General features: G+C 51.5%; 52 protein-coding genes (1 of these 52 running past the window's edge). 27 read left to right on the forward strand and 25 right to left on the reverse strand.

The window, feature by feature from the left end; translation table 11 throughout:
• The first annotated feature begins 564 nt into the window (after positions 1 to 564).
• Positions 565 to 1128 carry a hypothetical protein gene (locus tag ACYVBJ_RS05385; protein ID WP_460981272.1) on the forward strand — a complete coding sequence of 188 codons (564 nt, stop codon included), beginning with the start codon at positions 565 to 567 and terminating at the stop codon, positions 1126 to 1128.
• A gap of 217 nt (positions 1129 to 1345) precedes the next feature.
• Here ACYVBJ_RS05385 and ACYVBJ_RS05390 read toward each other — a convergent pair whose 3' ends face one another.
• Both ACYVBJ_RS05390 and ACYVBJ_RS05395 read right to left on the reverse strand, forming a co-directional pair.
• Positions 1346 to 1696 carry an SPW repeat domain-containing protein gene (locus ACYVBJ_RS05390; protein WP_460981273.1) on the reverse strand — a complete coding sequence of 117 codons (351 nt, stop codon included), beginning with the start codon at positions 1694 to 1696 and terminating at the stop codon, positions 1346 to 1348.
• A 171-nt stretch (positions 1697 to 1867) separates the two neighbouring features.
• Positions 1868 to 2284: a hotdog fold thioesterase gene (locus ACYVBJ_RS05395; RefSeq protein WP_460981274.1), complete on the reverse strand. Its 417-nt coding sequence runs from the start codon at positions 2282 to 2284 to the stop codon at positions 1868 to 1870.
• Between the two features lie 70 nt (positions 2285 to 2354).
• On the opposite strand from ACYVBJ_RS05395, the gene ACYVBJ_RS05400 reads away from it, so the two are divergent.
• The 4 genes from ACYVBJ_RS05400 (at position 2355) to ACYVBJ_RS05415 (ending at position 5921) form a co-directional block, all read left to right on the forward strand.
• Positions 2355 to 2990 carry a histidine phosphatase family protein gene (locus ACYVBJ_RS05400; protein ID WP_460981275.1) on the forward strand — a complete coding sequence of 212 codons (636 nt, stop codon included), beginning with the start codon at positions 2355 to 2357 and terminating at the stop codon, positions 2988 to 2990.
• Positions 2991 to 3136: 146 nt separating this feature from the next.
• Positions 3137 to 4249, forward strand: coding sequence for a sensor histidine kinase (locus tag ACYVBJ_RS05405; RefSeq protein WP_460981276.1), 1113 nt, complete (start codon positions 3137 to 3139; stop codon positions 4247 to 4249).
• A 53-nt stretch (positions 4250 to 4302) separates the two neighbouring features.
• Entirely contained in the window at positions 4303 to 5037 is a 735-nt protein-coding gene (locus ACYVBJ_RS05410; RefSeq protein WP_460981277.1) for a LytR/AlgR family response regulator transcription factor, read from the forward strand.
• 86 nt (positions 5038 to 5123) lie between these two features.
• A complete protein-coding gene (locus ACYVBJ_RS05415; RefSeq protein WP_460981278.1) occupies positions 5124 to 5921 on the forward strand; it encodes a DUF3298 and DUF4163 domain-containing protein in 798 nt (265 codons plus the stop codon).
• 44 nt (positions 5922 to 5965) lie between these two features.
• Here the strand turns inward: ACYVBJ_RS05415 and ACYVBJ_RS05420 are convergent, their stop codons facing one another.
• A complete protein-coding gene (locus tag ACYVBJ_RS05420) occupies positions 5966 to 7348 on the reverse strand; it encodes a glycosyltransferase (RefSeq protein WP_460981279.1) in 1383 nt (460 codons plus the stop codon).
• A 150-nt stretch (positions 7349 to 7498) separates the two neighbouring features.
• On the opposite strand from ACYVBJ_RS05420, the gene ACYVBJ_RS05425 reads away from it, so the two are divergent.
• The 3 genes from ACYVBJ_RS05425 (at position 7499) to ACYVBJ_RS05435 (ending at position 10866) form a co-directional block, all read left to right on the forward strand.
• Positions 7499 to 9016: a hypothetical protein gene (locus tag ACYVBJ_RS05425; protein WP_460981280.1), complete on the forward strand. Its 1518-nt coding sequence runs from the start codon at positions 7499 to 7501 to the stop codon at positions 9014 to 9016.
• Positions 9017 to 9088: 72 nt separating this feature from the next.
• Positions 9089 to 10579, forward strand: coding sequence for a hypothetical protein (locus tag ACYVBJ_RS05430; RefSeq protein ID WP_460981281.1), 1491 nt, complete (start codon positions 9089 to 9091; stop codon positions 10577 to 10579).
• The gene (locus tag ACYVBJ_RS05435) at positions 10576 to 10866 is read left to right on the forward strand and encodes a hypothetical protein (protein ID WP_460981282.1); all 291 of its coding nucleotides are present in this window, start codon (positions 10576 to 10578) and stop codon (positions 10864 to 10866) included. The genes ACYVBJ_RS05430 and ACYVBJ_RS05435 overlap by 4 nt, the downstream gene beginning before the upstream one ends.
• Positions 10867 to 10924: 58 nt before the next feature.
• On the opposite strand, the gene ald is transcribed toward ACYVBJ_RS05435, so the two are convergent.
• Complete coding sequence (ald, locus tag ACYVBJ_RS05440; protein WP_460981283.1) at positions 10925 to 12058, reverse strand: alanine dehydrogenase; 1134 nt, start codon at positions 12056 to 12058, stop codon at positions 10925 to 10927.
• 176 nt (positions 12059 to 12234) lie between these two features.
• Between ald and ACYVBJ_RS05445 the strand changes: the two genes are divergently transcribed.
• Both ACYVBJ_RS05445 and ACYVBJ_RS05450 read left to right on the forward strand, forming a co-directional pair.
• The gene (locus ACYVBJ_RS05445; protein WP_460981284.1) at positions 12235 to 12699 is read left to right on the forward strand and encodes an Lrp/AsnC family transcriptional regulator; all 465 of its coding nucleotides are present in this window, start codon (positions 12235 to 12237) and stop codon (positions 12697 to 12699) included.
• A gap of 80 nt (positions 12700 to 12779) precedes the next feature.
• Positions 12780 to 13361, forward strand: a complete 582-nt coding sequence (locus tag ACYVBJ_RS05450; protein WP_460981285.1) for a Uma2 family endonuclease — start codon at positions 12780 to 12782, stop codon at positions 13359 to 13361.
• Positions 13362 to 13450: 89 nt separating this feature from the next.
• On the opposite strand, the gene ACYVBJ_RS05455 is transcribed toward ACYVBJ_RS05450, so the two are convergent.
• Positions 13451 to 15058, reverse strand: a complete 1608-nt coding sequence (locus ACYVBJ_RS05455) for a catalase (RefSeq protein ID WP_460981286.1) — start codon at positions 15056 to 15058, stop codon at positions 13451 to 13453.
• 301 nt (positions 15059 to 15359) lie between these two features.
• Here ACYVBJ_RS05455 and ACYVBJ_RS05460 point away from each other — a divergent pair, with 301 nt between their 5' ends.
• The 3 genes from ACYVBJ_RS05460 (at position 15360) to ACYVBJ_RS05470 (ending at position 18487) form a co-directional block, all read left to right on the forward strand.
• Positions 15360 to 16325: a Kelch repeat-containing protein gene (locus ACYVBJ_RS05460; protein WP_460981287.1), complete on the forward strand. Its 966-nt coding sequence runs from the start codon at positions 15360 to 15362 to the stop codon at positions 16323 to 16325.
• Between the two features lie 70 nt (positions 16326 to 16395).
• A complete protein-coding gene (locus tag ACYVBJ_RS05465; protein WP_460981288.1) occupies positions 16396 to 17301 on the forward strand; it encodes a 3-keto-disaccharide hydrolase in 906 nt (301 codons plus the stop codon).
• A 28-nt stretch (positions 17302 to 17329) separates the two neighbouring features.
• On the forward strand, positions 17330 to 18487 hold the full coding sequence (locus tag ACYVBJ_RS05470; RefSeq protein WP_460981289.1) for a DUF1624 domain-containing protein: 1158 nt from the start codon (positions 17330 to 17332) through the stop codon (positions 18485 to 18487).
• 16 nt (positions 18488 to 18503) lie between these two features.
• Here ACYVBJ_RS05470 and ACYVBJ_RS05475 read toward each other — a convergent pair whose 3' ends face one another.
• Together ACYVBJ_RS05475 and ACYVBJ_RS05480 are read right to left on the reverse strand one after the other, a co-directional pair.
• Complete coding sequence (locus ACYVBJ_RS05475) at positions 18504 to 19823, reverse strand: DEAD/DEAH box helicase (protein ID WP_460981290.1); 1320 nt, start codon at positions 19821 to 19823, stop codon at positions 18504 to 18506.
• Positions 19824 to 19919: 96 nt separating this feature from the next.
• Positions 19920 to 20342: an EamA family transporter gene (locus tag ACYVBJ_RS05480; RefSeq protein WP_460981291.1), complete on the reverse strand. Its 423-nt coding sequence runs from the start codon at positions 20340 to 20342 to the stop codon at positions 19920 to 19922.
• A 217-nt stretch (positions 20343 to 20559) separates the two neighbouring features.
• Between ACYVBJ_RS05480 and ACYVBJ_RS05485 the strand changes: the two genes are divergently transcribed.
• The 3 genes from ACYVBJ_RS05485 (at position 20560) to ACYVBJ_RS05495 (ending at position 25105) form a co-directional block, all read left to right on the forward strand.
• Entirely contained in the window at positions 20560 to 21888 is a 1329-nt protein-coding gene (locus tag ACYVBJ_RS05485; protein WP_460981292.1) for a DEAD/DEAH box helicase, read from the forward strand.
• A 44-nt stretch (positions 21889 to 21932) separates the two neighbouring features.
• Positions 21933 to 23075, forward strand: a complete 1143-nt coding sequence (locus tag ACYVBJ_RS05490) for a DEAD/DEAH box helicase (protein ID WP_460981293.1) — start codon at positions 21933 to 21935, stop codon at positions 23073 to 23075.
• A 233-nt stretch (positions 23076 to 23308) separates the two neighbouring features.
• Positions 23309 to 25105, forward strand: coding sequence for a M61 family metallopeptidase (locus ACYVBJ_RS05495; RefSeq protein WP_460981294.1), 1797 nt, complete (start codon positions 23309 to 23311; stop codon positions 25103 to 25105).
• A 127-nt stretch (positions 25106 to 25232) separates the two neighbouring features.
• On the opposite strand, the gene ACYVBJ_RS05500 is transcribed toward ACYVBJ_RS05495, so the two are convergent.
• The 6 genes from ACYVBJ_RS05500 to ACYVBJ_RS05525 form a co-directional block, all read right to left on the reverse strand.
• Positions 25233 to 25724 carry a DinB family protein gene (locus tag ACYVBJ_RS05500; protein WP_460981295.1) on the reverse strand — a complete coding sequence of 164 codons (492 nt, stop codon included), beginning with the start codon at positions 25722 to 25724 and terminating at the stop codon, positions 25233 to 25235.
• Positions 25725 to 25908: 184 nt separating this feature from the next.
• Positions 25909 to 28086, reverse strand: a complete 2178-nt coding sequence (locus ACYVBJ_RS05505; RefSeq protein WP_460981296.1) for a glycoside hydrolase family 20 zincin-like fold domain-containing protein — start codon at positions 28084 to 28086, stop codon at positions 25909 to 25911.
• Positions 28087 to 28099: 13 nt separating this feature from the next.
• Positions 28100 to 29062: a sugar phosphate isomerase/epimerase family protein gene (locus tag ACYVBJ_RS05510; RefSeq protein WP_460981297.1), complete on the reverse strand. Its 963-nt coding sequence runs from the start codon at positions 29060 to 29062 to the stop codon at positions 28100 to 28102.
• A gap of 34 nt (positions 29063 to 29096) precedes the next feature.
• Positions 29097 to 30326, reverse strand: a complete 1230-nt coding sequence (locus tag ACYVBJ_RS05515) for an MFS transporter (RefSeq protein ID WP_460981298.1) — start codon at positions 30324 to 30326, stop codon at positions 29097 to 29099.
• 104 nt (positions 30327 to 30430) lie between these two features.
• Entirely contained in the window at positions 30431 to 31384 is a 954-nt protein-coding gene (locus ACYVBJ_RS05520; protein WP_460981299.1) for a sugar phosphate isomerase/epimerase family protein, read from the reverse strand.
• A gap of 5 nt (positions 31385 to 31389) precedes the next feature.
• Entirely contained in the window at positions 31390 to 34149 is a 2760-nt protein-coding gene (locus ACYVBJ_RS05525; RefSeq protein ID WP_460981300.1) for a PQQ-dependent sugar dehydrogenase, read from the reverse strand.
• A 352-nt stretch (positions 34150 to 34501) separates the two neighbouring features.
• Here ACYVBJ_RS05525 and ACYVBJ_RS05530 point away from each other — a divergent pair, with 352 nt between their 5' ends.
• Positions 34502 to 35059 carry a hypothetical protein gene (locus ACYVBJ_RS05530; RefSeq protein ID WP_460981301.1) on the forward strand — a complete coding sequence of 186 codons (558 nt, stop codon included), beginning with the start codon at positions 34502 to 34504 and terminating at the stop codon, positions 35057 to 35059.
• Positions 35060 to 35101: 42 nt separating this feature from the next.
• On the opposite strand, the gene ACYVBJ_RS05535 is transcribed toward ACYVBJ_RS05530, so the two are convergent.
• From ACYVBJ_RS05535 to ACYVBJ_RS05555, 5 genes are all read right to left on the reverse strand, one after another.
• Positions 35102 to 35665, reverse strand: coding sequence for a DinB family protein (locus ACYVBJ_RS05535; protein WP_460981302.1), 564 nt, complete (start codon positions 35663 to 35665; stop codon positions 35102 to 35104).
• A 37-nt stretch (positions 35666 to 35702) separates the two neighbouring features.
• Positions 35703 to 36428, reverse strand: a complete 726-nt coding sequence (locus ACYVBJ_RS05540) for a pseudouridine synthase (RefSeq protein WP_460981303.1) — start codon at positions 36426 to 36428, stop codon at positions 35703 to 35705.
• A 118-nt stretch (positions 36429 to 36546) separates the two neighbouring features.
• Positions 36547 to 36885: a LytR/AlgR family response regulator transcription factor gene (locus ACYVBJ_RS05545; protein WP_460981304.1), complete on the reverse strand. Its 339-nt coding sequence runs from the start codon at positions 36883 to 36885 to the stop codon at positions 36547 to 36549.
• A 96-nt stretch (positions 36886 to 36981) separates the two neighbouring features.
• Positions 36982 to 37407 (reverse strand): hypothetical protein, encoded by a 426-nt coding sequence (locus ACYVBJ_RS05550; protein ID WP_460981305.1) that lies wholly within the window; start codon positions 37405 to 37407, stop codon positions 36982 to 36984.
• Positions 37408 to 37513: 106 nt separating this feature from the next.
• Entirely contained in the window at positions 37514 to 38599 is a 1086-nt protein-coding gene (locus ACYVBJ_RS05555; RefSeq protein WP_460981306.1) for a DUF5694 domain-containing protein, read from the reverse strand.
• A 212-nt stretch (positions 38600 to 38811) separates the two neighbouring features.
• Here ACYVBJ_RS05555 and ACYVBJ_RS05560 point away from each other — a divergent pair, with 212 nt between their 5' ends.
• Positions 38812 to 39849 carry a sensor histidine kinase gene (locus ACYVBJ_RS05560; RefSeq protein ID WP_460981307.1) on the forward strand — a complete coding sequence of 346 codons (1038 nt, stop codon included), beginning with the start codon at positions 38812 to 38814 and terminating at the stop codon, positions 39847 to 39849.
• A 7-nt stretch (positions 39850 to 39856) separates the two neighbouring features.
• On the forward strand, positions 39857 to 40612 hold the full coding sequence (locus ACYVBJ_RS05565; protein ID WP_460981308.1) for a LytR/AlgR family response regulator transcription factor: 756 nt from the start codon (positions 39857 to 39859) through the stop codon (positions 40610 to 40612).
• Between the two features lie 112 nt (positions 40613 to 40724).
• Here ACYVBJ_RS05565 and ACYVBJ_RS05570 read toward each other — a convergent pair whose 3' ends face one another.
• Complete coding sequence (locus ACYVBJ_RS05570; RefSeq protein ID WP_460981309.1) at positions 40725 to 42743, reverse strand: M13 family metallopeptidase; 2019 nt, start codon at positions 42741 to 42743, stop codon at positions 40725 to 40727.
• Between the two features lie 155 nt (positions 42744 to 42898).
• Positions 42899 to 43825 carry an EamA family transporter gene (locus tag ACYVBJ_RS05575; protein ID WP_460981310.1) on the reverse strand — a complete coding sequence of 309 codons (927 nt, stop codon included), beginning with the start codon at positions 43823 to 43825 and terminating at the stop codon, positions 42899 to 42901.
• 103 nt (positions 43826 to 43928) lie between these two features.
• Here ACYVBJ_RS05575 and ACYVBJ_RS05580 point away from each other — a divergent pair, with 103 nt between their 5' ends.
• Together ACYVBJ_RS05580 and ACYVBJ_RS05585 are read left to right on the forward strand one after the other, a co-directional pair.
• Positions 43929 to 44543 (forward strand): CGNR zinc finger domain-containing protein, encoded by a 615-nt coding sequence (locus ACYVBJ_RS05580; RefSeq protein WP_460981311.1) that lies wholly within the window; start codon positions 43929 to 43931, stop codon positions 44541 to 44543.
• Positions 44544 to 44800: 257 nt separating this feature from the next.
• Entirely contained in the window at positions 44801 to 45118 is a 318-nt protein-coding gene (locus ACYVBJ_RS05585; protein WP_460981312.1) for a DUF983 domain-containing protein, read from the forward strand.
• Between the two features lie 38 nt (positions 45119 to 45156).
• On the opposite strand, the gene ACYVBJ_RS05590 is transcribed toward ACYVBJ_RS05585, so the two are convergent.
• The gene (locus tag ACYVBJ_RS05590) at positions 45157 to 46032 is read right to left on the reverse strand and encodes a helix-turn-helix domain-containing protein (protein ID WP_460981313.1); all 876 of its coding nucleotides are present in this window, start codon (positions 46030 to 46032) and stop codon (positions 45157 to 45159) included.
• Between the two features lie 186 nt (positions 46033 to 46218).
• Between ACYVBJ_RS05590 and ACYVBJ_RS05595 the strand changes: the two genes are divergently transcribed.
• The 3 genes from ACYVBJ_RS05595 (at position 46219) to ACYVBJ_RS05605 (ending at position 48026) form a co-directional block, all read left to right on the forward strand.
• A complete protein-coding gene (locus ACYVBJ_RS05595) occupies positions 46219 to 46758 on the forward strand; it encodes a carboxymuconolactone decarboxylase family protein (RefSeq protein WP_460981314.1) in 540 nt (179 codons plus the stop codon).
• Positions 46759 to 46840: 82 nt separating this feature from the next.
• Complete coding sequence (locus tag ACYVBJ_RS05600) at positions 46841 to 47026, forward strand: hypothetical protein (RefSeq protein WP_460981315.1); 186 nt, start codon at positions 46841 to 46843, stop codon at positions 47024 to 47026.
• A 112-nt stretch (positions 47027 to 47138) separates the two neighbouring features.
• On the forward strand, positions 47139 to 48026 hold the full coding sequence (locus tag ACYVBJ_RS05605) for an alpha/beta hydrolase (RefSeq protein WP_460981316.1): 888 nt from the start codon (positions 47139 to 47141) through the stop codon (positions 48024 to 48026).
• Positions 48027 to 48184: 158 nt separating this feature from the next.
• Here ACYVBJ_RS05605 and ACYVBJ_RS05610 read toward each other — a convergent pair whose 3' ends face one another.
• Both ACYVBJ_RS05610 and ACYVBJ_RS05615 read right to left on the reverse strand, forming a co-directional pair.
• On the reverse strand, positions 48185 to 48931 hold the full coding sequence (locus ACYVBJ_RS05610) for a hypothetical protein (protein WP_460981317.1): 747 nt from the start codon (positions 48929 to 48931) through the stop codon (positions 48185 to 48187).
• A gap of 163 nt (positions 48932 to 49094) precedes the next feature.
• Complete coding sequence (locus ACYVBJ_RS05615) at positions 49095 to 51557, reverse strand: TonB-dependent receptor (protein WP_460981318.1); 2463 nt, start codon at positions 51555 to 51557, stop codon at positions 49095 to 49097.
• Between the two features lie 193 nt (positions 51558 to 51750).
• Between ACYVBJ_RS05615 and ACYVBJ_RS05620 the strand changes: the two genes are divergently transcribed.
• The gene (locus ACYVBJ_RS05620; RefSeq protein WP_460981319.1) at positions 51751 to 53046 is read left to right on the forward strand and encodes an alpha/beta hydrolase family protein; all 1296 of its coding nucleotides are present in this window, start codon (positions 51751 to 51753) and stop codon (positions 53044 to 53046) included.
• Positions 53047 to 53170: 124 nt separating this feature from the next.
• Entirely contained in the window at positions 53171 to 53824 is a 654-nt protein-coding gene (locus tag ACYVBJ_RS05625; protein ID WP_460981320.1) for a hypothetical protein, read from the forward strand.
• 48 nt (positions 53825 to 53872) lie between these two features.
• Here the strand turns inward: ACYVBJ_RS05625 and ACYVBJ_RS05630 are convergent, their stop codons facing one another.
• Positions 53873 to 54628, reverse strand: a complete 756-nt coding sequence (locus tag ACYVBJ_RS05630; protein ID WP_460981321.1) for a cupin domain-containing protein — start codon at positions 54626 to 54628, stop codon at positions 53873 to 53875.
• A gap of 62 nt (positions 54629 to 54690) precedes the next feature.
• Positions 54691 to 55626, reverse strand: a complete 936-nt coding sequence (locus tag ACYVBJ_RS05635) for a sterol desaturase family protein (protein WP_460981322.1) — start codon at positions 55624 to 55626, stop codon at positions 54691 to 54693.
• 399 nt (positions 55627 to 56025) lie between these two features.
• Here ACYVBJ_RS05635 and ACYVBJ_RS05640 point away from each other — a divergent pair, with 399 nt between their 5' ends.
• Positions 56026 to 57671: the 5' portion of a SusC/RagA family TonB-linked outer membrane protein gene (locus ACYVBJ_RS05640; RefSeq protein WP_460981323.1), read on the forward strand. It continues 1471 nt past the right edge of the window; the window shows 1646 of its 3117 coding nt (coding positions 1-1646); its start codon is at positions 56026 to 56028; its stop codon lies beyond the right edge, outside the window.

The following is a 57671-nucleotide window of genomic DNA, read 5'->3' on the forward strand; positions in this document are numbered from 1 at the left end:
GGGAGTCAAAAACATGTTAAACAGGTTTGGCTAATAACACTACGGACTTTCCCGCGCTGGTGGCTCAAATCACAGTAGAATAACTGTTTTTAGAGTATTTTTCAAACCAGCTCAAACGTACTATAAGACTGATTATATAACAGATTGAGCACAAAAGATTTGACTTTAGTACCCCTGTTTGAGGGGTTGCTCTCTTTCCAGATTGAGGGAGTGGAAATAGATTTACATAACGAGTATGACTGTCGAACTGTCTCACTGGAGACGAATACACTAAAGCTTTCTTTCATACACAGGTCCACAAGCCAGCGTATCATAATCTTGTTTGAAGATGTCGTGCTTCGTGTTCTTTCGTTCGATCCAGGTGTCACCGATAGCACGCTAGACCTTTTTTATCGAGGTCGTTTTACAGAAGGCGAGAACGTGCTTTTAAGCCACGATCAGCAAGGGCGAAGCTACTTTTATCTCAGCTTCGATAAGGGGAGCGAAATTCAATTACTAGCTCGTAGTGCAAACGCTAGCCTAACATAACATCACTTATACAACAACCTTCTCAACAGAATTACCATGAAAAATCTTCTTTGGATAAGCTCGCTTACTCTCACTGTCTTTGTTCAATGTTCGTCGGACAAATCTGTCAGTCCTAAGATGGACAATGAGCAAGCTAGTATTCAACTCATGAAAGAGTTAGTGCCTCAGCTGACAGGCACATGGAGCATGAAACAGCTTCAGATTAAGTATCAAAACAGCACTTTCCAAAATGAACTTAAGATTAAGCGCGATACGACCTTAACCAGCTTTGCTACTCTTACGCTGGCGCGTGCTTTAGTACAAAATAACCCGACTCGTGATCGCTATAAGGGAACTATCCAATATGGGGTTAAAACCTATCCAATCCGGTTTGATTTGTTAGCGGGACCTTGGATTTTTAATCAGAAGGGTCCTAAAGCATATTTTTTGCTTGAGTATAACTTTCCAGTTGGCTACTCGGGTCCGACTGAGGAAGAGGCTTATTTTCTACAACAAATCGGTCTACTCTTAGAAACGTTTGCTCTCGATACTAGACCAGATGGAATGACTTGGCAGGGTTTGAACCGAGGCATCAACCAAGTCGATCTAGTCAAAAAATAGTATTCTTTCTATAGTGAAGAATTCATTGAAGTACAGTACTTATTGATTATTTCCCTTTATGTACTGGTAGTTATACAACAGGTCTAGGAATAGTACAAGGTTTGAATGAGTCTGAAATTTGGATTTATATATTATTCGTTTCGCACATACGCAACAAAGAAAACCGGGCGTCATCAATTTAAACCGCCTGGTGCATGAAAATTTATACTCTTCTCATTTATTTCTCTGGCGATTTCTGTGTCAGCAAGCCGGCACCGATGGCAAAAGCACCGAAAATTAGGTGCGGCACGTATACTTTTTTCGCGAAACCGAACAGCCAGGGCGCAGCCGCTAGCAAAACACCTTCGGCCACGTCTAATCCTAGATGCGCGGGCATCGGAATTTTACGCACTGCGCCTAATTCGTAATCGGTGAACAGCGAGGAGCCGAGGGCAGCACCACCCGCAGCTAATGGAACCCACTTGGCGGCTGGCTTATCGGCAAAGCCGAACAACCAGGGCGAAGCCAGGAATAGGGCACCACTCGCGTAATCTAAAATACCGTGAACGTTTGTCGGGATGAATCGCATAACGGTTGAGTTAGTTTGCTGTTATATACCTTATTGAATACTCAAATCGCTGACTCTTTATACAAAGAGTCAGCGATTTCTCTAGTGAAACAGTAGGTAAATGATTTTGTTTGGTTGCACAAGGCAGCGCTACGTTGTATTTATGCCTGAATACTTAGCCGTAGATGCCGGTTAAACCGTAATAATAGCCACAGTTAAGCGGCTTATGCACACCAGCTTATTGTCCTCGTCAGTAATGCGGATGTCCCAGATGTGCGTAGTGCGGCCAATGTGAATCGGCGTACACCGGCCGTACACCCAGCCACTCTTGACGGACCGGATGTGGTTGGCGTTGATTTCCAATCCTACCGCCCGTTGTTTGGTCGGGTCGTCGAGGAGCATGAACGATGCAACGCTGCCCAGCGACTCGGCCAGCACCACAGAAGCGCCACCGTGGAGTATGCCAAACGGTTGGTGCGTTCGCTTGTCGACGGGCATACGTCCTGTCAAATAGCCCTCGCCAGCCTCGGTAAATTCAATGCCGAGGTGCTTTACAATGGAGTCGGTATGGATGAAATCGAGATTGGATAGGTCAAAGCCAGCTTTCATAATGAGTGCGTTTTGCGTAATTTTGCGCTTCAAATTTGAGGTAAATTTGCCAATAGGCAACGCGATACGCTTGACACAAAAAACAATCTATTTAATTCGCCATGGTGAGACCGACTACAACCGGCGGGGCGTAGTGCAGGGCAGTGGCGTTGATTCGGATCTCAACGGTATGGGTCGGGCCCAGGCGATGGCTTTTTTTCAGGCCTATCAGCACGTTCCGTTCAGCAAAATCTATATCTCTGGCCTGAAGCGTACGTACCAGACGGCCGAACTATTTATAGAGCTGGGTATTCCGTATGAAAAGCTTACCGGCCTGAATGAGATCAGCTGGGGCGTAATGGAAGGCAAAGTACCCGGAAATCTGGACAATGAATATTATCGGAATCTGATCGAATCATGGTCGGCGGGAAACACGACCTTACCAACCGATGGCGGTGAAAGTCCCGAGCAGGTGGAAGCCCGTCAGCGGGAGGCTATCAATGCCCTACTCGCTCATCCTGAAGAAGAAACGGTTCTTGTGGCTATGCACGGCCGGGCAATGCGCATACTCTTGTGCTGGCTAACGAACCGGTCGCTGGCGGAGATGGATCAGTTTGAACACAGCAATCTTTGCCTGTATAAACTCCGTTACGAATACGAGACTGCTACGTTCACAATTGAGGTGGCCAACGATACGTCGCATCTGCTGTCGCTGGCCATTGCTTAGCAGGGCGTAGCTGCACGCGTCCGGTCAATGAGGGCCATCAGCCGATAATCCGTTTATAAGGCCATTGATACCGGATGACTGACAACTACTGACCAATTCTGTTATATTCGCTCATTGTCCGGTAGTGGGTATGGATAGGAATGGATATGTCTAAACAAAAAATATATTGGTTTTGTCAGTTATTCGGCTGGACTCTACTCATTCTGGTAGAGTATCTGGCTTATTTGCTCGAGTTCGGTTTTGATCCTGATACGCTGTATTTAGCCATTGCCAACATTTTTCTGGGCATAACGCTAACGCACCTGTACCGGCTTATGATTAAGCGCTGGAACTGGGTACGGCTACCGTTCTTCCGGTTAGCGCCCCGCGTACTGCTGTCGGTGCTCGTGCTGGCCCTGATTATGACCATGGTCAACCTGCCTATAGATCAGATTATTGTGCCGCAGTACATGGTCAATGAACCCTGGATTTTTTTTGGCTATTTGATGAGCTGGGGCAAATCGATGCTGGCGTGGGTGCTGAGCTACACGGCTTATCACTACGTTGAACAGTCCCGGAATGCGGAGATTGAAAAAATCCTGCTCAAAACCAGCATTCGCGAGACCGAAGCCAAGGTGTTACGTTCGCAGCTGAATCCGCATTTTGTGTTTAATGCGCTGAACAGTATCCGGGCACTGGTGTACGAGAATCCAACCAAAGCGCAGCAGAGCATCACCCAGCTCTCAAACCTGCTGCGGAACTCCCTGCTGGCCGACCGACGCAAGACGGTTGAACTGCGCGAGGAAATAAAAACGGTAGAAGATTACCTGGCCCTGGAGAAGGTGCGTTATGAAGATCGATTAACGTCCCGAATTGATCTGGATGGTCGAACGCTGTTCTGGCAGGTACCACCCATGATGCTGCAAACCTTGGTCGAAAATGCCATTAAGCACGGCGTATCGACGGCCGTTGGCGGGGGCTTCGTGGAAGTGAAGTCCACGCTCATTACGCAGCCCGATGGGTCTTCGGACAAGCTGCACATCACGATTCGAAACACGGGGGTTTTAGGCGATAAGGAAGCATCAGGTGGCTTTGGGTTGGCCAACACCGCCCAGCGGCTTGAACTGCTCTACGGCCCTGAAGCCCATTTTCAGATTTTGCAGGAAGACGACAGCCCGAACGAGGGGCCGGTCGTGTGCGCCGAAATCACTATTCCGTCGCAATCCGAAGGTATATTCCGACGAAGCCCGGAAGCCAAAGTAGTGAATGACTCCCGTTAACTCCCACGTACTAAAAACGTATCTTATTCGCATTGCATCTGTAATCCTTACGTATGAAAACCCTGATCATCGACGACGAACGCCTGGCCCGTAACGAACTGCGCCGACTTCTCGAAAACTTTCCTAAAATTCAGGTCATTGGCGAAGCCGCTAATGCCGACGAAGCGTTGCCCATGATCGAAGAGCTTGAGCCCGAATTGCTGTTTCTGGACATTCAGATGCCTGGAAAAAACGGCTTCGAGCTGCTGCAGTCCATCGAAGGAAAAACCCCCGAAGTGATTTTTACCACCGCTTTTGACGAATACGCCATTAAAGCGTTTGAGTTCAATGCGCTCGATTATCTGTTGAAGCCCGTCGAACTCGCCCGCCTGTCGGAAGCCATTCACCGGGTCGAAGAAGAGCAGCATGCCCAGGAACCATCCGGTACGACGCCGGGCTCATCCACGAAAATTCTGGGCGAAAATGACCAGGTATTCGTGAAGGACGGCGAAAAATGCTGGTTCGTTAAACTAGGTAAAGTGCGGCTGTTCGAGTCGATGGGCAACTACGTCCGGCTCTATTTCGACGATCAGAAACCGCTGGTGCTCAAGTCGCTGAATGCGCTCGAAGACCGGCTGAACCCGGCGACGTTTTTTCGGGCTAACCGCAAGCACATCATCAATCTGCAATGGATCGAGAAAATTGAGCCCTGGTTCAGCGGAGGACTGCTCGTTACGTTGCGCGGGGGCGATAAAATCGAAATAAGCCGTCGGCAGGCAATTCGGTTTAAAGATTTACTAAGTTTGTAGAAGCCAGTGCGGCATGCTGTTGACAAGGCCGTACTCTGCCTGAAGTCAACACACCTGACCTTCAGTAATACTTGGTCTTTTTCCGCATGAAGTCTCTGCTCGTCGCTATATCTGTTACGCTGTTTCTTATTGTTTTCGCCTGTCAATCAAGGCCTTCTGGTCCGCCTGTGCTGGAGCGTGAGCAGTACGCTTTCGCGGGCGCTTCCCGCTGTGACACCGCTACGAATACAGGAGTAGACGTAACGGTGTCGTATGTCTTGCTGAAAGATGAGTCAGCAATTGCCCTAAAAATAAACGATAGCCTGCGAGCGCTGGCCGTGGGTAGCGTAGTCAGCTGGCTCGATAGCGCCACTGTCGCCCAAAATCCGTCGGCGAAGACCAGCCTGGCCGAAGCCACTTCGCTGTTTGCCGCCGATTACGAAGCGATGCTGAAAGAAATGGGCGGATTGGGTGGCTGCTGGGAGCTTAAAACAACGGCTGATACGGTCTACGCCGGATCGAAAGCGTTGACAGTGAAGTACGAAACGTACGCTTACACGGGTGGAGCCCATCCCAATTCGAATCTGTCGTTTTACACGTTCGATCGTGAAACGGGCCGGTCGCTGGCCCTGAATGATATAGTGGCCGACACTACTGCCTTGCTGGGGGTAGTGGAAAAAGCATTCCGAAAGCAGCAGGAACTTCTGCCTCAGTACAATCTTGAGGAGCGGGGATACTTCCTGCGCGATGGCCGTTTTTTTCTACCCGCCAACGTTGGTCTGGCGGCCAAAGGAATGGTTTTTTACTACAACCCCTATGAAATTGCGGCCTACGCCGTCGGGCCAATTGAGGTGACTGTCCCCTACGAACAACTGAATGGCATACTCCGCGATAACTGGCGATAAGCTGTACAATACGTAGTATACTGTTCAATAGGAATGACCAGAGCCTAAACGAATTTAATTTTGTTCAGGGCAAAGAAGGTCATTTTGAGCAGGAGCCAGCCGTGTTTGAAGCGAGAGATGTTTGTTTCTCCGTACGTACGCGCCCGGTACCGGATCGGAATCTCCACAAATTTCAGATTCAGCTTAGCGGCTCCAAAGATCAAATCGAAATCGCCAAACGGATCGAAGTCGCCGAAGTAAGCACGGTTGGCAATCAGGCGTTGGTAATTGGCTTTCGATAATACTTTGGTACCGCATAACGTATCCTTAATACGTTGGTTGAGAAGCCACGAAAAGGCAATCGAAAAGAATTTGTTGCCGATCAGATTCAGCGTTCGCATGGCCTCTTTTTCCATGGGATATACCAGCCGCGTACCGTTGATGTATTCGCCTTTTCCGGTGGAGATGGCTTCGAAAAATTTGGGCAGATCTTCCGGTGGAACCGTCATGTCCGCGTCCAGAATCATCAGAATATCGCCCGTGGCCATACCAAATCCTTTTCGCACGGCATCACCTTTGCCTTTGCCATCCTGCTGTACGCATTTCAGGTCGCGCACATGGCTAAAGTTCCGGCAAATGCGTTGAATTTCGGACCAGGTGTCGTCAGTGGAGTTACCCTCCACAAAAATCAATTCCGTGTGCTTACCCATCTGAGGGGTGCGCTGCACAATGGCTTCTATATTGCCTTTTTCGTTGCGGGCCGGAACAATTACGCTTACGCTGTGTTCGTGGGCAGGTCTTAATCTGCGAACGCTACGTGCCACGATGAAAGTGAATAAGCCCAATCGGTTGAACAAAGGCAGATTGACAATGTAGCGGTTCAAAAGCCAGGATAAAATTGGGATGTAGTACGGTAAGAGAACCTTACGGCCTGTGCGAACCACATCTAAATCGGCGATTTCAAGGAGATTGACAATATCATTCCGGTCGAGCCAGTTCTGCCGCTGCTCGGGCATTTTCAGCCGGACAGCTTCGGCCAGGTTAAGCGCGGGGGTCCAGAGGAAATTTTTGTAAGTAATGATAATCCGGGTGTCGGCGTGGCACACCTTGTGAAGTTGCGCCAGTACCTGCTGTACATCATCGAAGGCACCAATGGTATCGCTGATGACTACGTAATCGAATACCTCGCCGTTAACGAATAACTCTTTGGCATCTGAAACATAGAAGCTGTAGTGGGGGTACTTCTGCTGGGCATGCGTAATAAAATCGCTGTTTACATCGATACCTACTCCCCGCGATGGATGAAGCTGGTCAAGGACGTATCCTGTGCCGCAGCCGATCTCCAGAACAGAGCTATTTTTTGGGATATTGTAATGAAGAAAATTAAGTAAGCAACGGTAATAGTATTGGTTACGGCGAATCCAACGATCGCGTTCGGGACCACTCATGCGTTCAAATAAATGTAAAAGTCAGACTATATGCTTTTGGGTAAGTACATTGCAATTTTATAAAAAAGACGACCCAATCGAATGGCCGGGCTCAGTTTTCGGTGAAAAAACCGAAAACTACTATGTTTGCGTTTTGTAATGTACCCATTCATGTTCCGTTCAACTTATTGGATTTGCCTGGCTTTACTCGGACTGTTCGTATTTAAAATCCTGCGCTTCCAAACGCTGAGCTATACGTTTAACGACATGTACGCCTTCATTCAGATGTCTCACAGCTGGATGGACGGACGTCCGTTTATGTATGAGAACATCTGGGGCTATCACCACAACATTCATAATTACTATACCGTACTGCTGTGGGGACCTTTGTGCCATTTTTTCGGCGCATACGGTCTGTTTGCTGCACAAACCGGCTTGTTGCTGATTAGCTACGCCTGGGTAAACCAACGACTGAACCAACGGGAAGCACCCAACTGGACACGGGGGGCCGTATTGCTCGTTATTCTGCTGGGCCCCATTACGTTCTGGCTGAACGACCATCCGAACATCGGCTGGCATACCGAGTTAACGTATCTTCCGTTCGCTCTGCTGTTTGCGCTGACCCTCAGCGGGAAAAAGCCGTGGGCGGCCGTTGTGGCAGGCGTAGCCATTGCACTGGTGAAAGAAGACGGGGCGGTAGTGGGAGCGCTCATTCATCTGACTTTCGACCGGCTTCGGTACGTTCGCCAACGGGCCGACTGGTCGCTGGGGGGCTGGCTGGGCAGGCGTCAGATTTGGTTTATTGCCATTGGGTGGACTCTGGTATTTGTGGCCGGCATGGTCTGGCTTGGCTACAAAAACGATTTTGCCGAACCTCGTTTGCAGGTTGCCCTTAAGTTGATTCATGATAACGTATACAGTAAAGCGTTTTGGGACCAGACGCTTCGCCTGATCGGCAAATCGCTGTTGCTGCTGCTCCCTGTCATCTTGGTTTTAACGGGCCTGGTCAGGCAACTGCCAGGACGCCCGCAGGTGCAGCTTCTATTGATGTGGGGCATAGGAATTGGTGTGCTGACGATCCTGAACTTCGTGCAGAGTTCGCACTATTACGATCAGCCCTTATTTTACCTGGTGTCCTTAACATGGCCACCCCGTTTTGTGCTGGTATGGGCGTTTTCGGGCGCTTTTCTGGTGCTGCTGCTGGATGAGTTTGCCGATCGGTTCAGGCCTATGCCGCTGGCCAGAGCCTGGGTGTTGGGAGGGCTGCTGTTTTTGATTCAACTGCCCGTGCTGGACCTTGTCCGGCCCGATTTTATAGCCGCCCGCGACTGGATCGCCACCATGCTCGGCCAGTACAGCCCTTATAAAAACCGGGTCTATTTACAGCCAGAGGACATTGCTTCGGTAAAGTGCCTGGCGGACAAACTGCCGAACCAGGCTAACGTTTTCGCGTTTGACTACGTAGTGCCTTATTTTCATCGGCAGTATGAGATCTGGCCAACGGGGAAACAATATCGACCGGCGGATGTGGCGGTGCTGCCTATCGACGACCCACAGCAGTTACGAAGTCGGTTGCCCATGCGCCGACCGTATCAGATTATTCGGTTAAAAGCGTACAACATATATGCCGCAGCGGGGTATGAGCAACTGGCCCGGCAGTGTATTCCGGCTGGCAAGCCTAACGACTAGCCCGGCTCAAGAATGGTAGAAGCAAAATTTTCCGAGACTGGACTAAGGTCAGGATGGAGGGATGTTACGTTGATGAGCAGCTTCCTTCTGCTCTTATTTCTCGCCTTTAAGGTGGTTCGTTTTCAGGCGCTGTACTACGTATTTAACGACATGTACATCTTCCTTCAGGAGTCATGCAGCTGGATGGACGGGCGACCACTATTATACGAAAATATCTGGGGCTACGATGATCGCATTCATAACAACTACGGGCTGCTCTTATGGGGACCGCTGATTTACGTATGGGGTGCCTATGGCGCATTTGCCGTTCAGATTGGGTTGTACCTATTGAGCTATCTGTGGCTTTTCAGACAGCTGCCCCGCACATTGCCTGCCTGGGTTGCGTGGACGCTGCTGGGTACCGTTTTGCTGGGGCCAGTCTGGTTCTGGTTTAACGACCATCCCGGCATCGGCTGGCACCCTGAACTGACGTACCTGCCGTTGTCGATCCTGTTCATACTGGCCCTGCACAGCGGACGGACCGTTTACATCCTGATAACTGGGGGACTGATAGTACTGGTCAAAGAAGATGGGGCCTTGCTGGGCGGCATAATCCATCTGGCGTATAGTTGTCTGCGCTACCTGAAAAACAACCCGTTACGTTCCGTTTTTGGGGTGGTAGCCTGCTCGCAGTTCTGGTTGATTCTGTTGATCTGGGCTGGCCTGTTTATAGCGGGCATGGCATTTTTGGCCTACAAGAATCACTCCACCGCTCCTGAGCCCCGTTTGCAGCAGGCCTTAAACGCCATTACGCAGAGCATACACCAAAAAGCCTTTATTCAGATTCACCTCCGATTTCTGGGTCATACGCTGCTGTTGCTGCTGCCGTCGTTTGTGCTGGCCCTGTATCTGGCCTGGCGATTCAAAGTCAACCAACTAGGGTCTGTTACCCTTGTGTATGCGGTGGCTCAGTTTGTGCTGCTGCTGTCGAACCTTGTGCAGGGCGCTACGTATTATGGCACGAATCCCTTGTTTTACCTGGTGTCGGTAACGTGGCCCCCCCGTTTTGTACTGGCCTATGCGTTTAGTACCTGTTACGTAGTAGCCATCATACTCATCGCCGGTCGGGAGATGCGGCCGGTGGCAGGTTGGCAGCCCATTGCCCTTGCGCTGGGTTTATTCCTGATCCAGATACCCATCGTACCGTACGCCCGGCCCGACTTTACGTGGTCGGCGGTACTTTTGGGAACGTTTCAGCACCGGTTTGATCCCTATAAAGAGCCTATGCTCCCCGAAGCGGATGTCGCGGTTGTTGCGCGGCTCGCCAAGGTTATTCCTCCGCGTTCCAACGTGTTTGTGTTCGATTACTTAACGCCTTTCTTTCATACACACTACAACATCTGGCCGACCGAAAAACATTGGGAAAAGGCAGATCTGGCGATTATACCGAACAATGATTTTCAGAACCTGGGCAGTCGGTTTCCACGAGTGATGAAGCAGCCCCTGCACAGGCGTCGGCTGAAGACCTATACTGTGTATGTTACACCCGCGTACCAACCTTATTTAAACCAGCTACAAGAATGACACTTCAGGAATTTACGGCTACGCTGAATCAGGTTCAGCCACCAGCGGATGTACATCCGGTCGTTCAGGCGCTCTGGTACGATGCAAAGGGCAATTGGGGGCAGGCCCATGAGATTGCCCAAAGCCGGGAAGGGGACCAGCCCTACGATCGGCTGCATGCGTATCTGCACCGCAAGGAAGGTGACCGCTTCAACGCAAACTACTGGTACCGCCGGGCCGGGGTTACATTTTTTGCCGGATCGCTGGAAGCCGAGTGGAGCGAGCTGGTTCAGCAAAACCTGGCCTGACAAAAAAAGCCGCACCCCAAAGGGTGCGGCCTACGTCTGTCGATGAATTAGTAATGATTTATTGAGCGAGTTCCTGCGGGGTCAATACCTCGCTGACATCTGTTAACGGTAAATCGAAAGCCTCGGCAACGCCTTTGTAGACAACCTTGCCATCCACTACGTTGAGGCCCAGTTTCAGGTCCTGATTGTCGCGGCAGGCTTGCTGCCAGCCTTTGTTCGCCAGTTGAAGGGCGTATGGCAACGTAGCGTTGGTGAGTGCCACCGTGCTGGTGTATGGCACCGCACCTGGCATGTTGGCCACGCAGTAGTGAACCACGCCGTCGATGATAAATGTCGGATTTTCGTGCGTAGTTGGGCTGCACGTTTCAATGCAACCGCCCTGGTCAACCGCTACGTCAACGAGTACTGTACCCGACCGCATCAGTTTCAGCATTTCGCGCGTGATGAGGTGCGGAGCTTTAGCACCGGGAATAAGTACGGCTCCAACGATCAGATCGCAGACCTTTATCATTTCCCGGATGTTGTACTCGTTCGACATCATCGTCTGCACGTTTGGCGGCATGATGTCGGACAGGTAGCGTAAACGGGGCAGACTTACGTCCATGATGGTAACGTGAGCGCCCAGACCAGCGGCCATTTTAGCCGCCTGTGTCCCTACAATACCCCCACCGAGAATCAGGACGTTTGCCGGTTTCACACCCGGTACACCGCCCAGCAGAATCCCCCGGCCTTTCAGCGGTTTTTCCAGATACTTGGCTCCTTCCTGAATGGCCATACGACCGGCTACTTCAGACATCGGTACCAGCAGAGGCAGACTGCGATCGGGCCGTTCTACGGTTTCGTAGGCCAGACAAACGGCACCTTTGGCGAGCATTGCCCGGGTTAATTCTTCCGAAGAAGCGAAGTGGAAATACGTAAATAAAAGCTGATCTTCTTTGATAAGGTCATACTCGGCCGCGATGGGCTCTTTCACCTTCATGATCATCTCGGCAATGACGTATACCTCCTCGATGGTCGGTAGCATAATCGCCCCAGCCGTAATGTATTCTTCATCTTCGAAACCGCTGCCTTCGCCTGCGTTAACCTGAACGTATACGGTATGACCGTATTTCCGCAGTTCAGTTACACCCGCCGGGGTCAGCGCAACGCGGTTTTCGTTATTTTTTATCTCTTTGGGAACACCAACTACCATACCGTGAAAAAGCGATGAAGTGACAATTGCACCTAATCTTACAAAGCTACGTTCAGCGTATTTATTTTCTAATACATGGCGATTATTTGGGAAATGTAGAATAGTAAACTAACTTTTTAGCGGAAAATAGTCTACCATCGATTCGTACGCGGTTCAAATACCGTAAAAATTCCGTTATGGAAATTTTAGATGCCACTGATCGTAAGATTCTGCGCCTGCTACAGCATAATGCCCACCTTACAATTCAGGAAATCGGGCAGCGCATCAACCTCTCGAAAACACCGGTTCATGAGCGGATCAAGCGGCTCGAGCGCGAAGGAATTATTGAGCGCTACGTAACCATCCTGGATAAGAAAAAGCTCGGGAACGCACTGGTAGTGTATTGCCAGGTGACGCTCGACAAGCAAACTCGTGATACGTTTGCTGACTTTGATGCAGCCGTGCGCGAACTCCCTGAGGTGCTGGAATGCAATCGGGTGTCTGGTACGTTCGATTACCTGATCAAGATCGTCAGCCGCGATATGGAGACGTATAACCGGTTTTATCAGGAGCAACTGTCGGCCATTCCGGGGACACTGCACATCAGCAGTTTCTTCGTGATGGATGAAGTGAAAAATTCAACGGTTTTACCGATCGTTTAACAGTTGCATGAAGCCATATATCCCTGACTATGAGCCGTTTATTCGCTAGCTTTGTTATCCTGTGCAAATAATAATCAGTTATGCAACTCCCCTTGTACATACCCCAACGCGAACGTTTTAGCGACGAGAAGTTAGTTAGGTTTTGTCTGGCTAACCCAGAGTTGAATATTGAACGTGACGAAAACGGTGTTCTCTATATTGATACGTCTCCGACCCACCTGTTAACTAGCTCTAACAACAGTGAATTGAATACTGAAATTGTTATCTGGAATCGCAAAACCAGAGCGGGTAAAGTCATTGACTCGAACGGTGGTTTCTTTTTGCGTGACAAGTCGATGCGGGCTCCGGATGTTGCCTGGATAAGTCGTGAACGATGGGAGGCATTAAGTAGACAGGAAAAGCACTCCTTTCCGCATTTGGCCCCCGACTTTGTGCTGGAACTAGAGTCGGATACGGACAACATAAACGAGCTGAAGATCAAAATGAAAAAGTGGCTGACGAACGGCGTTCGATTAGCCTGGCTGGTATCGACCCGTGAACAGCAGACGTATGTATATCGGCCCGGGCAGGAAGTCGAACAAGAAAGTTTCAGTGAAAAACTGGACGGAGCTGATGTGTTAATCGGATTTGAAACCGTATTGGCAGAAATCCTAGAATTTTGATCTGATTGGTAAGCAAATATTGGTGCACTGCTGAATAACAAAAAAGCCTTCATACGTAGCATGAAGGCTTTTTTGTGTATGGAAATCGCTTAATACGGTTGTGCCGGATGCGATTCCTGCTCGGCTTGCTGCACGCCTTCTTCGGTCATGGTTGCACCGGATGGAGCGCCTACTTCACCTATATTTTTCGTAGCATTTCTCAAACCTTCTGCTACGCGCCGACCGTAATCCGCATCAGCCTTGGTAAAGTTCTCGATCATTTTATCCTGAATCACTTTATTGGCATTGGCCAGGGTGTTCACAAGATTGTTAATCAGATCTTCCCGTTCCCACTCTTCGAAGTTGCGGTACGTTTCACCGGCCTGCTTGAAGTCGTTCGTTCTGTCAATCTTCTGACGAACCAGCTTGGCATTGTACTCGGGCTCGTAATCTTTACCGGCTTTGGGGGCTTCTTTCAACCCGCCCAGGCTCGATGGCTCATAGTTGATGTGCGGATTCAGGCCGGGAACCAAGTCCTGGTGATAGGCCATCTGACCATCACGCTGGTTGGTCGCTACGTTGACTTTTGGCGCATTGATCGGCAGTTGCAGATAATTAGTGCCAACGCGGTAGCGCTGCGTATCGCTGTAGGAGAACGTACGACCCTGCAGCATTTTGTCGTCGGAGAAGTCCAGTCCGTCCACCAGTACACCGGTACCGAAAGCCGACTGTTCCACTTCGGCGAAATAGTTCACGGGGTTCCGGTTCAGCGTCATTTTACCAACCGGCAGCCAGGGGAACTGCTCCTTCGGCCAAAGCTTTGTGTCGTCTAGCGGATCAAAATCGAGTTCCGGATGGTCGTGATCCTCCAAGATTTGTACAAACAATTCCCACTGCGGATAATCACCTCGTTCGATGGCTTCGTACAGGTCCTGCGTGGCGTGGTTGAAGTTTTTGGCCTGGATTTCCGAAGCCTGAGCCTGCGTCAGGTTCCGGATGCCTTGCAGCGGCTCCCAGTGGTATTTTATCAAAACGGCCACACCATCTTTGTTCACCCATTTGTAGGTGTTTACCCCTGAACCCTGCATTTGGCGATAGTTGGCCGGAATACCCCATGGCGAGAACAGAAACGTTGCCATGTGGGTCGATTCGGGAGTATTGGCAATGAAATCAAAAATTCGCTCACCGCTTTGAATGTTGGTGACCGGATCGGGCTTCTGCGAGTGGATCAGATCCGGGAATTTTAGGGCATCGCGAATAAAGAATATTTTCAGGTTGTTGCCGACAAGATCCCAGTTGCCGTCTTCGGTATAGAACTTCACCGCAAAGCCACGGGGGTCCCGCAAAGTCTCCGGAGAGTGGCCGCCATGACCAACAGTAGAAAAGCGAACAAAGACCGGGGTTTGTTTTCCCTTTTCCTGAAACAACTTGGCTCTTGTGTATTTTGAAATCGGCTCGTCGCCTACAGTGCCATAGGCTTCAAACACACCGTGTGCACCGGCACCACGGGCATGTACTACCCGTTCCGGCACCCGCTCCCTGTCGAAATGCGACATTTTTTCAAGGAACTGGTAGTTCTCTAAGGTTGCCGGACCGCGATTGCCAACAGTACGAAGGTTTTGGTTGTCGGTTACGGGATGGCCCTGCCGGGTGGTTAGGGTCTGATCAGCTGCAGGCTGTTGCCCGTGTTGACCATTGCCATTGTTGTTATTTTCCATAACATCACTAGATAAAGTTGATAAGAGTTTAACGGGCAATGTACTAAATGGTTCGTCATCCCGCTGATAAATTTTTTCTATCACGTATCGACGCCAGCGGCTAAAATCAGGTCATCAGACTGGTATGCGTGAATCGGTTGTAAGTGCTGAATCCGCTGAATTTAGCTTTCTGACGACCTTATGTATACGTATTGCGAATAACACATTTGAGTAGGTCAGCGCTGGAAACTGTCTTTCTATTTCTTGAAGCGTACGCCAGCGCCACCGAAAGCAGGCATCTTATCACTTCCCTTTTATTTGTATGAAACTGAATCTGCTTTTTAGCCTGGGGCTGATTGGCTGTGGCCTGACCGCCCAAGCTCAAAGGTGGCAGCCCCAGCCAACCCGTAACACCTGTTCTACCCGGCACGAAAACGCAGCGGCCCTGGTGGGCTACAGCCTGTACGCCATTGGTGGCCGAGGCATGAAACCCCTGGAAGCGCTTAACCTGAAAACATTAACTTGGCGAACATTACCCGTTCCGCCTGTTGAGATGAATCATTTTCAGGCGATTACCTACAATGGCGAGATTTACGTACTGGGTGCCTTCCAAGGCAAGTATCCTCACGAAACACCAATTCCGAACATCTATATCTATAATCCTAAACAGGGAGCCTGGCGGGTAGGGCCGGAAATCCCTAAAGAACGGCTGCGGGGTTCGGCGGGGGTAGTGGTCTACAACAATAAAGTTTACATGGCCTGTGGCATCACCGACGGTCATTACGATGGACACGTAGCGTGGCTGGATGAATATGATCCGAAAACCAACACCTGGAAACGCCTGCCGGATGCGCCCCGCACCCGCGATCACATCAGTGCGGCCGTAGTCGATGATAAGCTGTATCTGGCCGGAGGTCGTAACTCGACGGCCCGAATCAACAAGGTGCTCGAAACGACAATCGCGGAGGTCGATGTGTATGACTTCAAGACCGGACGCTGGGAAACCTTACCCGCCAGCTCGAACATCCCAACCCAGCGGGCAGGTGCTACGGCCGTTACGCAGGGCGGCAAGGTCTGGATCATTGGCGGAGAAACGACGCAACTTCTGGCCCATAACGAAGCCGAAACCCTCGACCCGAAAACCGGGCGCTGGGCGGCCGGACCTAAATTGAACATCGGTCGACATGGTACGCAGGCCGTGGTGTACGACGGGAAAATCTATATCGTTGCCGGCTCGGCTAACCACGGCGGAGGGCCAGAACTGAATACCGTGGAAGTCATGAAATAAGCCAGTTTTTCTTATCGCAGCGGCTGAATTAATCTGGTCGCTGCGATAAAGAAAGTAGACCCTGAACCGGATGAGAACCCTTTTTTCGCCTTTTGTGAGCCTGCTCCTTTTGCTGAGCCTCAGTTCTTCGATTTTAGCCCAGACCGATGCGAATCGAAAGGAGTGGGTGACGCTGTTCAACGGCAAAGACCTGAGTGGCTGGGATATTAAGATCGCTGGCCAGCCGCTGAACGATAACTATAAAAACACCTTTCGAGTGGAGAAGGGCGTACTCCGTATCGCCTATGACCAATACCAAAGCTTCGACGGTAAATTTGGTCATCTGTATTACAACAAGCCGTTTTCTTACTACATCGTCCGCTTTACGTATCGCTTCGTCGGTAACCAGACCCCCGGCGGAGCTGCCTGGAATGTCCGCAACAGTGGTGTCATGATACACTCGCAGTCAGCCGCCAGCTTGTCGATGGGTCAGGATTTTCCGGTATCGCTGGAGGTGCAATTGCTGGGCGGTCTGGGCAAAGGGCCCCGTCATACCGCAAACTTATGCACGCCCGGCACGCAGGTCTACATAAACAGCAAACTTGATCAGGCACACTGCATTGACTCCGATTCAAAAACGTTTGACGGTGATCAGTGGGTAACGGCCGAAGCTATCGTGTACGGCGATTCGGTAATTCATCACGTGGTCGAAGGCGATACGGTGCTAACGTACCAGCGGCCCGAAGTTGGCGGAGGCTTTGTCAGCAAAGATTACGACTGGAAATCGGCCCATATCGACAATGGCGCGTACTGGATAAGCCGGGCCAATACGCCTTTAAAAGAAGGGTATATTGCCTTACAGGCCGAGAGTCACCCCATTGATTTCCGCAGTGTCGAAGTGCTTAATTTGCAGGGCTGCACCGATCCCAAGGCGCTGAATTACAAATCTTATTATGTAAAGTCGGACAACACCCAATGTCGGTATGGAAAGAAGTAGCTCACTTGCTGCCGCCTATCCCACTCAAATGAGTCGCGTCACCGCTATTGACGTCACAAGGGGCCTGGTTATGGTGATCATGGCATTAGACCATATACGCGACCTGCTGCATATCACGGCCATGAACCAGAACCCAACGGATCTGGCAACGGCAACACCGGGCGTGTTTCTGACGCGCTGGATTACGCATCTGTGCGCGCCAACGTTTGTGTTTTTGTCGGGCACATCAGCGTATCTGTCCCTGCGCAAACGGAATACGGCGGAGGCTCGTCAGTTTCTGCTCAAACGCGGTATTGTGCTGATTGTGCTTGAGCTTACGATCGTCAACTTCGCGTTCTGGTTCGACATTCAGTTTCGGTCCATACTGATCCAGGTAATCTACGCAATTGGGGCCGGATTCATTGTATTGTCTTTCCCGGCCAAGCTTCCCACCCGGCAACTTGGTATCATTGGGTTAGTTATCATCGTTTTACACGACGTTCTGTTGCTGGTGCCTCCGTTTACCAACCAGGCTGCGCGATTTGGCTGGGCGTTGCTGTTCCGACCCGATTTCTTTCAGTTCAGTCCGAATTTCGGTCTGTTCGTGGCTTATCCGCTGATTCCATGGCTGGGGATTATGCTGGCCGGTTTCGCATTTGGCCGACTGATGGAGCAGCCATTGGCTCAGCGGAAACGTAGCGTATTGCAGATCGGCTTAGGCGCACTAGGGTTGTTCATTCTGATCCGCTTCATTAACGTATACGGCGATGCGGTTCCGTGGACTTCCCAAAAAAATGCGCTCTATACGTTTCTGTCGTTCATTAACGTCAGCAAGTATCCGCCCTCTTTGCTCTATACCTTACTGATGCTGGGTATTGCCCTGGTTTTTCTGTCACTCACTGACGGTGCAGATAACGTGATAAGCCGAATCTTAACGGTGTACGGCAAAGTGCCGATGTTCTACTACATCCTGCACTGGTATCTGGTACACCTGGCAATGATCGGGATGGTTGTAGCGCAGGGATATGGTTTCTCCGCTATTCAGCCGGGCGTGCTTAACTTCGGTCGACCGGCCGGGGCGGGCATATCACTCGGACTTGTTTATGCCGTCTGGTTCGGCCTGGTTGTACTGCTGTATCCGCTGTGTAAGTGGTATGGCCGATACAAAGCCGCTCACCCCGAAAATGGCCTGCTGCGTTACGTATAAGAACCGCTTTCAACGCCTACCGCGCTACTTCAATCTTGTACTTTTTGCCTTTCATTTTTTCGTCTTTAATCTGAGTCAGCAGCGCTTTGACTTTAGTGGCCCTGACTGCGGCAAACGACATAAAATCTTTCACTTCGATCAGGCCCAGATCGCCGGGAGCTAACTTTCCTTTTTGGGAGAGAAAGCCCACGATGTCAACTTTATTGAGCTTGTTTTTCCGGCCGCCACTGATGTACAGCGTCTGAAAATCGGGGGGTTCGGGCAAAGGACTGCTCTCGGGCAAATGTAACGTATCGAGCGAGTCGGGTAAGTAATTGCGCGTTTCGGAGGGAGCGAGGATTACGTAGGCTGTGCCCGACGCGTGCATCCGGGCGGTGCGGCCATTGCGATGCGTAAACTCGTGCTCGTGAAGCGGTAAGTCGTAATGAATGACGTGCTTCATCTCGGGTATGTCGAGCCCGCGGGCGGCTAAGTCGGTCGTGATCAGGTAGCGCACACTGCCGTTCCGGAACTGGATCAGCGCCCGTTCGCGGATGTCCTGCTCAAGACCACCGTGATAGACGAGCGAGTGAATTCCTTCTTCAGCGAGTGAGCTGCTGATCTGCTCGGCAGTTTCGCGGAGATTACAGAACACCAGCGCTGGCTCTGAATTCAGCGAACAAAGCAGCCGAAGCAACGTATCGAATTTTGGAGCCGGTGTCGCGTAAACAACGTGTATCGTTAAGCTGGCGGGCTGATCTTCATCGGCACCGAACGTTAAGGTTGTGGGGTTGTTAAGCCGGACGAAGGCCGGGATCGAAATGCCCGACGTAGCCGACACCAGTACACGTTTGCGGAGATTCGGCAGACTACCCACGATGAACGCCATCTCCTCGTGGAAGCCCAGCGTCAGCGACTTATCGAACTCATCGAGGATCAATGTATGAACGCCCTCGAGCGAAAATGTCTGGCGGTTTACGTGGTCGGTGATGCGGCCGGGTGTTCCAATCAATAGGGCAGGGGGATTGCTCAGGTTTTTGATCTCCGTTTCCATGGCATGACCACCGTAGCAGACGTTGACTTTATACCCCGTCGCCATCTTTTTCCAGACCTGTTCAATCTGTAACGCGAGCTCGCGCGAGGGCGTCAGAATCAGGCACTGCACCGTGTTCTGATCCGGCTTGAGTAAGGAAATGATGGGTAGCAAAAAACCAACGGTCTTGCCAGAACCCGTGGGAGAGATCAAAAAGGTGTCGTTATCCCGTAAAATAGCCGTTTGCGCGGCTTCCTGCATGGGATTGAGGGTCGTAATGCCAAGATTCGCTAAAACCCGACTCTGTTCTTCAGTGGTAATCATCTGGCAAAGCAACACTTAAAATGGCATACGAGAGTAATCCTGACACGTCTTTACGATAAATTGATGACGTGGGCTACGCGTCAGCAACGCCCGATCTTACTTACGGGCGACGGTGATGAGGATAGCCCCAGTAGCCATTAACAAGGCGCCAACAATTACCTGCCAGTTTATTTTTTCTTTTAAAAATATAACGGCAAGGGTAATGGAAAATACCAACGAAACTTTGTCTAATGAAGAGGTCCGTGCGGCATCACCGAGCTTAAGTGCCCGGAAGGAAAGCAGTGAAGAAACACAGGTGACAATGCCAGCTGTAATTAGGTATATCCATACCCGACGATCAATACGTCCTAGATCCGCTAAACGCCCTTGGCTGATTACTACGCTCCAGGAAACTATCAGAATCAACACCGACTGAATGGCAAACGCCACGCTCGAATCGACCTGTTTAATGCCAGCTTTCGAAAGCGTTACAACAATAGCGGTCGCAAGGGCTGCCAGTAATGAAAAAAGTATCCACATGTGATCAAAGGACAACCGTACCGTTAGTAGCCGGTAAGATGATGTATCAGATTGATGATAAAGTCCAGAGGAAAGCTATATAAGCCTAACTTGGTAATCTGCTTTTTGTTAAGATTTCGGTCGACAGAGCAATAAGCAGAAGGCTTCTGATGAGGTAGTCGATGTGAATCACTCAGATTAGCCGTACCTTCGGGGTCCTGTTTCAACAGCATGAGTTATGACATTTGCCGATTTAAACCTAAATAAGCCCCTTATCAACGCCTTAAATGACCTGGGGTACACAACGCCCACGCCGATTCAGGAGAAGGTGTTTTCGGTGGTTATGTCAGGACGCGATGTGTGCGGTATTGCCCAGACGGGAACGGGTAAAACGCTGGCTTATTTGCTGCCCTGTCTGCGTCAGTTTCAGTTTTCGAAAGACAAGCTGCCTCAGATTCTGATTATTGTTCCCACGCGGGAACTGGTGGTGCAGGTGGTCGAAACCGTCAATAGGCTCACCCCCTACATGAGCGTTGTGGCAGTGGGTGTGTACGGGGGCGTAAACCTGAAACCACAGGCCGCCCAGGTACAGCAGGGCGTAGATGTGCTGGTTGCCACGCCCGGACGTCTGGTCGATCTGCTGTCGAACGGTATTCTAAAGACAAAAGCAATCAGAAAACTGGTGATTGATGAGGTCGACGAGATGCTGAATCTTGGGTTCCGGGCGCAACTGACCACTATCTTGGATTTGTTGCCGCCTAAACGGCAGAACCTTCTTTTCTCCGCGACGCTTGGCGAAGACGTGGAGCAGTTGATCAATACGTATTTTAATAATCCGATTCGGGTTGAAGCGGCACCGGTCGGTACGCCTTTAGAAAACATCACCCAGACGGCTTATTACGTTCCTAACTTCTATACCAAGGTTAACTTGCTGGAGTTGCTGCTTCGTCGGGATGCGGACATGACCAAGGTGCTCGTTTTTGCCGCCACCAAGCAGCAGGCGGATCTGTTGTTCGAGAAAATAAACGAGGATTTTCCGGATCAGGTTGGGGTAATCCATTCGAATAAAGCACAGAACCATCGGTTCGAGGCCGTTAAGCTGTTCGACTCGGGTACGTACCGGATCTTGATTGCCACCGACGTTATTGCCCGCGGTATCGACGTAGCGGAGGTGTCGCACGTAATTAATTTGGATACGCCGGATGTGCCCGAGGCCTATATCCACCGCATCGGCCGGACGGGCCGCGCCGATAAAAAAGGAATCGCTGTTACGTTCATTTCGGAAGCCGAAAAAGAATATCAGGCGGCCATTGAAGGGTTGATGAATTATGAGATTCCGATCCATTCGCTGCCGCATAATCTGGTTGTCTCGGATGAACTGACCGACGACGAGAAGCCGAAGGTGAACATGAAAGCTCCGCCCCTAAAACTGCCTAAACCAGACGAAGGGGGAGGGGCTTTTCACGAGAAAACCGATAAGAATAAAAAGGTAAATGTTCGCCGGGACCATGCCGCCGAAAAACGCTTAAAATACGGCCGACCCATCAAACGGAGCGGTAAAAAATAGTCAATAAATGGTCTAGACTGGCTTTATTGACAAACTTTATAATTATGTCATTTGCATCACTTGGGTTATCGGAGCCGCTGGTAAATGCCGTTGCGGACCAACAGTATACACGACCTTATCCTATTCAGCAGGACGCTATTCCGGCCATCCTGCGGGGAAAGGATATACTGGGTATTGCCAAAACCGGCTCTGGCAAAACGGCCAGTTTTGTATTGCCTATTCTGGAACTGTTTCACCGTACAAAAACCGTTAACAGCCGCTATGCCAGTGTACTGGTGCTGGTGCCAACGCGGGAACTGGCTGTTCAGGTCGCCGACGTGTTCGATACGTTGGGCGCTCACCTGTTTCCGAAGGTGAAGACGGTGCCCGTGTACGGGGGCGTATCGATCAATCCGCAGATGATTGCGGTGCACGGAGCTGATATTGTTGTCGCTACACCAGGTCGATTGCTGGATTTGGTCACTCAGAACGCGTTACGTCTGTCGGATATTGAGATCCTGGTGCTCGACGAAGCCGATAAAATGCTGGATCTCGGTTTTGCCGATGAGATGAATCAGCTATTCGAGAAGATACCTGAGAAACGGCAGACGATTTTGTTCTCAGCAACGCTGGGTGAAGCCATACAAGATATCAATACGTCGCTGTTACGAAGTCCACAAAAAATAGAGGTCGTTGAAGAAGAGACAAATCTTGAGCAGATTAAACAACTGGCGTATAAAGTAAGTGCTGAGCGTAAGGGACCGCTGCTGCGATACCTGATCAAAACCGGTCAGATGAAGCAGGTTCTGGTGTTTGTTTCCTCGACGCGAACGGCGGACAATCTGGTCGTAAAACTCAACAAGAACGGTATCCAGTCGGCCGCTATTCACGGTCAGAAAGGGCAGAACATCCGCACCGACGTACTGCGGCAGTTTAAGGCCGGGAAGCTGACGGTAATGGTGGCTACGGACCTGATCTCAAGAGGGATTGATATTGAGCTCCTGCCTTATGTCATCAACTTTGAACTCCCTCGTTCGCCGAAGGACTACGTTCACCGGATTGGCCGGACAGGTCGCGCCGAAGCATCGGGCGAAGCAATCTCGCTGATTACGCCGGATGATGAACATCATTTTAAGATCATCCAGAAAAAGATGGGTAAGCGCGTTGAGCTGATCGATTCCGCTGAGTTTGATTTACAGGGGTATTAGTTAATGTGAGTAGCTGCTGATGCCCGGCCACACTACGGCGGAGTCGAAACGGTCCGCCGTAGTGTGGCCGGGCATCAGCAAATCTTAATTGTAATAATCCCATATTATTCACTCTCACAGCTACCATTCATCATCGAATTTTTCCGTAAAAAAAGTGTCGTTTCGGCCGGGCAACGGATTCCGTTAACTTGCCTGTTCGTATTGATTTTGACGACCAGATTACCTGAAACTATATGAAGACATTAGGCTTTTTCTGCCTGTTTGCCAACGCTCTTTTTTTACAGGCCATAGCTGCAAAACCCACAACGCCACTGGTGTATGAAGTGAACCTGAACGATCGGGCCGATGATCAGTTTAAGGTCACACTACACGTCAACGGACTGACCGCCGACAACGCCGTTTATCAGTTCGCGGCTACGGCTCCCGGCACGTATCAGATCATGGATATTGGCCGCTACGTTCGCTCATTCAAGGCCTATGATGCCAAAGACAGGGAACTCAAAACGCAGCAGGTTTCGACCAACCAATGGAAACTCGATCAGCCGCAGAAAGTACGCACCATCCGCTATAGCATAGCCGAAACCTGGGACACGCCCGTCAACGAACATAAGCCCTATAACATGTGCGGCACGTCGATCGAAAACGATCACGTACTGATCAACGGACAGGGTGTGTTTGGCTTCCCAACCGGCATGCAATCGGCTCCCATTGAGGTAAAGCTCGATTACCCCATGCAATGGTCTGTCGGCACGGCTTTAGATAAAAACAACAAGGGTAACTTCACGGCTGACAATTACGACCGGATTGTGGATTCGCCAATTCTGCTGGGCCGCCTGACCAAAGCGACAACAACCGTAGCCGGGGCGCAGGTTGACGTGTATACATACTCGAAAAGCGATAAGATCAAATCCGATCAGCTGCTGACAAATATGCAGTCAATGCTTAATGCGGCTGGTCAGTTCCTGAAGCAGTTACCGGTAAAACGCTATACATTCCTGTACCACTTTGAAGATCAGGATTGGGGTGCCTGGGAACATTCGTATAGCTCAGAATACGTAATTAAAGAAGAGGAGTTCTCCAAGAAACTGGCCGACAATATGACGTCGATTGCCGCGCACGAGTTCTTTCACGTGGTTACTCCGCTGAATATTCATAGTGAAATCATTGAGCAGTTCAATTTCGTAACGCCCACGCCATCCGAGCATTTGTGGCTGTACGAAGGGGTAACCGAATGGGCGAGCGATGCCATGCAATTGCGGGGTGGCATTATGGACCTGCCGACGTATCTTGACGAACTCAGCCAGAAGATTACCTACGACAAAAGCGTCGACACGACATACAGCCTAAGCAAACTCGGGCTAACCTGCTACACCGACGAAGGCCAGCGTCAGTACGGCAACATCTACGCTCGTGGTGCCTTAGTCGCTGGCTTGCTGGACATTCGTCTGCTGGAATTGTCAGGTGGTAAACGTGGTCTGCGTGAAGTGATCAACGAACTAGCCGCTACGTACGGCCCGAACAAGGCGTTCCCCGAAAAAGAATTCTTTACCATTTTCACGCAGAAAACGTATCCCGAGATTGCTGATTTCTTCAATCGGTACATAAAAGCCGCCGAACCACTGCCTTACAAGGAGTATTACGGCAAGTTGGGCATCACCTACACACCAGCCATCCCAACCGGTGAGAAAACGGCTTCGCTGGGCATGAAACCTGCCTTTTCCGACAATAAGTTTTATTTAACAAAACTGGCCGAGCCGTTGCTGAAAGCGGGCTTACAGGAAAACGATGAGTGGATTGGATTCAATGGCCAACCCGTAAGCATGCAAACAGTTGGCAAAATTCAGGGCGACCTGAAACAGTTGAAGCCGGGCGATACGTACGATGTAGCCGTTCGCCGGAATGGCCAGGAGGTAACCGTTAAAGCGACCATGCTGGAAAAAGAGGTCGTCAGGCAGTATGTATTTGCGGTCGACCCGCAGGCGACTCCTCAACAGGCTCAATTACGCGAAGTGTGGCAGCGGAATCTGTAATTGTGAGCTTGACGAGGGCTTAACGAGAGAGTGAGTGTTAACCAACTTTTGTCATTCCTCCCTACGATCGGAATGACAGAAAAACGAAAAAGCCGACAGATCGTCGGCTTTTTCGTTTTGATTAGAATTATTGCTCGTCAGCGCTTGGTCCATAGCTGCCGGGAATCGGAATGTTTAATAGGCGGAGGTAAACGCCTAGCTGTGCCCGGTGATGAACAACCTGGCAATAGGTAGTACGAATCATTTCGTATTTTGAAGACTTGCTGTAGATCTCATCGCCGTTACGTAGCGTCCACATCGGTTCCAATTGCTCATCTGTGGCCTGACTGATCGATGCTTTCCCGTCGGCCAGGGATTGCTCGAAGAAGTCGAGTAGTTCGTCGGTACTACCGATGCGTTTTGGCTCATAAGGAGCCGTTGCAAAATCAAGTTCGTCGGTATTCAGAACCAGGGTGACCCAGGTTGGTAGTTCGGCAATATGGGTTGTCAGCGACTCGATGTTCATGCTTTTTGGGTGAGGCCGCCAATCGTATTTGTCGTTTGGCACCCGTTCCAGCATTTTACGAGTGGTGATGGCTTCCTGCTCCATTTCCTTTACTAACATCTGAACTAGTGACATAATCTGTTTGCGATTTGGTTGATGTTACAAAGTAAACTGGCACTAGTGACAGCCCTATGTCAGCAGGTTTTCCAAACCCGGAGAAAGGGTTTGAGCCCATAAACTTAGGGTGTATAAACAGCATGTCTACAGGCCGGGAAACGACGATTGGATGGTGCGTTGCGTCAGCAGTTCGCTGTTTCAATCATTTCTCAGCGATGGGCTGCGCTTTCTCCGCAATTTCAATATCCTTTGCTACGGCTGGACGAAGCGTTGCCCAATGGAACCGAAGCTTTTCGTTCTCTTCCCAGCTACGTCCCTTCTGCTCGGTGAAATGCACTAAGGGCATGTCGTTGTAAAGCGGTCGGGTGATGGCAATAACGTTGTCCCAATATCGTAGAGCACCTTTCAAATGTTGAATAGCCGCTTGCTTCATCGCTTCGTTGCCGGTGGTGCGGTAGGTCTGCAACGCTACGGCAGCTTTCAGCTTTTCGGCCAGATGTAACCCCAGGTTCGCCCAGGCTTTCACATCGGCTACTTCGTACAAAAGCGAGCGGTTTGCTGATGCATTAATGGGCCGTACCAGTTGTAGGGCTTTCTGACAATCACTTTCGAGCATCTGAGCCAATCGGGGCGGGGTAATTTTGTCTTTGCCAAATGAGCCGCCCGCGGTCTTAGTCTTTACGTAATCACTGACCGATACGTAGTCTGGGTCAAGCGTTGGCTGGGTGATCTGCTGATTGACGGAGATATAGGAAACGTTCTTGTTGGCGTCGTGCGCCATCATGCCCTCACTGTACAACGAAAAATCCCAGGTAAAGTCGAACGCCGAAGCCAACCGTAAAGGCGTTGAGGACGCCAGTGCATACGCTTCCAGCAGATTCGTAGCTGATGGACCGTACCGACGAACAAATTCAGCCTTAAAAACCGTGTCGGGCGTTTGCGGGTTGTATTGCATCCGTCCCCAGAGCTTGTAAAACAGCCATTGTCGCTCAAAGGCATACCTCCAGTCGACGGGAGTGCCGGGTTTTGTGAAGTAATCTTTAGCTGGAATGTACGTTTCCGACCCCAGAAAATAACCACCTACGTATGACTGATTGTTGGCGGCAATATGCGCCCGAACGAAGCTGGGAACGCCCCACCGCAAACAGAAAAAGTCTTCGTTGCGGACCGTCCAGGTGATTTTATAAGCCTTGGGATCAGGTTTAAAATACGTATCGAAGAGCTTACCGCCATGCACTTTTACCAAGGTAGGAGTTGAATGCGCGTGCGACCAGTTGTATTTTAAGTCAGCCCAGATTGGGCCCTCAATAAAGGGCAGAGCCCCTTCGTTTTCTATGGATTGACGGGTTAACTTCTCCGTGTCAACGCTGGTAATGCCAAGTGAGCCGGTCGTGCTGGAGAACGGAATGCGGTGAACCAGCTTTGTTTTTCGCCCCGCCAGCCGCATACCCTCAATGATGGTTGCCTTCATCCAGTCTTCGCGCTGCTGGGGTGTCATGCCGCCCATAGCCTCACCTAAGGTCAGGCCAAAACCCGTCAGGTCCGGGTATTCCTGTAGCACCTGCGTTACGCACTCACGGGTGTAGCGTTTGACAATCGCTGACGTATCACCATCGATAAAATGGTGGTGGGTCAGGTTGTTCAGTTTTGGATTTACATTGTATGCTTTGGAAAACTCGGGACTGGTAAAGATGTTAAACGGAATCAGATACGTATCAATGGCCCGCTCTTTCGCCATCCGGAAAATCGCCTGAAACAGCGTCTGCCATTCGCGTAGCTGCTGATCGCTAAACGGAGTAGCCGCCGGAAAGTTGGTCGGTCTGATCATGAACGTATACGGATGCAGATTCCACAGGCTCAGCGCATTAAAACGGTTAGCGGCCATCATGTCCAGAAATGCTTTCCAGTATAACGTATCGCGGCAGGTTTCGTAATGCAGATCCAGTGCGTAGCTGTGCCGATACGTGTCCCAGGGCAGGTCAAACTTTATGGCACGTAACGCAAAATGCGGCTGCTCCTTCCGGGCGGTTAGCTTCTGGACAGTTATCCCGTTCTGGAGGTCTTCGACCAAAGAAAGACATCCGTAGATCAGTCCCCGGACATCACCGCCCGTAATAATAAGTTGATTGCCTTTCCGCTCAATGGAGTAGGACTCTGGGCCCAGCTGCTGGTTGACCGGTGCCAGACGTATCGTGTAATCTACCGATTTCGCATCCGTTTTAATAACGTACTTATGAGCGGTCAATGCCTTCGTCAACTGCTCGGTTGCGTACTGGGTTTGCGGAGACGGTTCGGTCTGTTGAATAAATACACGTTGGGCAAAACCGTCAGAATGATAGCCGATCGCTATGAGCAGGAGAGTCAGGAAATTTAATTTCATGTAGTTGATTAATCTAGGAAACCAGTTGACCTACTCGCTCCAGCAATTGCTTGGTGGCCCGAATGCCTTCGTCTTCGCTAAGCGTGTTGCCGCTGTATTCAATGCCCAGGTAACCCAGGAACGACGCTGTTTTGCCTTTCTTTATGATTTGAAGCATACGCGGGTAATCGATGGTTGTCTCATTTCCTTCAGCATCAAACGCGCGGCTTTTGGCGCTTACGCCTTTGGCGAACGGCATCATCTCTTCAGTGCCTTCGTAGCGGTCATATTGCTTGATGCAGGCCTGTGGATTTGGTCCGTTGGTGTCGCGGGCGAGGCAGAAATTATCCAGATCGGGGAGGGTGCCGCAGTACGGGTTATTCACCTGCCGCATCACATTCGCGATCCATTTGCCGTCCGACGAGTAGCCGCCGTGGTTTTCAACAATCACACCAATTTTGTTTTTAGCGCCGTACTCCGAGAGCCGACCTAAGCCGTCGATAGCCGCTTTGGCAACGTCTTCGGCAGTGCCGTTCCCGCGTAGGTTAACCCGAATCGAATGACAGCCGAGAAACTTAGCCGCGTCGATCCACTGGTAATGGCTTTCAACGCCTGCTTTGCGCTTGGCATCGTCGGGTTCGGCGAGTGGCCCTGCCGTGTCGACCATGATCAGCACATTTCGTACACCCAGATCGTCGGTACGCTTTTTTAATTCGCTGAGATTTTGCTGATCGGTGGCCTTATCGCGGAAAAACTGATCGACGTATTCAACGGCGCTGATGCCAAAGTCGTTTTTGGCTTTGGCCGGAAACTCCATATTCGTCAGCTTGCCTGCTTTTATGGTTCGGTTGAGCGACCATTCGGCCAGCGAAATGTTGAAAAACGGTTTCTTCGCGCCGGGGGCGGCTAGTAACTCAGTCGGAAGGCTGGAAAACAGACCTAAGCCAGCGGTTGTCAGGCTAAGATTTTTTATAAACTCACGACGATTGCTATTCATAATGACAAGTTTTTAAGCGATACGTGACTTGTTCTTAAGCTATTGGTGCCGGGGCTTCGGATACAGTTATTGCCGACTTCGATTTTGAACCCCAGACAAAGGCAACGGTAACGATGGTCGCAAAAATGATCGGGACAATCCAGAAGGTTTGCCATTGGAGAAGCGCTTCACTGCCTTGGCCCGTTACAATCCGGTTGAAGGTCCAGCCAGCGGCCAAAGCGCCTAACCCATGCCCGATGCCGTAAGAAATCAGAACAAACAACCCCTGTGCCTGCGCCCGAATCGACACGGGCGCAACCTGATCGGTGTAAATCTGACCCGCTACGTAGACAAAGTCGTAGCACATGCCGTGCAGCAAAATGCCGAGCATCATCATCCACAGTACCGCGTCGGGAGCGGCCAGGGCAAATAATGTATAGCGGAGTACCCAGGCCGACATGCCGATGATGAGCACCCATTTCACGCCGAGCCTGCGGAAGAACCACGGCAGCAAAAGCAGGAATATGGCTTCTGACATATTACCAAACGTCATTTTAAAGGCCGGGTTCGATACGCTGGCTGCTTTCAGGAAAACGGGCACGTAGGAGAAATACGTTGCCAGTGGTATACTGGTCAGCAGCACACTGACCATGAAAACAATGAATGGGCGTGAGTTAAGTTGCCGAACAGCATTGATGCCCAGTATATCCCGAAACGATACGTTCTTGATGGCGCCCTGCGGGGGGATGTTTGGTAACGTAAAGCTATAGAAACCCATCAGGATACCGGCTGTTCCGGCTACCCGCATGGGAATACCTGTTGTATCGCCCTGCAACACCAGACTGACCAGAATACCCGCGGCAATCCAGCCGATGGTTCCGAAAATCCGGACGAGCGGAAACTCTTTTTCGCGGTCGGTGAGCAGGTGAAAGGCGGTGGCGGTGGCGAGTCCCAGCGTAGGCATGTAACAGAGCATGTGGAACAACAGAAACGCCAGAAATAAGGGGGGAGAAGTAACCGCAAAAGGCGCGCAAAAGACAAACAAGCCGCTGAGTACGTGCATAACGCCCATCACCTTCTGTACGGCAAAGAAACGGTCGGCCAGCAGACCCATGAAAAACGGAGCCACAATTGATCCGATCGGGCTTACGACATAGGCCAGGTAGATGAGTTCGGTCATGCCGTTGTTTTTCATGAAGTTCCCGGCGGTTGCGTACCACGAACCCCAGATGAAAAACTGCAGAAACATCATCAGCCGCAGGCGACCTTTCAGAAAACCAGGCATAGAGAGGGTGTGAGGTATGCTTATAAACTGCGATGTATTAGGCATCTGAATATCGGTAGCCTGTAAAGAAACAGGCTACCGAAAAGTCACCATATCACCAGGTGTTAGACAGGCATCGGCTCGAAGCTGCGAACTAGCCCTTTCATGTAATCCAGCGAGATACGGGTTAAATAATCAACCTCCTCAATACCGCCGATCTGGTGGTTACGCAATACGGGCAGGCAGCATTCAGAGACCAGATAGCCCGAATAGTCGTTTCGTTGCAATTCGGCCAGGAACGTTTTGTAGTTGGTTTTGCCGCCGAACGAAGGGGCCGGGTCCTGCACAACTTCTCCTCTATTATTCTCGCTAAAATTCCAGGCCCCGAAGTGCGACAGTACGGTATAAGGCGCGCATTTCTGCACGGCTTCGCGGATGTATTCATCGCTTTGGCGCTCCTGAAAGAGCGGAACATCCAGGCATAATTTCACATTGTCCCGGTCAATTTCCTGCGTCATGGCCAGTAAATCTTCGTATCCTGGTGTCAGTACGGGTGCGTGATTCTGCAACGCCAACGTAATGCCCATGTCGGCGGCCCAGGCGGCTACTTCCCGAATGCCATTAACGGCATGATGCCATTTTCGCAGGTCGGCGGGGTAAAGCTTTTTGTAGTAGTACCCCTTTTCGTAGGGAGCATAAAGCGCAATTTCCTCTTCGTCGTTGATAATACCCGGCCAGGCGGCAAACACCTTAACGAGATCAACGCCCAGATCACGAGCCAATTCAAGCACCATGCGCATCATGGCCAGATTGTTCTCCCGATCTTCCATCAGCCGGCTCGCAAAATTGGACATGCTTTCGACTGCGCAAAGGGCAATGCCTTCCTCCGCGGCAACTTCTTTGATCCGCTCCCGATCGGCTTTGCTCAGATCGAGTGGCGAGGCTACCGGCCGTTTCGTTTCGATTGATAGGGCGTCGAAACCAAGTTCTTTAGCCTTATGGATTTGTTCTTCAAGAGATAGCGCTTTCCCTTTATAGAAAAGGCCAGAATACGAAACGGTTAACAGAGCGAATTTCATAAGGTTTATCGGGTTGACTGAGTTGATTCGGATGGTTTAAATTCTATAGAATTTACCTGCACCAGTATCTGCCTGGGGTTGGCTTTGGGGTTCTTAAAGACGAAATAAACGTCGTGTATGCCAGTTGTTGGTGTCAGCGTAGCCGTTGCACCCGGAGCGCGTCGGCGACCAGTGCCTCCCGCGGTTTGAGCGCCGGTTGAAGGAGCAGGGGCTCGATCACTGATGAATGCGGTTTCCCCAATCAGTGTACCCGTTGGGGAGTCCAGTCGTATTTCAATAATGCCACCCGCGGCATCTGCCCGAGCCGGTGCCTGGGCTGCGAAATTAATCTGACCAATGCCTGTCAGGTCGAGCTGCGAATAGCCTAGATACGAGTCAGAACCAATCATATAAAAGGGCCGGTTCTGCGCGGGTGTCACCTCGGTCCCTTTAGCATGATCGGCTTGTTCGGGCGAAACAACCGGACTGCGCAGGTACAAAATTTTCTCCGACGTAATGGAAGGCAACAATTTTGTACCCTTATCGGCATAGGCTGCTCGTACGATAAAGTAGCCCTTATCGCTTTCGCCCTGGGGAATGTTTGTTGTATACGTACCGGCTACGGGCAGTGGTTTCGTTCCGTTATTTTCCTGCGAAAGGTTCAGTATATATTTCACCATAGCGGAGGCATCGTCGACCGAAAACTGAGGATGGGCGCTCATGCTGGCTTCTCCCCATACACCACTGCCTCCCGAAATGACTTTCCTGGCTAAGCGGCCGACGGCACCCTGGTCGCCTTTATACTTCTGGGCAATACGTTGGTAGGCCGGCCCGACCGACGTGCTGTTGAGTGTATGACAGGCCGGGCAGTCGCTCTCCGCCATAAGCTTCTGGCCGGTTGCATAGCCTGCTGAGGCATCGGCACTGCGGTGGTTCATGGCAACGGCTACCCGGTCGAAACTTTCCGGCATGTAATCGATGCTCACCGCTACCTGATTCGGTTGAATCTTGCCATTGGCCAGGCTTCCGTCTTCCTGATCAGATACCTGTACAGCGTAATCGAGCGTCTGACCCGGCAGGAAGAAGGTTTTGTTGCCCCGACGGATGTCGAACGTTACGTAGGGCGGTTCGTTACCTGCTTTTACCTCCAGCGTCTTCCTGGCTTTCGCACCCCTAGCGTCGGTTACCGTTAACTGTGCTGTATACAGCCCTGCTTTTGTGAAATTAACCGTAGGATTAGCCGTGGTAAAGGTCTGGGCTGGTCCACCTGCATTCTGCGTAATGGTCCAGTGATACGTCAGGGCATCGTGATCGAAATCCGTTGAGCCAGCCGATGAGAAAGTGACTTTAAACGGAATAGCTCCGGCCGTTTTATCAGCGGTTGCCTGTGCAATCGGTTTGCGATTACCGCTATTGTATTCAATTCGAATCAGCCGGGCATTGTCGTTGCCCCGGAACCAGGCACTCCCGTATTCCAGCAGATACAGATCGCCATTGGCGGCAAACTTCATGTCGATGGGGCTGTCGAAGCGTTCGTTTGGCAGAAACCGCTCCATCGACACGTAATTACTTTGTTCATCCAGGGTTACGGCCATGATCCAGCCCCGCATAAAGTCGGTGATGAGCCATTTGCCTTCGTAATAATCAGGAAACGGCCGTTGTGGATTTTTGAAATCGGCTTTATGGTAGATGGGGCCTCCCACGGCGCTACGTCCGCCATTGCCCATGAGCGGAAACTCGTCTGATGCCCGGTATGAATACCAGATCAGGGATTTCTGAGCCGGTGGCAATTCACGTAAACCGGTGTTGTTAGGCGAATCATTTATCGGTTTAGCCGGATTGAATTGTTCGCCCGCTTTGCCCGTTTCGTAATCCCGATCCCAGTAAGCGGCATTATTGCCGACGAAGTAAGGCCATCCGAAATTGCCAGCTTTCCGGGCCTGATTAAATTCATCGTACCCGTATGGCCCTAGTCCAACGGAATCTTTCATGTCTGGACCTACTTCCCCCCAATACAGATAGCCTGTTCGACTGTCGCGCGAAAGTCGCCAGGGATTACGTAGTCCCATGCCGTAAATCTCCGGCCGAGTTTTGGTGCGGTCCGACGGGTCGGTCCCTTTTGCGAACAAATTTCCTTCAGGAATGGTGTACGTACCGTCTGGCTCGGGGTGAATTCGAATCAGTTTCCCTCGCAAATCGTTGGTATTCGACGCTGATTTCTGGGCATCCCAGGGGCTACGGCCTGGTCGTTCGTCAATGGGGGCATAACCGGCTACCAAACTGCTGAACGGACTGGTATTATCGCCGGTAAGCAGATACAGGTTGCCCTGCGGGTCGAATACCATACCGCCACCCGTATGGCAACACTCTTCACGTTGAGTCGGAATCTCCAGCAAAATTTTCTGAGAGTCCATCAGCAGCGTATCTCCTCGCATTTCGTACCGGGCAATTGCATTCTGCGCTTTCTCGCTTTCCTGCGAATAATACACGTAGAGCCAATGATTCTGCTCAAACTTCGGGTCAGGGACAATGCCCATTAGCCCATCTTCGGCTTCTCGTACTTTGCCTTCGCGATTGGTGTATTTCGTGCTTACCGGGATGGTGGCAATGAGCTTTCGCTGGTTGGTAGTCGGATTGAAAAGGTAAATGGCACCTTTCCGTTCGATAAACAACATCCGGCCGTCGGCCAACGGAGCCAGCGCCATGGGCTCGTCCAGTTTTTCGGCCAGCACGACCCGGCTGAATCGATTGTCTTCGGGTTTGTCCCAGCGGGGAACCTTGGTCATCGACAGAAAAGTGGCCAGGCCAAGTAAAACAACTGGTAATCTTACACTTGAAAAGAATGTCATGCAAACGATCTGCTCGTTGAGCGTTACAGTGCGTTTACAAAAGAATTCGACTGGGTTTATTTACCGGCTGGTTGAGTAAATAGTCTACTCAGAGGTATGGCTAATCCGGGCGTATCGCTGGAACGTAGTAGTTGAGCGTGCATCGCTCAACAATTCAGGCGTTGTTTCGGTCAGCTCAGACACTGGTTTAGCCCGTTAGTCAGCACGCCTGTAGGGCAGAGGGCGCGTCTTACTTTGTTTTGTGGATACTCCAACAAAATTAAGGACTAAACAAAACAACAACATGCTGATGAAAACGCTTTTTATGGCTCTTTTCGGATTAATGATGGTATCTGCCGCCTGCAAGAAAAATGAAACAGCTGAAATTGATCCGGTTGAAAATACACCCGCCGATTCCCCTTCTTCAGGAGGCAAAATTCCGGCCGAGCTCGTCGGTAAGTGGTCATACGGTACATTCTCGCCGACCAATTTCTGGGATTACAATGGTACGTATGCCGGTAACGCTTACGAGCAGGCGCTGGTTTTTGAATTTCATGCCGACGGTACGTACGAAGAGTACGTAATCAACTCGACCACCAGCTACAACTGCCGGACCGAAGCCTACACGTACTTCAAAGGAAAGGTAACCGTCAACGCAGCCAATCAGTCATTTGTGATTACGCCTACCAGTGGCCGGTACCGTGGATTTTACGCCTGTGCGCCGAGAAGCAATATAGACCGGGCGGCTAAGTCGAATGAGTTAAAGCAGGAGCAAATGAACTACCAGGTCGAAGCCGGAAAAGCAGCCATTAAACTGTCGGACGCTGAAAATCCGCAGGGCGTTCGGTTGAAGGCTATTTCATGGTAAAACGGCCCGCTTGCTTTCCTCAATAGATGCCATGAACGGTGTTTATTGAGGAAAGTCTGCGCCAGCCTTTAGCTCCTCAACCTGCTTTCGGTGACGCTCCGCGTGAGAAGCCATCACCAGAACTGCCTGATACGCATCCAGCGTGCCCAGGGCCGGGTGCTCAAAGTAACGCAGACGAAGATTATCCTGCACATGCTGAACGTAGGTAATGATGGTGTTACGTTGTTCGTCAAACGCCTGTAAAGCTGCGTCAGTGGTAGCAAAACGACCGGTTGGTACAAAAGGAGTTGGCGCGGACAGGGTAACTTTTCGGCTGCGTACCGCTTTGATTACGTCAACATCCGACACCCGGATGGTTGCTCGCCGGTCTGGATCTTCGGGTAAATTCATGCTGGCGAGGAGGGCGTTCGCAATGCCTTTTTCCACCAGCGCAATATGTTCTACGCATTCGGTAATTGACCACCGATCCGCGCTGGGCTTATGGGCAAGTTGTGCCGGAGACAGGTTTTCGAGCGACTGATGCAGATGAGCCTGGGTTGTTCTCAACGCATCGATGGCGTAGGTACGTTCGGCATCCGTAACGGCTTCGGGTGGTCGATTTTCCATCGGTGGGGTTTTTCGTGAAGTGGCAATATAAAGCCAATCAGGCTGGAACCGGCAATGTATCGATGGCAGCGGTAGCAAATAGTGTCGCGAGCATCCGGGCAAACTCATCCTGCCAGGGAGCCGTGATGGCTATAGATTCGTTCGTGATCGGATGCCGAAAAGCGATCTGGTGTGCGTGCAGAAGCATAGTGTTCATGCCGAACTGTTCGGTGAAGAGTTTGTTCTGCTTGTTGCAGCCGTGTGGCCGGTCACCGATAATAGGATGCAGCACATGCGCCATGTGCTTGCGAAGCTGGTGCATCCGGCCCGTGGTCGGCGTTAACGCAACGAGCGAATAACGGGACGTAGCGTGTTTACCGAGTGGAATCGGGACTTCGGTACGTTGCAGGGTTTTTACGGCCGTAAAGGCGTCCTGTACCGTACCGTCGTCACGACGGAGCGGATAATCGATTTCCAGCGTGTCGTCGGTATACCCTCGAACAATGGCCAGATACGTTTTAGCGACCAGCCCATCGGCAAACTGTTGCTGCATCCCCGCATTCATGGCTTCGTTCAAGGCAAACAAAAGTACACCTCCCGTTTTTCGATCGAGCCGGTGGACGGGATAGACCCGCTGGCCCAACTGATCGCGGAGAAGCTGGACGGCAAATTCGCTGGCGTCACTGGCAATGGGCGACCGATGTACGAGTAATCCATGCGGTTTATTAATCGCAACCAGATCGGCGGAGTGGTACAGGACGGAAAGTGGCCGATGGTCTGTCATTCAATTCGGCTATAATAAACTTTGGCGAATGTATGACTTCGCCAGGTCCTGCAAAACTACGTCAGATTTTTAAGGAAATGCCGGTTCAATCCAGGTTAACGCCCCATCTGGGAACACTTTATACCGCCCGGGCGATCAAGGCGGGTCGTAACCGCCTGGCCTGCCGACGGGATATGGGAAGTTGCCGGGCCTGCGACAGCTCCACGCAGGGAATCTCATGCCGGATTCGGTACGCTACAATGTGGATTGGATTTACCAGGGTTCCTTTATGAATGCGGAGGAAGGTCGGTAAGCGTTCCGACAGCCGTTTCAGGGTAATGGCGACCAGCATGGGCTTATGGTCGGTGAGGTAAACGGTCGTGTAGTTGCCCATCGCTTCTAAATATTCGATGGACGCAATGAGTACGTAACGCTTGCTGGTGAAATGAGGGAGCAGGAGGGTATCGGTTGAGAACATACGCCTGGCAGTAGGTTGGGTGAATAGACGAAGCCGTACATGTGACAACACATAACTGACAGGCACTCAGGACAAGTGCCTGTCAGTCGTTAGTGTTTATTTCGTACCGATTAATTCGTAAGGTGTGCTGCCGTCAGTAGGGGCTACGCTGATAGACAGTTTGTTATTACCTCCTTTCGCAAAGGCTGAATTGTCTTTGAGCAGATTGACTTCGCCATTCCCCGCATCCTGTACGGTAACGTTGTTGACGGTGAACCGGATATCGTCGGCGGCATTGCCATTCGCTACGTCAACCGTCATCTGCACGGACGTAGCGGATTCGCGAACGACATTCAGTCGGCCAGTTGTTTTCGCGTTCACGGTATATAAGGTTCCATTCTGCTTTATGCCCGTCAGGGTGTAATTGCCAACCACACGAGCTGACAATTCAGGATTTGGGTCAGCTTCTTTCTTGCAGGCGGCAAACGAAAGCGCCATGAGCAAAGCAATGCAGGTAATCTGGGTAAAACGAATTGGTTTCATGGGATGAGTTGGTTTAACTGGTGATTGAATTGTATGGACTGAATAAGAAAGCGACAGGAGACGTAACACAAGGTGGCGCGGTGACCGTCGAATCCGGATTGACAGCTTACTTCTGCTGCGCTCGTTCCGGCTCGTACTCGTTCAGGGTATAGACCGTAACGTTGGGCATGGTACGTAGTATGTCGATCATGGTTTTGCGATGGGCCGACCCAACGCCTACCACAACCCGCCGGGCCCCGACCGACCGGGCACGATTGACGATGTTGCGACACATGGCGTCGTTACGCAGTTGCCAGTAGTGGCGCATTTGGGCCGCTTCCTGAGCCGGGAAGCCTTTAAGCTGTTTGAGCAGCAGGTCGCCCCCAAAATTTATGGAGTCCACACGGGCATTGTACAAATCTGTATTGCTGTTGCGGGTGATCTGACCGGTCTGATACACCTGGTTCTCCCGCTTAAAAAAAGCGGTTTGCCAATCCAGGAACGATTTCCAGACCTGATAATTGGCAGAGGTGGTGTCTTTCTCAGCGGCAATGATCCGCTCGGTCTTTGTTGCCACTGAATCCCAGGCGGCTTGCCAGAACAAGTCATACTGTTGACTGTCCATGGGTAGAATCCGGTCCTGGTGCAGTTTATCCAGCAGCGGGAAAAAGATATTATGATACTCGCTGGAGTGGGAGCGATACAGCGAATCGGGTTCGCCCAGGACGCTGCGGTACGTTACGTAATCTTCATTGCTGAAGGCAGGCCGGGCCCGATCAAGGCGGTAGAGTTGGTAACGGGCGTTGCCAAAATCGTGTTTGAGGTACAGTGCCCGGACCAGTTTTATGCGTTCCTGATGCAGCGCTGGCTGCTCACGCAGGCGCTGGTAGGTTTGCCGGATGAACTGATCCGGATTGTTGGGGGCTGGGTACGCATGCTGTTCGATATAAGCCAGTCGTTTTTCGACGGCGGCCTTGTTCCAGTAGTCGGTGAGCGCGTCGTAATCTTCGGGCGATAAGTCCTCGCTGAAAACGGCGTCGGGTCGGAAGGCCAGGGCTTTGTTCAGGGGATAGTCGAATTGTTCGACCGGCGTTTTGCCGTAATTATGCGCTGCGCCGATCAACAGAATTTCGAGTGGCTGATTGGTCGTTCTTTGCGCATGGCTCCTGAATACGGGCGTTAACAGAAGAAGAACAGAGAGTATTGTTTTCATGGGTTTTGGTGCTGTTGCGCCAGGAATGGAACAAAGGTGTAGCTCCGGTCAACGCTTTGCCCACTCTATTCGACCAACCTGCTCAACAAATCGGCTAACGGGCTGCGGCACCGATCAACAGCGGTAAACAGGCCTGAACCTGTTGATCGGTTAAAACGGGGCGTTGGTCGAACCGATTTGCCGACTAACGCGTCTCCTTCGTTTTTCGCACTATGAAACATCGTACCCGTACCTTGCTTTACCTGGGTGGTCTGGTGCTGTACCTGGCCCTCAGCCTTACGCAATTTTTGACTTCTGGCAAGCCGCATTTCTATGCAGGATACGCGGCCCTGTCGGTTATTTACCAATGGCTAACCATTTACCTGACGCATGTGGTGGTCTTGAATCCGTTGTTTACCCGCAAAAAATACGGCTGGGCTGTGCTGGGTATGCTGGGTTGCGTCGTGTTCTTTGTCGGGATTCGGTATCTGATTGATCAAGTGCTGTCGTTGGCCTTGTTCGGTATTCAGAATTACTTTCCGGGTACGCCATTCGGTCATTTTGTGAGAGATAATCTTTACTACGCTATTCCTTCCGTTCTGGTCGGGCTGGTGTTCAAGATTGTGGAAGACTGGTTTGTGCATCAGCAGGAACGTACCACGCTTCTGAACGAACGGAATACGGCCGAACTGGCTTTTTTGAAATCGCAGGTGAATCCGCACTTTCTGTTCAACACCCTCAACAACATTTATGCGCTGGCCTACACTAAATCTGATGCGGCACCGGGAGCTATTTTGAAGTTATCGGAACTGATGCGCTATATGTTATACGAGAGCAGCGCGGCTGAGCGGTCAGTGGGTGTGGATGGGCCCGTTCGGGTGCCGCTCTCCAAAGAGGTCGCGTATCTGGAGCACTTTGTTGAACTGGAGAAGCTCCGGGTGGCTAATGCACAGGTCCAGTTCAGTGTGGAAGGTAACACGGACTTGTTTCGGATTGAGCCGTTGCTGCTGGTATCGTTCGTCGAAAATGCGTTCAAACACGGCGATCTGAGCGACCCGAGCCATCCGCTGGTGCTGGACCTTAGCGTGCGGAATGGCATTCTTCGGTTCGATACGCTGAACAAAAAAGCGAGCCGCCAAACCGACGCAACCGGGGGCATCGGAATGACCAACGTACAGCGCCGACTCGCCCTGCTGTATCCCAACCGGCATAGTTTACACATCACCGACGAGCCTACCAGCTACGCCTGTTCACTGGAATTAAACTTGTAGCCTGCCTATGCGCTGCCTGATCGTTGACGACGAACCGCTGGCCCACGACATCCTGAGCGATTACATCCGCAAGGTGCCTTTTCTGGAACTGGTCGGGGCTACGACGAGCCCTATCGACGCCCTGACGCAGGTGCAGCGGGGCGAGGTAGACGTAGTGTTTCTGGATATTCAAATGCCGGAGCTCACGGGTATGCAGTTTCTGAATCTGGTCCGGCGCGGTGTGGTCGGGAGGCAATGCCGGGTTATTCTGACGACTGCTTATTCCGAATACGCGCTGGAAGGATACGAACACGAAGTCGTCGATTATCTGCTTAAGCCGGTGTCGTTCGAGCGGTTTTATCGCGCCGTGCAAAAGTTAGTGTCAACCGGCCCGGTCATCCAGCGCCCGGTGGCCGAATCGTCCGACCAGTCCTTGGCCGGGCCCCATCCGCCTACGTCAGGTAATGAGGGTACCAAAGACTTTATGTTTATCAAAACCGAATACCGCCTGCAACGAGTTAGCATGGCCGAGGTGCTGTACTGCGAAGGCCTGAAAGACTATGTATCGGTGTATACGCTGACCGAGCGGATTCTGGCTTTGCAGACGATGAAAAGTATGGAAGAGAAGCTTCCGGCTAACCGATTCGTGCGCGTGCACAAGTCCTACATTGTTGCCCTAAACCGCATTGAATCGGTGGAACGTAATCGGATCTACATTGGTAAAGCCGTTATCCCCATCGGCGATACGTACCGCGAAGCGTTTTACCGGCTAATCGAAGGCTGATACGTAGCACAAGTGTTGTGCGTATACTACGCGAATCATGAATAAAAAGCTGATGCGAAGCCCCGCCGTGGTGAGACTTCGCATCAGCTTTTTATTCATGGTCTAACCTACGCTACCAAACACTTATCCGATCCGTTTCGGGTTTATACATTTTGTCGCCGGGCTGTACATTAAAGGCTTTGTAAAAAGGCGTGAAATTCATCAGCGGCCCGTTCACGCGCCACCGAGCCGGCGAATGCGGATTAGTGTTAACGTACATGCCCATGTAAGCATCCCTTGTTTTGACGCGCCAGATACGGGCTATCGAAATGAAGAAGCGCTGGTCGGGGGTAAACCCATCCAGCTTTGTCGTGTCTCTGCCTTGCTCGGTCAATTTAAAGGCGTCATAGGCAATGGCAACCCCCGCAATGTCAGCCGTGTTTTCGCCCACCGTTAAAGCCCCCTTTACGTGCACTGAATCCAGCACCGTAAACGAATTGTACTGGTCAATCACCTGTTGCGTTTTCGCTTTGAATTTGGCGTAGTCTGCCGGGGCCCACCAGTTGGTTACGTTGCCATATTTGTCGTATTGGGCACCCTGATCATCGAACGAGTGCGTGATTTCGTGGCCGATTACCATCCCGATGCCGCCATAGTTCAGGGCATCATCGGCATTTACGTCGAAATAAGGCGGTTGCAGGATGCCGGCCGGAAAGACAATCTCGTTGAGCGGAGGATTGTTGTACGCCGTTACGGTCGGTGGCGTGGTGTGCCATTCCGTTCTGTCGACGGGTTGACCGACTCTGGCCAGCCGATCCTGGTAGTCATGTTTCGTAGCCGCCAACCGGTTTTCAAAATAGGCGTCTCGTTGTATGGCCACCCTGGAGTAATCCCGCCATTTATCCGGATAACCGATTTTTTGCGAGAAGGCGTACAGTTTATCTTTCGCCTTGGCCTTAGTCGAATCACTCATCCAGTCCAGGCGGTTGATGCGGGTTTCGAATGCTTTTTTGAGGTTTTCGACCAGGACCGCCATCCGTTGTCGGGCCGATTCGGGGAAATATTTCTTTACGTACAACTGGGCCAGCGCATCGCCGAGCGAGCGGTCAACGGCCTGGGTCATTTCTTCGGCGCGGGTCTGCTTAACCGCCTGCCCGGTCAGCACTTTGCTGTAGGCGAACGTAGCATCTACAAACGGTTGACTCAGAAAATTAGCGTAATTGGTTAAGGCGCGGGCTTTCAGATAAACCTTCCAGTCGTCAATGGCGACGGAGGATAACATCGTGTTCAATTGGTCATAATAAGCCGGTTGCCCTACGTTAACCGAATCAACCTGAAGACCTAAGTTGGTTAACAACGTTGTCCAGTGGAGAGTAGGCTGTTTCTGGCTCAGGGTAGCCACCGCCAGTTTATTGTAGTTGGCCTTTACGTCTCTGAGTTCAATGTTGGTTCGATGGGCCGTCGCCAATTGCTTCTCAATCGTATACGCCACTGTAGCATTTTTCGCGGCAGTGGCTGGCGCAGTGCCAGTCAGTTCAAACAAGCGGGCCAGGTAATTTTTATAAGCCGTTTGAATGCCGAGAGTTGACGAATCGGTCTTGAAATAATACGCACGTTCGGGCAGGCCAATTCCGGTCTGGCGAAACTGAGCAATATTTACCGTGCTTCGTTTCTGATCGGGACCAACGTAAAAGCCAATGATTGAGCCATTTCCCGCTTTTTGTTCTTCGGCGACCAGCGCCAACAGTGACGTTACGTCGCTGACGGCATCGATTCGGGCCAGCAGCGGCTTGATTGGTTCGTACCCGCGTTTGTTGATGGCCGTGGTATCCATGCCCGATGCATAAAAATCACCTACCTTTTGTTCGAGGCTTCCCGGCGAATTACGCTTTGCGGAAACGCTGTCCAGAATCGCCTGTAGCCGTATGCGCTGCGGATAATTCAAAAAGGAATACGAACCTACACCGGCCTGGGAGGCTGGTATGCGGGCCGTATCGTACCAAATGCCGTTGGCATACGCAAAGAAATCATCGCCGGGTTTTTTATAGGCATCGATACCGGTGATGACTACCCGTTTTGTCGCCGGAATAGACATGCGCTGACAGGCTCCTGCCAACAACAGAACCAGCGAGCAAAAGACGAATTGTTTCATGATACATGTAGGTAGAAGGCAAAATAAGCCGGGTCATTCAACTCAGAATCAAAAATGGCTCAATTTTAATTGATCTGAAATGATTAAGGGCTAAAAAAACAGGTTTGCCCAGCTTGTGAACGTGTTCTGGTTTCCGATCGCTACCTCACCTGCAGCTAAGCTTCCGCCCGAACCTGGCTCAGTTGGGTCAGCACCACGCCCGTTAGGACCACAGCCAGAGCAATCAACTGCTGGCCTGCAACCGGCTCACCAGCCGCGAGCCAACCGATGAACACGGCAACAATTGGATTGACATACGTATGGGTGCTGACCAGGGCGGGCGGCTGAACCGTAACCAGCCAGCCAAAGGCCAGGTAGGCAATGAGCGAACCAAAAACAATTAAAAAAACCAGGCCGCCCCAGGCCAGCAACGGTACCGCTTGCAGATCAAAGACTAACCACTCTCCATTGACCAAAGCAACCAATCCCGCGAACCCGGAAGCGGCCAATAGCTGAATCGTGGGGTGCCAAAACGTATAGCGGCCCGGCTTTATCCGGCGTGCCGCAAACAAGGTTCCGACTACCCACAAAACAGAACCCACCAGCACAAGGACTGTACCCAGGAGTACGTTCTCGGACTGATTTGCGTGCGGGCTCTGCGCCGGTGCAAACCGGGTGAACAAAACGATACCCAGAAAGCCAAGCAAGAGACCCGCAATCACTTTTTTGTCGCTGAAATACAGCTTCCAGCGCGAGTAGTCGAGCAGCACAAACCAAAGCGGTTCAGTGGCTACAATCACCGCAGCCGCCCCCGACGTAATGTACGTCTCGGCGACCACTACCAGCCCCGAACCACCAACCAGCATGAGAATACCACTGATGGCCAGATCACGAATCTCCTGCCGCTCCGGAAATGCCTGGCGTTTGCCATAAGCCAGCGTAGCCAGTAACAAACCCGCCACCAGATAACGTAGTGCCGATATAATAAAGGGAGGTATGGCTTTAAGCGCGAATAAGTTGGCCAGATAGGTGGTTCCCCAAACAAAATAGATAGCAATAAACGCCAGCACCAGCCATACCCGGGAAACGGTTGTTGTATTCATTTTATTACCTGTAAACTGACTTTTGATAGTATGAACCCTGGTTACGAAACTATAACCAGCTAAACTTGTTTTACCGGTTATAAATTTTAGCTGCGTTCAACTTATGGCAAAAGTCAGTACGATCACCGAAATGGACCTGACCGGCGGGGCTGCTTGTCTTGATTTTGTCAACACGGCACTTGAGTTTGATAAGCCTGTGGAGCGGCTGCATCAGTACAACGACCTGCTTATTCTCACCCGCCGGTTAGCCCTGCTGGATGCAGACACCCTTAGCGCCCTGGAGCAGTTAGCCCAGGAAGAGCCTGAGCAGGCAGAACGTGTTTTAAGTAAAGCGCGTCAGCTACGGCAGTCAATGCTTATTTTATTCACAGCTCTGGTAAAAGAAAAATTAGCCGAGGTTCCCGCTTCAACCCTAAAAGCCTTTAATGGACATATCAACGAAGCCTTGGTGCAACGGGGATTTTCCCGGCAAGCCGACAAGTTGACTTTAAGCTGGGTGCATCCCGGAACGGAGCTGCTACACGTGGTCTGGATCTTTAGCTTGTCGGCCTACGAATTACTGACAACACACGACCAAACGCTGATCAAACAGTGCGGTGCCTGTGCCTGGTTTTTCCTGGATACAACCAAAAATCACCGCCGGAAATGGTGCGATATGCAAAGCTGCGGCACCCACGTAAAGGCCCGGCGCTACTACCAGCGAAAGAAACAGGCGTAGGCGATTCGTACACTTATTCTCAAATCGATTATGAACGAACGGATCAAATCAGAGCGTTTTTATACCATAAATAGGCGAATTTGTCCGCACCTTAGGGAGTCGGCTAACGTATCTTTGTTCAGCAAAAGTCAGTCGCTCAGCACATCTTCAAACCAGGTGCCTGCCGTCTAAACCGATTCATTGTAATGGAAACGAACAGTCGATTATATAGCGTTATTTACAATAAATGTCCTCGTTGTCATCAAGGCGATTTCTTCGTGAAAAACAGCGCCTTTAGCCGACACTTCGATGATATGCACGAGCGCTGCTCGCACTGTGATCTCAACTTCATGCCCGAACCCGGCTTTTACTGGGCGTCGATGTTTGTCAGTTACGCCTTCTTTACCATCTGGACCTTAGCGACCTTTTTTGTCGTCGTTGTGTGGCTCAACATCGACCTGGATTACTACCTGATGGGGCTGATACCAACGCTCTTCCTGCTGACGCCGTTCTTTTTCCGGATGGCCCGTCGCACCTGGCTGACCATTTTCGTTAAGCCGGATGTGCAGCTGGTAAAATCAGCAAAGGCGATTTAAGCAAGACGAACTAACCTACACTGCCGGTTTCGTCGCGCTTACCGATAGGTGCGACGAAACTGCTCAGGGGTTACGTCGGCTTCTTTGCGAAAGAACCGGTTAAAGTAGGAGTGATCCCCGAAATTGAGCCGGTCGGCTACCTGAGCGACCGACAAGTCTGTGTGAACCAGCAGGCGCTTAGCTTCCAGAATCAGCCGTTCCTGAATAATTTTTTGCAGCGGTTTGCCCACGGCCGTCTGGCAGATCGTATACAACTGCTTTTCGGATAGCGACATCATGTCGGCATAGTCCCGCACGGTCTTGTGCGCTACGTAGTGTTTCTCCACCAGCAGCTCTAGTTGCCGGATCTGACTTTGCGCATGAGCCGAACGGGAAGCGGGGTAACTGGCCAGCCGAAATCCGCTTAGTTTCACCAGAAGAATGTTCAGATAAGACCGGATAATATCTTCCCGGCGGTACCCGTCGCCGATCGACTCCTGGTAGAATCTGACAAATAGTTCTTCGATACCGGCGGCTTCTGAGGGGGGCAGGTACTCGACGGGCGGGGTGCTGATCGAATGAAAAAGCGGAAAGTCACCAAGCTTCCGAGCGGGGAAATCGACCAGATAAAAGGCCGGATTAAAGAAAATCAGATACCCATCCGCGTCGTCCGAATACGTCCAGGTATGCACCTGAGCGGGTGACATAAAAAAGACGCTCCCCGGCTGAATGGGATAGTCCACAAAATCGACCGTGTGCGTGCCCTGCCCGCTGGTGAATATGGCCAGCAGGTAAAAGTCGTGGCGATGGGGCGTCTGGATAAACTGATACTGCGCTACGTGCTCCCGGAACAACTGAACATACACGTCGGGGTAGTGCTTCGGGGCTTGCTCAAAATCATCGATATGAAGGACTGGTAACGCCTTTTCTTTCATGGGTAACGTATCAATCGGGCAACGTAGCGGATGGCTGCAAGATAACGCTTCGCGGGAAGCAAAGGTTTGCTGAGCCTAAATATCAGCCGATCCGCGGAAAATCAATGCCATGAATAGACTGATTTGTCCGCTGTTGGTGACAGGCGGGCTAGTAGCTTTACGGCACTATTAATTAGTAACAGAAGTATGAAAAGTATTCAGGTACCCACCAGGGAGCAGGTAAGCGAGGCCGCACAACCCTTGTTCGATCAACTACAAAAACGATTAGGTAAAGTCCCCAATTTATACGCCACAATGGGGCATTCGGCAACCGCTCTTCATGCTTTTCTGCAATTTGAGGATCAGCTTAATCACGGCCTGTTTACGGGTAAAGAGCGTGAGGCTATTGCTTTGGTCGTTTCGCAGGTTAATGGCTGTAACTACTGCCTGGCCGCACATACTATGGCGGCCAAAGCTCGTGGATTTAATCTGGACGATACACTGACAATCCGTAAGGCTGATGTAGCCGATCCTAAACTGCAGGCCATTGTGCAGGTAGCGCAGTCTATCGCCCAGAATCAGGGCCATGCCGATCCGACGCTGGTTGAACAGTTCTTTGCGGTTGGCTACAACGAAGGGGCGTTGATGGAACTGGTGGGTTTAGTAACGGTACGTATATTTACGAATTACGTGTACGCGCTTACGGATATTCCGGTTGATTTTCCGGCTGCTCCTGCTTTAGGATAGCAACCGACTCTTGACTGGTAAGTAGTCAGGCTATGCCTCAATAAAGTATAGTTAATAATCAATCTTTACTGCAATTAAGGTTATGAACCCTAACGAATCTGATGACGAACTCCCTTTTGTACGTGAAGAGTGTGGCGATACCATGTGGGATGAAACAGTGCTGGACACACTGACAACTCCGCAAACTGAGCCAATAGTCTCGGCGCAATCTCCCCGCCAAACGGCCAACTCAAACGAGTCTGCTGAGCCTCACGAACAGCAAGGCTAGTTTATACATATCACCTGTTGAATAAGAAAGAACCAGAATGATCTTCGGTACGTAGGTGTTTACTACAAGTAGCTAACCAATTCAAAAGGTACTACGTTAGTCAACTGATTGTATGCTCCTACTTCGATTGTTATGGCAGATTCCAGCCGTTGTGCTTGCGCTGGCGATATTGCTCTTATTCATTAATGAATATGCCGTCGCTCACCCAAGCCGACGCCTGAAAGACCTTGCATACGTAGCGGCTGATCAGCCTGATTTCAACCCGGATCGGCACGTACTGGATGTATACGAACCCAAAGCGCGAACCGCTAGGGCACTGCCCGTCGTCCTGTTCATTCACGGGGGCAATTGGGATAGCGGTAACAAAAATATATACAGCTTTATTGGACGGAGACTGGCCAAACAGGGCATCGTCGCGGTTGTTATCAACTATCGACTGGCGCCTGGTGTGCAGGTACCAGCCATGCTGACCGATTGCGCCCGCGCGGTGGCCTGGGTGACAAAACACATTGCTGAATATGGCGGTGACCCAAATCGCATGTTTGTGATGGGCCATTCGGCAGGTGCTGGTTTAGCCGCCAGGCTGGCTGTCGAGGATCAATTGTTTGCTCAATACGGCCTTAGTCAGAACCCCATAAAAGGGGCCATACTCGATGATCCGGCTGGTCTGGACATGTTTGATTACCTGAAGAAAATGGAGTACCCCAACGATGAGCAGTATCTAGTGCCGTTTGGCAAAGAGCCGACTGTTTGGCGGGCCATGTCGGCTTTGTACCATGTCCGGTCGGGTAGCCCGCCGATGCTGCTGTTTGTGGGCGAGCGGACGTATCCGAGTATTGCCAGCAGTAGCCAGCGTTTCCGCCAGAGGTTACAGCAACTAGGGGTTCCCCATGAGTACAAAGTCATCCCCGGCAAAAAACACATCGGCATGGTGACGCAGTTATTCTGGAAGAACAACATCATCTACCGCGATCTGTTGAAGTTGGTAAACGGAGAGTAGTTTTTAATTCAATAACTCGCTGGAATCAATTTTGTCATTCAGACCGTAGGGAGGAATCTTCTGTAGCTGGATGTTTCTTAATCGAGAAGATTCCTCGCCACGATCGGCATGACAAAGTCATTGCTTGTTCAACTGGAAGCCGCAACGCGAGAAGGCAGTCAATACAGCTTCACCTTATACCGGTACCGGCCCCTGAAGTACTCGCGCATCTTGAGCACCTCTCTCGCCTGATCGGCAATCCAGAACGTAGCGTGGGACTGCTGCCCGTAATCAATTTTCAGAAGCCAGCAACTGATTTTCGTGTTTCCGCTGATAAGCAAGTTCTCCTTGCCTTCTACGGTTAGTCTGTAATAATTCGACGAGGGACTTCCCGGCTCATAAAACGCAACGGCGAACTGTTGACCAACCTTCTTGAACGGCAACAGCGGAAGAATTTCTAAATCCATCGGAAACTCAAAAGCCGTAGGTTTCATGACAACGTTGAACGTACTGTCTTTCGCGGTACGTCTGCTGGCAGCAGGAACAGTAACCGTTGCGCCGTTGAAGACAAAGTTGCGTTCCCCGCGCTTGAAATAGTTTCCGGTATGCGTAAGCGGAGCCAGATTAGCGGCCTGGCCCGTTGCCGTTACCTGCGCAATCAGGGTGTCTTTCCGGTACCAATCCAAACTGAACTGATACAGTTTCTGGCCTGCGGCATTAGTCGAAAAGCGGATTGAGCGATCCCAGAGATCGGCTGAACCTAACCGCTTGCCGGTGCTATCTTCAAAGAAAACGGCATAGGTCTGTTTCCCTTCTTTGAAGGCCGACAGGTTCAGTTTGTGGCTAGTGGTGTTGATGGTGTCCACCTGTGCATTCGCGGCAGGCGAGCTGAGCAGCAGACATGACAAAACAAAGAGTTGTTTCATGCAAAGGCATATTCTGATTTATGCCCAAGTTACTGACTGTAAGTCGCGACGGTTAATGTAATATGCCCAAGTAGAGATTGATCCGGATGAACAAGCGGATTTGGCCGATGAGTGGGTTGAAATAAAAGCCTGTACTGCCTTAAACCGGCTCTGTAAATACACGTTAAAACTCTCCTTCGCTCGCATCTTTCATCTTTTTCTTGGCTTGCCGGAGCCGATAATTAAATGTCAGGTTGATCTGCCGCAATCGGCCCTGAGAGCTGTTTTCGGTGTAAAAGTTCGTGCCTTCGGTGATCGATCGGTACCGGCGTGAGTTGAATACGTCCAGCACATTCAAGGTCAGTGTTCCATTCTTGTTGAGGATGTCGCGGCTGATGGCTAAATCCAGCGTAGCAATGGCTTTGCGCCGTCCCTGCGGGGTCTGCTGCGGAGCTTCGTAATTGGCCCGCATCTGAAGGTCAGTCGTTTTCCAAAGGGTAAAGCGCGAATTGGTTCGCACGAACCAGCTATACGTATCACTCTGGTAGCTGGCATCGAGGTTACTGCCATTGGTGATAGCCCGGAAGAAATTAACGCTGCCGTCTACCTTCCACCAGGGATAGAGCGCGTATGAGCTCGTGAACTCAGCTCCGTATGAGTTTTCGATGGCCAGGTTTTCGGGGCGGGTGTTGGAGTTGCCGGATGCATCGACGCGCCGGATCCTGATGATCTTGCCGGTTGTGTGGCGGTAATAGAGGGATGAGCTAATCGAGCCCTTGCCAACGTACTTAACGTGCCCAAGGTCGAACGAATTTGTGAACTCAGGGTTCAGGTCCGGGTTTCCGCTGAAGAAGTTGCGGCTGTCGCTGAACGTCATGAACGGGCTCAAATCGTTATACTGCGGACGGCGCACCCGGCGGCTAAAACTGACCTGAATGGCATGCTGACGAGGTAAATCATACGTAGCATGTACGCTCGGAAACAGATTGGCGTACTGGCGTGGGTTGACGTTGTTGGTTTGTTTGAGTGTCGTGGTTACGCCTGTCCATTCGCCCCGCAAACCGGCCTGATACGAGAATTTGCGCATTTTATTGCCCAGAATCGCATAGACCGCATGAATACGCTCTTGGTACAGGAAGTTGTTGGTCAGGCCATCGAGCGGACGCCAGCCACCATTTGCCCCCTGTTCCGTCACCGAATAGTCGTTGGTCATATCCCGCGAACTGCTGCGAAGGCCAGCCTCGAATTTACCGTCCTTTGCGAACGGCTTTACGTAGTCGATTTGCACCAGAAACTGCTTCTCGGTTTCGTCATTGAGCGAACGCTGCAAAAGCCGGGAGATGGGAGTGGTAGGTCCATCGGGCAGGAAAGTCTGCTGATTGAAGAACTGATCGGAGCTTTCCCAGTTGTCCAGGTAGCGCACATCGGCGGTCAGTTCGTGGCCTTCCCGGGCGAAGGTTCGCTTGTACGTCAAGGCATATTCCGAATTCGGCTCGGTTTCGGTTTCGTCCTGCGTACGGTTGGTGATGCTACGCAGGTTGTTTACGGTCGATTGGTAATCGAGGTATTGAATGTCAGCGAACCGTTTGCCTTTGCTGATTCGCCAGGTATAGGCAGCCGTCAGGATGTTTTTGTCGTTGAAGAAATAGTCGAGTCCTGCCCGGGCGCTGTTGTTCAGCCCCTTCAGGTTGTTGGTAGACGTCTGACGCGTAATAAACGTCGAATCATTCCGGTACAGCTCCTGGTACTGAGTGCTGCGACCGGGCGTATTACGGAATGAAGCCGTATAGTTGACAAAGAAGTTGAGATTTTTCCGGCGGTAATTGACGTTGGCGGCCGCACCGAAATTACTTGGGTAACCCGTTATTACGTCGAACGAGCCGTTGAAGCCTTCTTTCCGCTCTTTTTTCAGCACGATGTTAATGATGCCGCCCATCCCTTCGGCTTCGTAGCGCGCCGATGGGTTGGTGATGACTTCAATCCGTTCGATGCTGCTGCCCTGCAACTGCTGCAAACCGCTTGACCCCTTAAGGCTGACGAGTCCCGACGGTTTGCCGTCGATTAGAATCCGGACGCTGCCGCTCCCCCGCAGACTGACATTCCCTTCGCCATCGACAGCTACTGACGGTACATTCTGCAGAATATCGACGGCCGTCCCGCCTTTGTTGGCCAGGTCTTTACCTACGTTGAAAATCTTCTTATCCAGCGCCAGCTCCATTGTACTCTTTTCGGCCTGGACAACTACTTCGCTGAGGGTATTGGTCGACGCGGCCAGTTTGAAGCTGCCCAGATCGTGCGGAACGTTCTCACCTGCCAGCCGGATTGCGGCCGTCCGGTGCGATTTGTAGCCAATAAATTCCAGCAGCGCGTAGTAATTGCCGGACATAGCATCAAGGGCAAATTCACCGGTCTCATTGGTGATCGCTCCCGTCACAAACGAACTGTCGGCTTGCCTGAACAGACGGACGTTGGCGTACACCAGGGGCGTATTGGTTTGAGCGTCCAGCACTTTACCGCGTAGTTTGAGCTTGCCGCCATCCTGCGCCTGTACAGACGTACCAGAAACAAGAAAAACCGTAAGCAGAAGACCGGCGAAAAGTGAAGAAAGGAATTGAAAGAAATTAGAGAACGTACTGGTTGATCGCATCAGGCTGTTGAGAGTATTCTATGAGAGAAAAGCAGACCGCGCTCGGTTTTACTCAATCCCAAGCGCAGGTTTTGACAATTTTGCAGCTTGAACTCGGGACGCTCGGATCACATTAACTTGATACGTCAGGATTGCAAATGCCAGCATGACCTCCGTTATTAGCCCCGCATTAGATCCGTTTGCGCCCTAACCCATGCATCTACCCGTACGTTTGGTTCGCTTTCTGCTGGTTTCCTTATTGATAAACCCTGCTTTGCTGGCCGAGGCTCAAGAGTCGTTTTTGTTCGGTGATGCCTTGCCCGATGCCCCGGAACTGGCTGCGCGGGGGAGTAGTAAGGTAGGCGTACGCACGCTGAAACTGGTTCATCCGGGGCAGGTCGATGTGCTGCACGCCAAGGATGGCAAAGAACCGCTTTATGACCGGCCGCTGACCGTTGAAGTCTGGTATCCAGCCCGTATTCCGGCCGGAAAGGCTGAGCTTGTTCAATACGACGACGTAATGGGCGTTGCCAGTGATCCCAGGCGGCCACTAATCCCGTACACGTTTGCGGGTAGGGCCCTGCGCGATGCCGAGCCAGAATCGGGCAAGGAGGCCTACCCCCTGGTCATTGTATCGCATGGATACCCCGGCTCACGGCTGATGTTTACTTATCTGACCGAAAATCTGGCTTCGAAAGGATACGTAGTGGTTTCTATCGACCATACTGAATCAACCTACCGCGATGCAGCCGCTTTCCCAAGCACCTTACTGAACCGGGGGCTGGATGATCTGTTTGTATTGAACGAGATGGCGCGATTAAGCAAAAAAGATAGTAAATCGTTTTTAGCGGGTTTACTAGATACCGACAAAACGGCGCTGATTGGTTACTCGATGGGTGGCTACGGCGTTCTCAACGCTACAGGAGCAGGTTATAGTGAGCAGGCGGTGAAGCTTTTCGGCCGAATGGCAGGAGGCAGCACTGCACTGAAAGTTCGCTCGACGGCTGCATCGGAATACAAATCGTCGCAGGACCCACGCATTAAGGCGGTGATTGCCTTCGCGCCCTGGGGTATGGAACGTGGCATGTGGGATGCCAGCGGACTGGCTGGACTTACCCGGCCGACCTTGTTCGTGGCGGGTAGTAAAGACGATATATCAGGCTACGAAAAAGGCATAAAGGCGATCTATGACGGAGCCGTTAACGCCGACCGATACCTGCTTACCTACGTCAACGCCCGGCATAACACAGCCCCAAATCCGCCACCCGCCGAGTCGCTAAAACCGGGAACGCCCTTGAACGAATATATGCGGTACGCCAAACCGGCCTGGAACGAGCGCCGGATCAACAACATCAACCAGCATTTTGTGACTGCATTTTTGGGTATTCACCTGAAAGGACTCGACTACGGAAACTATTTTGAGCTGAAAGAAACCGATGCGGAAGGCCCCTGGACCGGCTTCAAACCCCGCACGTCGGTAGGCTTGGAAATGCGCCACGTTAAACCATAAGGGGTACGGGTAACGGACGATGCTGCACTTCATGCTACGTTTTCACCAGTTCATTCCTAACCCGGTCTGAACCGAGTTGGGTACTGGCTAGCTTTACCGCATCAATCATTCGTGCGTCATAGTCATGAAAGCCCTTCTTCTCGGTATCGCCTTATTCAGTAGCGTAATTTGTTTCGGTCAGTACAGTCCATTGGGAGCCATTACCATGTGGACAGACGGATACGTAGTGACCATGCAGAACGACACCATCGATGGGCAGGTTCGGGTAGGGTCATTCATCAACGATTCTCCGGCGAGTGTCGTCATCCGAATCGCTGACGACAAGAAGATAAAGCTGAAAGGCGACGAACTGCGGATGATGGCCCAACGGATTCCTGACTTCGCGTATTCGACGGGTAGTATTCCGCGTGAGCGGGAGATGATTGTTTTTGAGCGAGTGCCCAATCCGCGCCGGGGTGGTAAGCCTATGCTGCTGGAGCGGCTAGTACCATACGGAGGCAGCATCGTTCTCTATTTCGATGTGTCGGGCTGGAAGAAAACCGTCGAATATTCGTTCGGTAACTTCACAATCGGTACCACCCAGGAACTGAGCTACGTTGTGGTTAAGAACAAGACCGAGTTGATGATTGCGAAGCGTGGCGAAATGGAAGCGGTTCACGAAACACTCTTCGGCGACTGTCCGGAGTTTATCCGGAAGTACCCGGTTGCCCGGCGTCGCGACTGGCAATTTTTTGGCGAGATGGTAACGGCCTACAACCAGCTCTGTCAACAGCTATAGAACGTCTGGTTCAGGCTGACTCGGTGCGAGCCGCCTGCTTATGACCAGCTATTCGAATTGAAACGCGTAGTACGTGCAACTGCCTTGGCTGGTGTTCTGAATAGCGTGTGGTACGTTCGATTCGAGAAAAATCAAATCGCCGACCGTGGCCGTGTGCATACGGCCGTCAATGCTTTCCTGCGCTGAATTGTTGACCATCAACAGAATTTCGGCGGCCCGATGCGTATGGGGCGGGTGACTCCACAATCCCTGATTCAGCGTCGTTACGTGCATCTCGAACCGGCGGGTCATGGCCGTGGCCCGGTCAAACATGCGCCGGATGCCACCTTTGTCGTGGGGCTGAAAAGCCACCTCTTTCCAGTCGATCCAGAATGACCCGCCCGCTTCACGGCCCCGTTTCAGGTCAGCAGGTGCTTTCGACGCGTACCGCATGACGTAGTACGTAGCGGGCGAAGTGCCTTTGTTCTCGAACGCGTGTTCATCGCCGGGCATCATCAGCGCGACGCTCCCTATGCCCAAGGTTTTCGTTTTGCCTTCAATCGTTACCGTCAGTTCGCCTTCTTTAACGATGATCAATTCTTCGTCGTCGTGCTTGTGGCCCGGATGGGGAGCCTGGTGGGCTGGCAGCGTCGTCGCGTGAATCTCGATATGCCGAAAATCGACGGTGCTTCCCTCCAGAATGGCCCGCTGTTCAGACGTTGCCTTTTTGGCCACTGGAGACTTTTTCCAGACATAAACGTTGGACGTAATAGGCTGCTCCAGGAGAACCAGCGTCACCAGAGGTAAAAGCAAGACGAATCGCATAGAAAACGGCATTATCTGCCCTTATAAAGCAGCAACCAACAGGTCGATACTTATCTGTTTGTCTAGCTTTCTCGAACCAGGTCGGTTTCCGCTTCGGCCGTTGTTCTCTGCTGTTTGAGCCGGGCGATCTCTATCGGACTTCCGAATATATAGAATAGCTTTTGACGAAGTCCCCGAGCCCCCTTGACATCCCGAATCAGATCGGCAAACTCGTGGAAATTAATATGGAATGGATTGGCTTTCTGACCGATGTTTGTAGTGATGCCATAGATCGGACGCTCTTCTTCGGGTTGGTATGTACCGAATAGCCGGTCCCAGAAGATGAACGTAGCGCCGTAGTTTTTGTCGATGTACTTCTCCTGCGAACCGTGATGAACCCGGTGGTTTGAGGGCGTAGCCACCAGATACTCGATCCATCTGGGGAGCTTGCCAATGTACTCTGTGTGTACCCAGAACTGAAACAGAACGGCAATCTGGTTGGTCGTAAAGAAGATAACCGGATGAAAACCAATCAGGGCGACAGGTACAAAGAAGATGATCTTCAGGTTCTGCAGCCAGCTGAGCCGGAATGAAACCGCCAGGTTATAATGCTCCCCTGAATGGTGAACGACGTGAGTAGCCCACCAGAAGCGTTGTTCGTGCGAAATCCGGTGCGCCCAGTAACTAAAGAAATCAAAAATCAGGTAGCAGGGAATCACCGTCCACCATTGCAGCGCCATCCGCCAGGGAAGCTGGTTGTAGAGCCAAACCACTCCGTAGAGGAGTCCAAGCTTCAAACCTGCCCCTAGTACCAGCGAACCGAGGCCGACTAAAACGGAGCCAATAGTTTCGTGTTTCTCGTAAATAGGTCTTTCCTGAAAATACGCACAGGCCATTTCAAGGGCTGTGAACAGGATCATGAGGGGGACGGCCCACAAGATTAAGTTGGGTGCCGTTTTCTCGACGAGTTCAAGTTGTTCCCAGCGGATGGCTGGTGCGCCGAAAAGGCTCTCGTTCATAACATCATTGGTTTAGTGAGCCTCTTGTGTCACCACTTGGTAACACAAACCGGTCGACTCGCATTTTGATCTGTTAACCGGAAGCCCGCTGTTGAAAGAAGTTGTTTTAAGACCACCCGGCAACGACCCCCTTACTGATCAGGGTGGCTGCTCGGATGGGCCTGCCAACGAAAGCCCAAAAATAAGTCACCATCCGGCTTAAACAGTCCTTATTGATCGAAATAAAACCATTTCCTTATTTATTTCTTAAACCGATAGACTAAGCGGCTTACAGAATAGTTACCAATGGAACTATCGCTTTGTCCGGTTGGAGTATTTCAATATGCAGGCTTTTCCGGCAACATATTGAACAGGCGACTGGCAGATAAGATAGCGACTTTTCATCAATCATTCTCATGTATGAAAAACAGTTTATTGTTCCCGACTCACCATCAGGTACGTTGGTCTGCCTGGCGGCTTCTGGTAACGGCCATCGCATTGATTACACTTTACGGGTTCCATTCACCGGCTGCTCAGGCCCAATCCGCAGCGATCACTGGCCGGGTTGTTGATGAGAAAAGCAATCCATTGCCGGGCGTAACCATCGTGCTGAAAGGAACAAGCACCGGTACCACCACCAATGCCGATGGCGTATACATGCTATCTGTACCGGCCAGCACCGGCACGTTAACGTTTTCCTTCATCGGCTATACGTCCCAGGACGTTGTCATCAACAACCGCAGCACGATCGACGTATCGCTGGTGCCTGCCGCCACGGAGTTGAACGAAGTGGTGGTGATCGGGTACCAGACAGTGCGGAAGCGGGACGTAACAGGGGCCAACGACGTAATAAATCCGGCGCAGGCCAACCGCGTAACGGCGCAGTCGCTGCCCGAATCCATTCAGGGGCTGTCGCCGGGGGTGACGGTTCGGAACACGGGTGTGCCGGGGCAGCAGGCGTCCATCCAGATTCGGGGGGTTGCCAGCTTCCTCAACACCGAGCCGCTGTACGTAATTGACGGCATGATTGCCGATGCCAACCCGACCATTAATACGGACGATGTTGAATCCATTCAGATTCTGAAAGATGCATCCGCTGCCGCCATTTACGGCTCCCGGGCGGCCAATGGCGTTGTGATCATCACCACCAAACAAGGCAAGGAAGGCCCGGCGCGGGTATCGTTTTCGGGGAAGTTTGGGGTTCAGCAGGCTTACCGGCGCTGGGACGTGATGGAGGCCGCGGGCTTTGCGGCTCTGCAACGGCAGCAGTACCAGAACGCAGGCCAGCCCGTACCACCCAGCGTAGCTCAGGCTACGTTCAACCCGAACATCAACACTGACTGGCAGGACCAGGTGCTCAGAACCGGTAGTTTGCAGGATTATAATCTGAGCCTGTCGGGCGGAACCAAAACCGGGCAGTACCTGATTTCGGGCAGCTATTTCAACAATACCGGCTACGTCATCGGCAGCGATTTCAACCGGGCCAGCCTGCGCATCAACACCCGGAGCGAATTGGGGCGCTTTACGGTCGGCGAAAACCTGGTGCTGACGAGTTCGAACGTAAACAACCAGCCGGTAGGGACAAACCCCATTTATGACATGGCCTACAACCTGCCCGTTATTCCGGTGCAGGACCCCAGCTTCGTCAGCCCAACGAACCCCGAAGGGTACGGAATCGGCTCGTATCCGAACGCACCGAGCTATGCCTTTAACCCCGTGGCCGCGCGAAATCTGGCCAGTAACCGGAGTAACTTCGCTCGGCTGGTCGGCAATGGCTTCATCGAATTCAAATTTGCCGACTGGCTGTCGTACCGCTTCAACGCGGGGTTGGACGCGAGCTTCGACTATACCCAGAATCTGCGCCTGATTGGTGTGTATCAATACAATGCCGCCGTTGTCCCCAGTTCGGTAAGCGAAGACCGGTCGCGCTATACCAGTCTGCTGTTTGAACACACGCTGAACTTCAACCGGACCTTCGGTCAGCATAACATCAACGGTGTAGTCGGCGTCAGCCAGCAGACATCCCGGCGCGACGTAACGACCGGCTCCCGCACGGACCTGGGTTA

This window comes from Spirosoma fluminis (assembly GCF_054778895.1).

Bases quoted from the DNA above. Each gene is read 5' to 3' on its own strand.
- ACYVBJ_RS05540 (WP_460981303.1), bottom strand. From the start codon at position 36,428: ATGACAGACCATCGGCCACTTTCCGTCCTGTACCACTCCGCCGATCTG.
- ACYVBJ_RS05425 (WP_460981280.1), top strand. From the start codon at position 7,499: ATGTTCCGTTCAACTTATTGGATTTGCCTGGCTTTACTCGGACTGTTC.
- ACYVBJ_RS05550 (WP_460981305.1), bottom strand. From the start codon at position 37,407: ATGAAACCAATTCGTTTTACCCAGATTACCTGCATTGCTTTGCTCATG.
- ACYVBJ_RS05460 (WP_460981287.1), top strand. From the start codon at position 15,360: ATGAAACTGAATCTGCTTTTTAGCCTGGGGCTGATTGGCTGTGGCCTG.
- ACYVBJ_RS05455 (WP_460981286.1), bottom strand. From the start codon at position 15,058: ATGGAAAATAACAACAATGGCAATGGTCAACACGGGCAACAGCCTGCA.
- ACYVBJ_RS05395 (WP_460981274.1), bottom strand. From the start codon at position 2,284: ATGAAAGCTGGCTTTGACCTATCCAATCTCGATTTCATCCATACCGAC.
- ACYVBJ_RS05490 (WP_460981293.1), top strand. From the start codon at position 21,933: ATGTCATTTGCATCACTTGGGTTATCGGAGCCGCTGGTAAATGCCGTT.
- ACYVBJ_RS05470 (WP_460981289.1), top strand. From the start codon at position 17,330: ATGAGTCGCGTCACCGCTATTGACGTCACAAGGGGCCTGGTTATGGTG.
- ACYVBJ_RS05420 (WP_460981279.1), bottom strand. From the start codon at position 7,348: ATGAGTGGTCCCGAACGCGATCGTTGGATTCGCCGTAACCAATACTAT.
- ACYVBJ_RS05385 (WP_460981272.1), top strand. From the start codon at position 565: ATGAAAAATCTTCTTTGGATAAGCTCGCTTACTCTCACTGTCTTTGTT.
- ACYVBJ_RS05565 (WP_460981308.1), top strand. From the start codon at position 39,857: ATGCGCTGCCTGATCGTTGACGACGAACCGCTGGCCCACGACATCCTG.
- ACYVBJ_RS05530 (WP_460981301.1), top strand. From the start codon at position 34,502: ATGAAAACGCTTTTTATGGCTCTTTTCGGATTAATGATGGTATCTGCC.
- ACYVBJ_RS05555 (WP_460981306.1), bottom strand. From the start codon at position 38,599: ATGAAAACAATACTCTCTGTTCTTCTTCTGTTAACGCCCGTATTCAGG.
- ACYVBJ_RS05485 (WP_460981292.1), top strand. From the start codon at position 20,560: ATGACATTTGCCGATTTAAACCTAAATAAGCCCCTTATCAACGCCTTA.
- ACYVBJ_RS05435 (WP_460981282.1), top strand. From the start codon at position 10,576: ATGACACTTCAGGAATTTACGGCTACGCTGAATCAGGTTCAGCCACCA.
- ACYVBJ_RS05500 (WP_460981295.1), bottom strand. From the start codon at position 25,724: ATGTCACTAGTTCAGATGTTAGTAAAGGAAATGGAGCAGGAAGCCATC.
- ACYVBJ_RS05495 (WP_460981294.1), top strand. From the start codon at position 23,309: ATGAAGACATTAGGCTTTTTCTGCCTGTTTGCCAACGCTCTTTTTTTA.
- ACYVBJ_RS05605 (WP_460981316.1), top strand. From the start codon at position 47,139: ATGCTCCTACTTCGATTGTTATGGCAGATTCCAGCCGTTGTGCTTGCG.
- ACYVBJ_RS05465 (WP_460981288.1), top strand. From the start codon at position 16,396: ATGAGAACCCTTTTTTCGCCTTTTGTGAGCCTGCTCCTTTTGCTGAGC.
- ACYVBJ_RS05475 (WP_460981290.1), bottom strand. From the start codon at position 19,823: ATGATTACCACTGAAGAACAGAGTCGGGTTTTAGCGAATCTTGGCATT.
- ACYVBJ_RS05510 (WP_460981297.1), bottom strand. From the start codon at position 29,062: ATGAATAGCAATCGTCGTGAGTTTATAAAAAATCTTAGCCTGACAACC.
- ACYVBJ_RS05635 (WP_460981322.1), bottom strand. From the start codon at position 55,626: ATGAACGAGAGCCTTTTCGGCGCACCAGCCATCCGCTGGGAACAACTT.
- ACYVBJ_RS05480 (WP_460981291.1), bottom strand. From the start codon at position 20,342: ATGTGGATACTTTTTTCATTACTGGCAGCCCTTGCGACCGCTATTGTT.
- ACYVBJ_RS05515 (WP_460981298.1), bottom strand. From the start codon at position 30,326: ATGCCTGGTTTTCTGAAAGGTCGCCTGCGGCTGATGATGTTTCTGCAG.
- ACYVBJ_RS05580 (WP_460981311.1), top strand. From the start codon at position 43,929: ATGGCAAAAGTCAGTACGATCACCGAAATGGACCTGACCGGCGGGGCT.
- ACYVBJ_RS05575 (WP_460981310.1), bottom strand. From the start codon at position 43,825: ATGAATACAACAACCGTTTCCCGGGTATGGCTGGTGCTGGCGTTTATT.
- ACYVBJ_RS05570 (WP_460981309.1), bottom strand. From the start codon at position 42,743: ATGAAACAATTCGTCTTTTGCTCGCTGGTTCTGTTGTTGGCAGGAGCC.
- ACYVBJ_RS05415 (WP_460981278.1), top strand. From the start codon at position 5,124: ATGAAGTCTCTGCTCGTCGCTATATCTGTTACGCTGTTTCTTATTGTT.
- ACYVBJ_RS05630 (WP_460981321.1), bottom strand. From the start codon at position 54,628: ATGCGATTCGTCTTGCTTTTACCTCTGGTGACGCTGGTTCTCCTGGAG.
- ACYVBJ_RS05595 (WP_460981314.1), top strand. From the start codon at position 46,219: ATGAAAAGTATTCAGGTACCCACCAGGGAGCAGGTAAGCGAGGCCGCA.
- ACYVBJ_RS05590 (WP_460981313.1), bottom strand. From the start codon at position 46,032: ATGAAAGAAAAGGCGTTACCAGTCCTTCATATCGATGATTTTGAGCAA.
- ACYVBJ_RS05615 (WP_460981318.1), bottom strand. From the start codon at position 51,557: ATGCGATCAACCAGTACGTTCTCTAATTTCTTTCAATTCCTTTCTTCA.
- ACYVBJ_RS05545 (WP_460981304.1), bottom strand. From the start codon at position 36,885: ATGTTCTCAACCGATACCCTCCTGCTCCCTCATTTCACCAGCAAGCGT.
- ACYVBJ_RS05610 (WP_460981317.1), bottom strand. From the start codon at position 48,931: ATGAAACAACTCTTTGTTTTGTCATGTCTGCTGCTCAGCTCGCCTGCC.
- ACYVBJ_RS05450 (WP_460981285.1), top strand. From the start codon at position 12,780: ATGCAACTCCCCTTGTACATACCCCAACGCGAACGTTTTAGCGACGAG.
- ald (WP_460981283.1), bottom strand. From the start codon at position 12,058: ATGGTAGTTGGTGTTCCCAAAGAGATAAAAAATAACGAAAACCGCGTT.
- ACYVBJ_RS05505 (WP_460981296.1), bottom strand. From the start codon at position 28,086: ATGAAATTAAATTTCCTGACTCTCCTGCTCATAGCGATCGGCTATCAT.
- ACYVBJ_RS05620 (WP_460981319.1), top strand. From the start codon at position 51,751: ATGCATCTACCCGTACGTTTGGTTCGCTTTCTGCTGGTTTCCTTATTG.
- ACYVBJ_RS05560 (WP_460981307.1), top strand. From the start codon at position 38,812: ATGAAACATCGTACCCGTACCTTGCTTTACCTGGGTGGTCTGGTGCTG.
- ACYVBJ_RS05600 (WP_460981315.1), top strand. From the start codon at position 46,841: ATGAACCCTAACGAATCTGATGACGAACTCCCTTTTGTACGTGAAGAG.
- ACYVBJ_RS05625 (WP_460981320.1), top strand. From the start codon at position 53,171: ATGAAAGCCCTTCTTCTCGGTATCGCCTTATTCAGTAGCGTAATTTGT.
- ACYVBJ_RS05430 (WP_460981281.1), top strand. From the start codon at position 9,089: ATGAGCAGCTTCCTTCTGCTCTTATTTCTCGCCTTTAAGGTGGTTCGT.
- ACYVBJ_RS05535 (WP_460981302.1), bottom strand. From the start codon at position 35,665: ATGGAAAATCGACCACCCGAAGCCGTTACGGATGCCGAACGTACCTAC.
- ACYVBJ_RS05410 (WP_460981277.1), top strand. From the start codon at position 4,303: ATGAAAACCCTGATCATCGACGACGAACGCCTGGCCCGTAACGAACTG.
- ACYVBJ_RS05445 (WP_460981284.1), top strand. From the start codon at position 12,235: ATGGAAATTTTAGATGCCACTGATCGTAAGATTCTGCGCCTGCTACAG.
- ACYVBJ_RS05390 (WP_460981273.1), bottom strand. From the start codon at position 1,696: ATGCGATTCATCCCGACAAACGTTCACGGTATTTTAGATTACGCGAGT.
- ACYVBJ_RS05520 (WP_460981299.1), bottom strand. From the start codon at position 31,384: ATGAAATTCGCTCTGTTAACCGTTTCGTATTCTGGCCTTTTCTATAAA.
- ACYVBJ_RS05525 (WP_460981300.1), bottom strand. From the start codon at position 34,149: ATGACCAAGGTTCCCCGCTGGGACAAACCCGAAGACAATCGATTCAGC.
- ACYVBJ_RS05405 (WP_460981276.1), top strand. From the start codon at position 3,137: ATGTCTAAACAAAAAATATATTGGTTTTGTCAGTTATTCGGCTGGACT.